51 protein-coding genes, 1 tRNA gene and 1 other annotated feature (2 of these 53 cut by a window edge) are annotated in these 57,293 nt (G+C 56.8%); of the genes, 14 read left to right on the top strand and 38 right to left on the bottom strand.

Annotated elements, in window-relative coordinates:
• The 4 genes from H9Q75_RS00525 to H9Q75_RS00510 form a co-directional block, all read right to left on the bottom strand.
• On the bottom strand, positions 1–1,562 hold the 5' portion of the coding sequence (locus H9Q75_RS00525; RefSeq protein ID WP_186564220.1) for a recombinase family protein. 16 nt of this gene lie to the left of the window's left edge; 1,562 of the gene's 1,578 nt are visible here — the first part of the coding sequence; it begins with the start codon at positions 1,560–1,562; its stop codon lies beyond the left edge, outside the window.
• Positions 1,563–1,589: 27 nt separating this feature from the next.
• Positions 1,590–1,733 carry a hypothetical protein gene (locus H9Q75_RS00520; protein WP_186564219.1) on the bottom strand — a complete coding sequence of 48 codons (144 nt, stop codon included), beginning with the start codon at positions 1,731–1,733 and terminating at the stop codon, positions 1,590–1,592.
• A 142-nt stretch (positions 1,734–1,875) separates the two neighbouring features.
• Positions 1,876–2,661, bottom strand: coding sequence for a hypothetical protein (locus H9Q75_RS00515; protein WP_186564218.1), 786 nt, complete (start codon positions 2,659–2,661; stop codon positions 1,876–1,878).
• A gap of 127 nt (positions 2,662–2,788) precedes the next feature.
• Positions 2,789–3,961, bottom strand: a complete 1,173-nt coding sequence (locus H9Q75_RS00510) for a tyrosine-type recombinase/integrase (protein ID WP_186564217.1) — start codon at positions 3,959–3,961, stop codon at positions 2,789–2,791.
• A gap of 171 nt (positions 3,962–4,132) precedes the next feature.
• Here H9Q75_RS00510 and H9Q75_RS00505 point away from each other — a divergent pair, with 171 nt between their 5' ends.
• From H9Q75_RS00505 to H9Q75_RS00495, 3 genes are all read left to right on the top strand, one after another.
• On the top strand, positions 4,133–4,339 hold the full coding sequence (locus H9Q75_RS00505; RefSeq protein ID WP_186564216.1) for a hypothetical protein: 207 nt from the start codon (positions 4,133–4,135) through the stop codon (positions 4,337–4,339).
• A gap of 143 nt (positions 4,340–4,482) precedes the next feature.
• Positions 4,483–6,390, top strand: coding sequence for an ATP-dependent nuclease (locus H9Q75_RS00500; RefSeq protein WP_186564215.1), 1,908 nt, complete (start codon positions 4,483–4,485; stop codon positions 6,388–6,390).
• A 3-nt stretch (positions 6,391–6,393) separates the two neighbouring features.
• On the top strand, positions 6,394–8,325 hold the full coding sequence (locus H9Q75_RS00495; RefSeq protein ID WP_186564214.1) for a UvrD-helicase domain-containing protein: 1,932 nt from the start codon (positions 6,394–6,396) through the stop codon (positions 8,323–8,325).
• 87 nt (positions 8,326–8,412) lie between these two features.
• On the opposite strand, the gene H9Q75_RS00490 is transcribed toward H9Q75_RS00495, so the two are convergent.
• Complete coding sequence (locus H9Q75_RS00490; protein ID WP_186564213.1) at positions 8,413–9,048, bottom strand: sigma-70 family RNA polymerase sigma factor; 636 nt, start codon at positions 9,046–9,048, stop codon at positions 8,413–8,415.
• 247 nt (positions 9,049–9,295) lie between these two features.
• Between H9Q75_RS00490 and H9Q75_RS00485 the strand changes: the two genes are divergently transcribed.
• Positions 9,296–11,080 carry a Na/Pi cotransporter family protein gene (locus tag H9Q75_RS00485; protein ID WP_341480871.1) on the top strand — a complete coding sequence of 595 codons (1,785 nt, stop codon included), beginning with the start codon at positions 9,296–9,298 and terminating at the stop codon, positions 11,078–11,080.
• A 52-nt stretch (positions 11,081–11,132) separates the two neighbouring features.
• On the opposite strand, the gene H9Q75_RS00480 is transcribed toward H9Q75_RS00485, so the two are convergent.
• Complete coding sequence (locus tag H9Q75_RS00480) at positions 11,133–11,915, bottom strand: hypothetical protein (protein WP_186564212.1); 783 nt, start codon at positions 11,913–11,915, stop codon at positions 11,133–11,135.
• A gap of 276 nt (positions 11,916–12,191) precedes the next feature.
• On the opposite strand from H9Q75_RS00480, the gene H9Q75_RS00475 reads away from it, so the two are divergent.
• The 6 genes from H9Q75_RS00475 to H9Q75_RS00450 all read left to right on the top strand — a co-directional run bounded on the left by H9Q75_RS00475 (position 12,192) and on the right by H9Q75_RS00450 (position 17,806).
• A complete protein-coding gene (locus H9Q75_RS00475; protein WP_186564211.1) occupies positions 12,192–13,235 on the top strand; it encodes an FAD:protein FMN transferase in 1,044 nt (347 codons plus the stop codon).
• Entirely contained in the window at positions 13,216–13,617 is a 402-nt protein-coding gene (locus tag H9Q75_RS00470; protein ID WP_186564210.1) for a NusG domain II-containing protein, read from the top strand. Before H9Q75_RS00475 ends, H9Q75_RS00470 begins: the two co-directional genes overlap by 20 nt.
• A gap of 43 nt (positions 13,618–13,660) precedes the next feature.
• On the top strand, positions 13,661–14,170 hold the full coding sequence (locus H9Q75_RS00465) for a Gx transporter family protein (RefSeq protein ID WP_186564209.1): 510 nt from the start codon (positions 13,661–13,663) through the stop codon (positions 14,168–14,170).
• Positions 14,171–14,263: 93 nt separating this feature from the next.
• Complete coding sequence (locus H9Q75_RS00460) at positions 14,264–15,553, top strand: polysaccharide deacetylase family protein (RefSeq protein WP_186564208.1); 1,290 nt, start codon at positions 14,264–14,266, stop codon at positions 15,551–15,553.
• Between the two features lie 129 nt (positions 15,554–15,682).
• A complete protein-coding gene (locus H9Q75_RS00455) occupies positions 15,683–16,891 on the top strand; it encodes an MFS transporter (RefSeq protein WP_186564207.1) in 1,209 nt (402 codons plus the stop codon).
• A gap of 57 nt (positions 16,892–16,948) precedes the next feature.
• Positions 16,949–17,806, top strand: coding sequence for a YetF domain-containing protein (locus H9Q75_RS00450; protein ID WP_243200629.1), 858 nt, complete (start codon positions 16,949–16,951; stop codon positions 17,804–17,806).
• A 105-nt stretch (positions 17,807–17,911) separates the two neighbouring features.
• On the opposite strand, the gene H9Q75_RS00445 is transcribed toward H9Q75_RS00450, so the two are convergent.
• The 17 genes from H9Q75_RS00445 to H9Q75_RS00365 all read right to left on the bottom strand — a co-directional run bounded on the left by H9Q75_RS00445 (position 17,912) and on the right by H9Q75_RS00365 (position 33,270).
• Positions 17,912–18,697, bottom strand: a complete 786-nt coding sequence (locus H9Q75_RS00445; protein WP_207720719.1) for an ATP-binding protein — start codon at positions 18,695–18,697, stop codon at positions 17,912–17,914.
• Positions 18,690–20,003 carry an IS21 family transposase gene (gene istA / locus H9Q75_RS00440; RefSeq protein ID WP_243200628.1) on the bottom strand — a complete coding sequence of 438 codons (1,314 nt, stop codon included), beginning with the start codon at positions 20,001–20,003 and terminating at the stop codon, positions 18,690–18,692. Before istA ends, H9Q75_RS00445 begins: the two co-directional genes overlap by 8 nt.
• A gap of 709 nt (positions 20,004–20,712) precedes the next feature.
• Complete coding sequence (locus H9Q75_RS00435; protein ID WP_186564205.1) at positions 20,713–22,641, bottom strand: thioredoxin domain-containing protein; 1,929 nt, start codon at positions 22,639–22,641, stop codon at positions 20,713–20,715.
• 395 nt (positions 22,642–23,036) lie between these two features.
• A tRNA-Ser gene (locus H9Q75_RS00430) sits at positions 23,037–23,125 on the bottom strand.
• Positions 23,126–23,254: 129 nt separating this feature from the next.
• Positions 23,255–23,719: a hypothetical protein gene (locus H9Q75_RS00425; RefSeq protein ID WP_186564204.1), complete on the bottom strand. Its 465-nt coding sequence runs from the start codon at positions 23,717–23,719 to the stop codon at positions 23,255–23,257.
• Positions 23,716–24,348 carry a hypothetical protein gene (locus tag H9Q75_RS00420; protein WP_186564203.1) on the bottom strand — a complete coding sequence of 211 codons (633 nt, stop codon included), beginning with the start codon at positions 24,346–24,348 and terminating at the stop codon, positions 23,716–23,718. The genes H9Q75_RS00425 and H9Q75_RS00420 overlap by 4 nt, the downstream gene beginning before the upstream one ends.
• A complete protein-coding gene (locus H9Q75_RS00415) occupies positions 24,345–24,560 on the bottom strand; it encodes a helix-turn-helix domain-containing protein (RefSeq protein WP_186564202.1) in 216 nt (71 codons plus the stop codon). The genes H9Q75_RS00420 and H9Q75_RS00415 overlap by 4 nt, the downstream gene beginning before the upstream one ends.
• Before the next feature lie 15 nt (positions 24,561–24,575).
• Positions 24,576–25,172, bottom strand: a complete 597-nt coding sequence (locus tag H9Q75_RS00410) for a DUF2975 domain-containing protein (protein ID WP_186564201.1) — start codon at positions 25,170–25,172, stop codon at positions 24,576–24,578.
• A 10-nt stretch (positions 25,173–25,182) separates the two neighbouring features.
• Positions 25,183–25,755, bottom strand: a complete 573-nt coding sequence (locus H9Q75_RS00405; protein ID WP_186564200.1) for a DUF2975 domain-containing protein — start codon at positions 25,753–25,755, stop codon at positions 25,183–25,185.
• Between the two features lie 117 nt (positions 25,756–25,872).
• Positions 25,873–26,598: an NAD-dependent protein deacylase gene (locus H9Q75_RS00400; protein WP_186564199.1), complete on the bottom strand. Its 726-nt coding sequence runs from the start codon at positions 26,596–26,598 to the stop codon at positions 25,873–25,875.
• 26 nt (positions 26,599–26,624) lie between these two features.
• Positions 26,625–26,786, bottom strand: a complete 162-nt coding sequence (locus H9Q75_RS00395) for a FeoB-associated Cys-rich membrane protein (RefSeq protein ID WP_186564198.1) — start codon at positions 26,784–26,786, stop codon at positions 26,625–26,627.
• Positions 26,787–29,231, bottom strand: a complete 2,445-nt coding sequence (feoB, locus tag H9Q75_RS00390) for a ferrous iron transport protein B (RefSeq protein WP_186564197.1) — start codon at positions 29,229–29,231, stop codon at positions 26,787–26,789. It abuts the gene before it with no gap.
• A 152-nt stretch (positions 29,232–29,383) separates the two neighbouring features.
• On the bottom strand, positions 29,384–29,800 hold the full coding sequence (locus H9Q75_RS00385) for a CD1247 N-terminal domain-containing protein (RefSeq protein WP_186564196.1): 417 nt from the start codon (positions 29,798–29,800) through the stop codon (positions 29,384–29,386).
• Positions 29,801–29,886: 86 nt separating this feature from the next.
• On the bottom strand, positions 29,887–30,456 hold the full coding sequence (efp, locus tag H9Q75_RS00380) for an elongation factor P (RefSeq protein ID WP_186564195.1): 570 nt from the start codon (positions 30,454–30,456) through the stop codon (positions 29,887–29,889).
• 83 nt (positions 30,457–30,539) lie between these two features.
• Positions 30,540–31,601, bottom strand: a complete 1,062-nt coding sequence (locus H9Q75_RS00375) for a M24 family metallopeptidase (protein WP_186564194.1) — start codon at positions 31,599–31,601, stop codon at positions 30,540–30,542.
• 314 nt (positions 31,602–31,915) lie between these two features.
• Positions 31,916–32,764: a TIM barrel protein gene (locus H9Q75_RS00370; RefSeq protein ID WP_186564193.1), complete on the bottom strand. Its 849-nt coding sequence runs from the start codon at positions 32,762–32,764 to the stop codon at positions 31,916–31,918.
• A complete protein-coding gene (locus H9Q75_RS00365) occupies positions 32,761–33,270 on the bottom strand; it encodes a YqeG family HAD IIIA-type phosphatase (RefSeq protein ID WP_186564192.1) in 510 nt (169 codons plus the stop codon). Before H9Q75_RS00365 ends, H9Q75_RS00370 begins: the two co-directional genes overlap by 4 nt.
• A gap of 103 nt (positions 33,271–33,373) precedes the next feature.
• Here H9Q75_RS00365 and H9Q75_RS00360 point away from each other — a divergent pair, with 103 nt between their 5' ends.
• The 3 genes from H9Q75_RS00360 (at position 33,374) to H9Q75_RS00350 (ending at position 37,552) form a co-directional block, all read left to right on the top strand.
• The gene (locus H9Q75_RS00360) at positions 33,374–34,150 is read left to right on the top strand and encodes a glycoside hydrolase family 18 protein (RefSeq protein WP_186564191.1); all 777 of its coding nucleotides are present in this window, start codon (positions 33,374–33,376) and stop codon (positions 34,148–34,150) included.
• Positions 34,151–34,260: 110 nt separating this feature from the next.
• Complete coding sequence (locus H9Q75_RS00355; RefSeq protein ID WP_186564190.1) at positions 34,261–34,890, top strand: recombinase family protein; 630 nt, start codon at positions 34,261–34,263, stop codon at positions 34,888–34,890.
• A 226-nt stretch (positions 34,891–35,116) separates the two neighbouring features.
• Entirely contained in the window at positions 35,117–37,552 is a 2,436-nt protein-coding gene (locus tag H9Q75_RS00350; RefSeq protein ID WP_186564189.1) for an S-layer homology domain-containing protein, read from the top strand.
• An 85-nt stretch (positions 37,553–37,637) separates the two neighbouring features.
• Here the strand turns inward: H9Q75_RS00350 and rpsU are convergent, their stop codons facing one another.
• The 7 genes from rpsU to H9Q75_RS00315 form a co-directional block, all read right to left on the bottom strand.
• The gene (gene rpsU / locus H9Q75_RS00345) at positions 37,638–37,820 is read right to left on the bottom strand and encodes a 30S ribosomal protein S21 (protein ID WP_186564188.1); all 183 of its coding nucleotides are present in this window, start codon (positions 37,818–37,820) and stop codon (positions 37,638–37,640) included.
• 121 nt (positions 37,821–37,941) lie between these two features.
• Positions 37,942–40,374, bottom strand: a complete 2,433-nt coding sequence (gene leuS, locus H9Q75_RS00340; RefSeq protein WP_186564187.1) for a leucine--tRNA ligase — start codon at positions 40,372–40,374, stop codon at positions 37,942–37,944.
• A gap of 158 nt (positions 40,375–40,532) precedes the next feature.
• On the bottom strand, positions 40,533–41,840 hold the full coding sequence (locus H9Q75_RS00335) for a DUF4179 domain-containing protein (protein ID WP_186564186.1): 1,308 nt from the start codon (positions 41,838–41,840) through the stop codon (positions 40,533–40,535).
• Positions 41,840–42,343 carry an RNA polymerase sigma factor gene (locus H9Q75_RS00330; RefSeq protein ID WP_186564185.1) on the bottom strand — a complete coding sequence of 168 codons (504 nt, stop codon included), beginning with the start codon at positions 42,341–42,343 and terminating at the stop codon, positions 41,840–41,842. The genes H9Q75_RS00335 and H9Q75_RS00330 overlap by 1 nt, the downstream gene beginning before the upstream one ends.
• A gap of 115 nt (positions 42,344–42,458) precedes the next feature.
• Positions 42,459–44,498 (bottom strand): hypothetical protein, encoded by a 2,040-nt coding sequence (locus H9Q75_RS00325; protein WP_243200627.1) that lies wholly within the window; start codon positions 44,496–44,498, stop codon positions 42,459–42,461.
• A gap of 4 nt (positions 44,499–44,502) precedes the next feature.
• A complete protein-coding gene (locus tag H9Q75_RS00320) occupies positions 44,503–44,847 on the bottom strand; it encodes a histidine triad nucleotide-binding protein (RefSeq protein WP_186564184.1) in 345 nt (114 codons plus the stop codon).
• A 61-nt stretch (positions 44,848–44,908) separates the two neighbouring features.
• A complete protein-coding gene (locus tag H9Q75_RS00315; protein WP_186564183.1) occupies positions 44,909–45,250 on the bottom strand; it encodes a helix-turn-helix domain-containing protein in 342 nt (113 codons plus the stop codon).
• A gap of 135 nt (positions 45,251–45,385) precedes the next feature.
• Here H9Q75_RS00315 and H9Q75_RS00310 point away from each other — a divergent pair, with 135 nt between their 5' ends.
• Positions 45,386–46,891 (top strand): B12-binding domain-containing radical SAM protein, encoded by a 1,506-nt coding sequence (locus H9Q75_RS00310; protein WP_186564182.1) that lies wholly within the window; start codon positions 45,386–45,388, stop codon positions 46,889–46,891.
• Between the two features lie 82 nt (positions 46,892–46,973).
• Here the strand turns inward: H9Q75_RS00310 and alaS are convergent, their stop codons facing one another.
• The 8 genes from alaS to pyrB all read right to left on the bottom strand — a co-directional run.
• A complete protein-coding gene (gene alaS, locus H9Q75_RS00305; protein WP_186564181.1) occupies positions 46,974–49,631 on the bottom strand; it encodes an alanine--tRNA ligase in 2,658 nt (885 codons plus the stop codon).
• 426 nt (positions 49,632–50,057) lie between these two features.
• Positions 50,058–50,321: an HPr family phosphocarrier protein gene (locus tag H9Q75_RS00300; protein WP_186564180.1), complete on the bottom strand. Its 264-nt coding sequence runs from the start codon at positions 50,319–50,321 to the stop codon at positions 50,058–50,060.
• 168 nt (positions 50,322–50,489) lie between these two features.
• Positions 50,490–52,853, bottom strand: a complete 2,364-nt coding sequence (locus H9Q75_RS00295) for an endonuclease MutS2 (RefSeq protein WP_186564179.1) — start codon at positions 52,851–52,853, stop codon at positions 50,490–50,492.
• Between the two features lie 64 nt (positions 52,854–52,917).
• Positions 52,918–53,298 carry a hypothetical protein gene (locus H9Q75_RS00290; RefSeq protein ID WP_186564178.1) on the bottom strand — a complete coding sequence of 127 codons (381 nt, stop codon included), beginning with the start codon at positions 53,296–53,298 and terminating at the stop codon, positions 52,918–52,920.
• Between the two features lie 100 nt (positions 53,299–53,398).
• The gene (locus tag H9Q75_RS00285; protein ID WP_186564177.1) at positions 53,399–54,187 is read right to left on the bottom strand and encodes an ABC transporter ATP-binding protein; all 789 of its coding nucleotides are present in this window, start codon (positions 54,185–54,187) and stop codon (positions 53,399–53,401) included.
• Positions 54,188–54,190: 3 nt separating this feature from the next.
• Positions 54,191–55,132 (bottom strand): ABC transporter permease, encoded by a 942-nt coding sequence (locus tag H9Q75_RS00280; RefSeq protein ID WP_186564176.1) that lies wholly within the window; start codon positions 55,130–55,132, stop codon positions 54,191–54,193.
• A 74-nt stretch (positions 55,133–55,206) separates the two neighbouring features.
• Positions 55,207–56,322, bottom strand: coding sequence for an ABC transporter substrate-binding protein (locus H9Q75_RS00275; protein ID WP_243200626.1), 1,116 nt, complete (start codon positions 56,320–56,322; stop codon positions 55,207–55,209).
• A gap of 95 nt (positions 56,323–56,417) precedes the next feature.
• Positions 56,418–56,665 (bottom strand) — a binding site (T-box leader).
• A gap of 79 nt (positions 56,666–56,744) precedes the next feature.
• Positions 56,745–57,293, bottom strand: the 3' portion of a protein-coding gene (pyrB, locus tag H9Q75_RS00270; RefSeq protein WP_186564175.1) for an aspartate carbamoyltransferase. 510 nt of this gene lie beyond the right edge of the window; the window shows 549 of its 1,059 coding nt (coding positions 511–1,059); the start codon falls outside the window, past its right edge — the gene reads right to left on this strand; it ends in the stop codon at positions 56,745–56,747.

Below are 57,293 nucleotides of genomic sequence, written 5' to 3'. Positions count from 1 at the left end.
AACTCTCGGAAGCGGAATTTGATGATGATTTGTTTGTCCTCGGTCAGTTCCACTCGCTCGATGAGGCTGACCAAGAGTTCCCGGCTGGTGTAGGCGGAGTCCAGAAACTGTTGAACCAGTTTTCTGGCTCGGTCTTCGGTGCTGACCGGGCTTTCCTTTTGTGCTTCTAACTCTTTCAGCTTTTCTTCCAGAGAACTGCGTTCCATTTTGACCCGCTGATAGATGCGCTCGAAGTCAGCTTCAGCCAGCAGGCTGCTCAGCCGATCCATATACATCTTATCCAGGTTGGCAGTTAGACTATCGATCTTACTTTGAATGGTTTGGATCTCTGCTTCATGGTTTTCTGCTTTTCTGGCTTTCTCCACTGCATCGGCAGCGATAGGTTGCAGCTTCTTTGGATCAAGATAAGCTGCGCAGACCTCTTTCACTTTTGATAGAACTACTTCGGTAACCACCTGCTCTTTAATTGAGTGGCAGGTACAGATGCCAGCTTTCGTGAAGCGCTGATAGGTTCGGCACACGAAGAACAGTCGATCTTCACCAGATACCGGCGGACGATTCAGCACCGCCATCGGATAGCCGCACTCGTGGCAGAAAATCAAGCCTTTTAATAGGAAGTCGTGGGTTCTGCTGCGGGTGTGTTTTCGGCTGTTGACCAGCATCCTCACCTTCTGAAAAGTCTCTTTGTCAATCAACGGCTCGTGGGTATTCTCAACCACAACCCAGTTTTCACGATCCTGCTTCAGACATTTCTTGGACTTGTAACTGATTTTCACCGTTCGTCCCTGAACCATATTGCCCAGGTAGGTTTCATTCTGCAACATCTCAGAGATACGTTCACTTGACCAGAGTCCAGCATAGGGACCTTTGCGCCCCATATTCCAGCCACAGTAGGTAGCCGGTGTAGGAACGCCTTCTTCATTAAGAGTTGCTGCAATCTTTCGGCAGCTCATGCCATCCAGTGCCATAGCAAAGATCCTTCGCACGATAGGCGCCACTTCCTCATCGATGACGATTTTGTTCTTCTCTGTCGGGTGCATCTTATAGCCATACATAGGCTTGCCGCCAATGAACTGACCTTTTCGCTGCTTATCCCGTTTGACAGATTTGATCTTCTTGGAAATATCCTTGGCGTACATGTCATTCATGATAGCACGGAACGGGGTAATGTCGTTGGCAGTTGACTCTACGCCGGTGTCGATGCCGTCCAGTAAGGAAATGTAACGCACTCTCTTTTCAGGGAAGTACCGCTCCATATAGTGGCCGGTCATGATATAATCACGACCCAGACGGGACAGGTCTTTGGTAATGACCATGTTGACCTTCTTGGCTTCGATGTCTCCAATCATGCGTTGAAAGTCCGGACGGTCAAAACTGGTACCGCTCCAGCCATCATCGATGTAGGTATCATAGACGGATAAACGGTGCTGCTGAACGAACTCGTTGAGCAGAGATTTCTGATTTGTTACGCTTTGGGATGGCCCTTCAGTTTCATCCTCCTTCGATAATCGGATGTACAATGCGACATGGTAATCCATTGGGTTGCTTATTTCTAAGTACATAGGTTCCTCCTTGAAATAAGCAGCCACTCATCGCAAACATTGTACAACAGGCTTCTCAGGTGTCGCAAGGATGCGGATAAGATAAAGCTGAAAAGACTCCTCCAGCAGCTCTGCGAGGCTCTTTTCAGCTTCGGTATATGTGCAATGCACTACAGGCAAAGTTTGTTTCATACGTTCTACCTCCTTTGTTCATCGTATGTAAAGGAGCAGATTTTTTTGCCTGTCCATGTTGAGAAATGAAAGCCATTCCTAAAATGTGTGCAGATGCACAGTTTTAGGGAATGAAAAAGTGACCTGCTGCATAACAGATCACTTAAAGGTTTTGAATTTTCAGTTGACAATACTCTCGGAACAGCTGCTTGTGATTTTGCGGAACCATCTTAAACGGGTCTACACTTAGCAATTCAGGTTCAATCAGCAAACTCATTGCAAAGCAGTGAGCAAAAAACTCAGGAATGTCGCACTCGACTTTATCAACTTCAATAAGCTTCATTATCAGAGCGAAATCCTCAGGAGGCACTTCCGGATCACCGGTCAGAGCGATGTTCACGCAATGGCCCAGTTCATGGAGAAGCATACTCTGTGGAGTCGCTTCATGGTCTTTGTGTGGAATCAGCATGTAGATATCCGCCGCCACACTACCGTCAGTCATATTCATGCAACGGCAGAAGGAATCTTCTGTGCGGTGTTTTGCATGGAATAGGAAAATGAACAAATGCTGTTTACATAGAACTCGTTTAGAAAAATCATAAACACGCTCTGCAACCTTCATGGTTTCCGCAGCCGCTTCTACTGTCAGAAACTTATCATCACAATCGTCGTAATTCTCAGTAATATCATTAGCCAGAGCACTCAGCTGTGCAACATTCTCTTCCACTCTTCTGCTGAACGACCAGTTGCGATAGAGGTACATCATGCAGGCCGCATTACCTTCCACAATGCTCCATCCAGGATGACGATCCATGAACGCCTCCATGATCAGCTGATCACATCTGGCACACAGTTCCTGATGCAGCTGTTCATAATCACGCTGAGAATAGGTTTCGACTGCCCGTTTCATGTATGCAGCCAGTTCACTTAATTTCATAATTGTGTTCATTAATTCATCCTCCTTTCAGGATATATTTTGCTAATCAGACCGGAATCGAACGACACTCCATCTTCTTAGGAGGGGGATGCTCCATCCTACTGCAAAAAGCCGCCTGATTTGCGTCAGACGGCTCATTTTAGATACCCTTATAGAATTCTTTCTCAAAGTCTTGGGCGCACTGCCTACGGCAGGTATCGATAATGTGACCATACCGCTCTGTAATCATCTCAGCCTGCGCATGACCTGAATCACCCTGTACTGCTTTGATGTTACCACCAGTCAGCACCAACTTGTAACTGATGCTGCTATGCCGCAAACTATGAAAGGACACTACCGGAAGTCCAAGTTGCAGCAATTGCTTTTCCAGCAAACGGGGCAAGGTTTCCTCCGAGAGGGGCCTGCCATTGGAATATCGCAGAATCAGATCCGGCTGGTTTCTCTTGACTGGTTTCAGTGTACCCTTCCACTCCTGCAATGCATCCAGCACATAATCAGGAAGATATACGGTTCGGATACTAGATTTGGTTTTAGGGCGCTTCAACACCGTGACCGTCCGCCCTTCATCAAAAACTGAGGGAAATTGGTAGAGAATATCCTTTCCGTTCAGCACATCCACCGCATCCCTGCGGACACGTTTTAATGTCTTGCTGATAGAAACAGTCCCTTTCTGGAAGTCCACATCATCCCAGGTCAGCGCCAAGATCTCACCTTTTCGTAGGGAACCGGCAAAAGCCAGATGTATTGCAATAGAAAGCATATGGTTGTCGCAGTTCTGGATCAATATCTTAATTTCATCAGTAGTCAGCATCGGGATTTCAGTCGGGAAAGCTTTCGGAACATTTGCTTTCCGGAATGGGTTCCTTGGAACATACTCCCACAATACTGCCTGTTCAAATGCACTGTGCAGCAACTTATGAATGTTCGTCAACACAGAGGGCGTGATTTTAGGATCAGACTGCAATTTCCCATACAACGCTGCAATTACCTTGGGGCTGAACTCTGACAGCCGCATACTTCCCATAAACGGAACAACATAGTTCCGAATGAGCCCTTCGTTGCTGGTGTATGTGGAACAGGCCCAGTGGATGCGGCCGTACAGTTCCACATATTCCTCCAGAAACTGCGCCAGAGTTCCTTCCCGGTACTGCGCCCGCTCTTTCTCATGTTGCTGAATTAAGTCCAATTGTTCCTTTCGCCTGAGGGCAGCTTCATAGGAATGATAGGTCTCCCATTTTTGTTTCTTCTTATCTCCATCGTATATGGTGTACACCACGCTGAAGCTTTTGTTCCGTTGAACGATTGATGCCATGCTTGTTACCTCCTTCTCGTCTTGGCGGCTTAAGCATAGCATCCCCAGTTTTGATATTATTTTTGACGGCAGGTGTCCAAAATGCGGCATTTGAATCGTTATTATAGTTAAACCGGAGCAGAGATCCGGATGTACGAAAACTAAATCATGTGTACATAAAGGAGGCTTGTTATGATTCCCAACGATGTTTTTACCGAAGAATTACTACAGCAGGCAGCATTTGAACTGGCTACGGCACTCAACGACAGCTTGCCACCTCCCGACGAATGTCAGCATAAGTTTTCTGATGCTTTTGAAGAAAAGATGCAGTCTCTAATCAGAGGTATAGGCACTATATGCTACACAGTAACAATTCAGGATCCTGTGATCCATCAATAAGTTAAACGGCGGTTTGGGTTTATTCCAAATCGCCGTTCCATCATTCCAAACAATAGGTTTGTTGATTGCTATTGTTCCCCAAAAGTTGTATACTTTAGTTGGGAAAATTGTTTGCAACAACAGCACCTATGAGGAGGAAATGTATGTATCTATCTTCCATTCAAATTAAAAATTTCCGATGTTTCGATGACCAAACTCATATTGTCGATTTCAATCCTGGTCTTACTGTTTTAGTAGGTGAAAATGATTCAGGTAAGTCTGCGATACTTGATGCTATCAGAATTGTATTGGGCACTACCGATTTAGGGTGGTACCGTATAGAAAGTACAGATTTTCATAATGAGGATACAACAAAAGAAATTTCCATCGTTTGTAAATTCTCGAATCTTACTCCTGATGAGCAAGCGGCTTTTCTTGAATGCTTATCATATGAAACCCAAGCTGAACAGATGGTTCCGTCCCTGTATCTTTACTGGAATTGCAAATACATTACCACGTTCAAACCTCCACGTTCAATATCGAATTTAACGTCTGGTAAACAAGGAACTGGACCTGCACCGTCTGCCGAAGCACGAGAACTTATTCGTGTTACATATTTACGTGCCTTACGTGATGCCTATAGTGATATGCAGTCTGGACGACATTCCAGATTATCGCAAATCATTCAACATATTCCTACTTTGACCGACGGAAAAGATGAATATCAGCCAGACATGGATTTGAAGGAACTCTCCTTGCTTGGTATTACAAATCTCTCTAATAATCTGTTAGTCAATCATCCAGTATTAAAAACAGTTAATAGCAGCATGGAAGAAATACTGAGTACACAATTGCTGTTAAAACAAGACGAAATAAAAACACGATTCGAAGTTGCAGACTCTCGAAGTAAAGAATTACAAAAAATAAATGCATTGCTTGAAAAGTTGGACTTATCAGTTGATAAAAATGCAAGTTCAATGCAGGGTAAAGTTGGTTTGGGAACCAGCAACATATTAAGTATGGCCTGCGAACTTCTTCTCCATAAAGAAGCAGAAAAAGCAAATCGCTCCTCTTTTCTATTAATCGAAGAACCCGAAGCACATATTCACGCACAGAGACAACTCAAAATGGTTCAATCATTAGAGGAAGCAACTGCAAATCAACAGATTATTATTACAACGCATTCTCCATTACTGGCTTCTGTTGTAAAACTGGCGAATATAATTATCATTAAGGATGGTAAGACTTTTTCTTTAGCAGAAGGAAACACAAAATTAGAAGCGGATGACTACTGGTTCCTTGAAAAGTATTTAGATGCTACAAAAGCAAATCTATTCTTTGCACGAAGTGTTATTGTTGTTGAAGGCCCCGGTGAAGCATTGCTGCTCCCCGCACTTGCAAGTCTACTTGGACACAGTTTTACGGACTATGGAGTTTCTCTTGTAGACGTTAGAGGTGTTGGTTTGCGCCGCTATGCAAAGATATTCCAAAGAACCGATGAATCTAATCTCCTTAATGTTCGAGTTGCATGTGTCACAGATAGAGATGTCATGCCTGATTGTGCTCCGGCTATTTGTATTAATAAGAACTATACAACCGACAGCTCCTCTTGGCCTGATAAGTCGGACCGTCAATGGCGAGCAGAAAGCGACTTTACCCCTGAAGAAGCTGAGAATCACATTGCGGAAATAAAGAAACGTGCCGATGGCCAATTGGTAAAAACCTTTGTATCTAATCATTGGACTCTCGAGTATGATCTTGCACATGTTGGCTTAGAACATCCCGATATGAAGGATATTCTAATTGATGCATTGATTAGTGTTTCTTATAAAAAGGAAAACTGGGTAACAAAAAAAGCGGATCTGATCCAATCATTAGATGCGGCATCAACAAAAGAGGAAAAAGCTGCATATTTCTATAGTTATTTTACATCTAAGAAGGCATCAAAAGCTGATTTTGCACAAATGCTTGCCTCGAAAATTAGCCAAAAATTTAAGGACAAGCCGGAGGCTTTAAAAGAAGCAATTCCCTCATATTTAAACGAAGCAATTAAGTATGTCATTGGGGGATAAAGTATGAGTATAGACAGACTTAAAGATATACATATTACTGATGATGACGTAGCATTGGTCGCATCTTTAATGGGCAATAACATTGAGTTTGATGATTCTCGAAAAACTGTAATCAAGAACTTAGAGTCGATTGATGTACAAGCATTTCCCGGCAGTGGTAAAACAACGACATTAGTAGCTAAACTGGCTATTCTCGCAAAAAAGTGGCCATTTCCAAATGCAGGAATTTGTGTTTTATCCCACACTAATGTTGCCAGAGAAGAAATTGAGGATAAATTAGGAAATACAGTCGAAGGTAAAAAATTACTTTCCTATCCTCATTTTGTGGGCACTTTACACTCTTTCTTCGATACTTTTATTGGACTTCCGTGGCTGCGGTCAGAGGGAATATCAATAAAAATGATTGATACGGATTATGTTAAATCATTGCGTTGGAAAATGTTATCTCCCAAAACCCAAAAATATTTCGAAAGGAATTATAAAGATAAAAAGCTATGCGGATACCATAAAACTTGGGGAGATATTGATTGGAGCAAACAAGGTAAAACCCGAGAAGAACTCTTAAATGTAATATCCGTTTCTCAAAAGAAGGGCTTTTTTACATTTGACGAAATGTTGTTTCTCGCCCAAAAGGTATTAAACGAACACCCAACGATCGCCGAAGGTATACAAGAACGCTTTCCTCTTCTTTTCATCGATGAAGCCCAAGATACAAATTCTCTTTTATGGGATCTGCTTCACAAGGCATTTCCTGGTGATGGTGTAAAAACAGTTCGTCAAGGTTTCGGAGATAGCAACCAAGCAATATACAACTATGTCAACGAAGATGTTCAGCATTCAGAGTTCCCGAGAAGCAATCCTCTGGTGTTAAGTGAAAGCCGAAGATTTGACAATAGAATTGCTGCTCTTGCAAACGGCGTTGCTATCTCGCAAGAACAAATGCATGGAACAAATAATAGTTTTTCTGATAGAAACATTCAACACACTATATTTTTGTTTCCAAAAGACAAAGCCTCTTGCGTAATTGATGAATTTGGCAAGCTAATTCTAAACACCTTTTCTGATGAAGAGCTAATAGCTAACGCTAAACTTGGGTGTCATGTAGTTGGCATGGTTCATAAAAAGTCCGACGATACTCCAGAAAAACATTTTCCCAAAGGGATATATGATTATTGGTCAAACTACAACCCGACAAAAACATCAAAAAATCAATTTCAGAGATACTTTGTTGATTATTTCAGAATTGGACTATCTGAATTTTCCTATTCTGGAGATATGTCATGCTTAGTTAACTGGATCGCTAAAGGCATGTGCCGAGTAATAAATCGAGCAGCAGGAAGCAATCTTGTCATGCCTACGAATAACACATTTATTGCTCTCGAAAAAACACTCCCTGATGAGAAGCGATCAGTTTATAGACAATTAATGTTAGATCTTGCACTTACGAGATTTCAAACAAAAGAAGAATGGAATTCGGTCATTAATAAGGTCGACGATTTACTTAAGCTATTTGATTTATCCTTAACTTCTCGAGACAGGTCACTTTTGAATTGGGTAGATGAAGTATCGCTCGAATGTGATGACAGCAAACCACATCCAAAGGTTAACAACTATATTTACCAAGATTCTGATACTGGGCGTAGTATATATCTGGAATTCGGAAGTATACATTCTGTTAAAGGTCGTACACATTTAGCAACCTTGGTTTTAGAAACATTTTCAAGTGCCCATAATATCAAGTCTATACTGAACTATCTTTGCGGAAAGCCTCCGAAGAAAACAACAAAAACAAACTTGGGACGGCTTAAGTGTCAATATGTGGCTATGTCGAGGGCAACAGCCTTACTATGTTTGGCCATTCCAAACGAATTCGTGGATGCTGATACTCAAAAATTATTGGCTGATAATGGTTGGACAATAAACGTACTTAACTGATGAGTGGCCGCTTAACTAAATAATCTAAACACTGATGCCCGGGGAGCCTATCTGGCCCTCCGGGCATCGTTTACATTAGTGGCGGCGCTATACATAGGAGCGGGAGATTCCACAGCGCGCGGCAATCTCCCGCTGAGTCAAGGGCGGGCGGTCATTGAGGCCGTATCGGAGCGTGATGATCATATTCTCCCGCTCATCCAGACAGGATGCCACACATCTTCTCACTCTAGCGCAGGCATCCCGGGCATCCAGCTCCTCCAGCATATTGTCATCTACGCGGATCACATCCATCAGGGAGAGAGAGTTGTTCTCCCCCTCTCCGTCGATCGAATCAGACAGCGAAACCTCGCCCTGCAGCTTTTTCTGCGCACGGAAGTACATCAATATCTCATTTTCAATACATCGCGACGCATAAGTTGCCAGGCGGACATTTTTATCCGCTTTAAAGGTGGAAATTCCTTTAATAAGCCCTATGGTTCCAATGGAGATTAAATCATCCTGGTCTCCATTGGCAGTATAATATTTCTTTATGATATGCGCCACCAAACGCAAATTGTGTTCAATCAGCTTATTGCGTGCCTCCATGTCCCCTTGAGCAAAGCGTTCCAGGCACTCCCGCTCCTCCTCCGCCTTCAGCGGCCGCGGGAAGGTACCTGTGCCTCCAGAGAGGCGCAGGGTAAAAAACAAGCCATTTACCATGAGCAGGATCCATGCGCTGAGCATAGGCTACACCTCCTTCCAAAAGCCTATTCCCGCGCTGCCTGTCTCTATGCAGAACAGGTCTGCCGCAAACCTTGACGAATTTACCCGAAATCCCCTGAGGAAATTTAGAGGAAACATAAAACTTAAAAAATTCGGCTGTGAAGCATTTACGAATCTGCCCGAAATCGCTATAATTTATCATGGTTAGATATGCAACAAGTCAACCGCACGGCGTATTTGACAATGACGTCAGATTTGGAGGCAGCCTGTGAGTATAACAGATGTAGTCACCATGCTTGGGGCAATCGCAACCTTTCTATTTGGCATGTCCACCATGACCGATGGTCTGGAGAAACTCTCCAGCGGCCGGCTGGAAAACATTCTGGAGCGTTTAACCAGCAATGTTTTTAAGGGCGTACTATTGGGCGCCGTAGTCACTGGTCTGATTCAAAGTTCCGCCGCTACTACGGTCATGTGTGTGGGCTTTGTCAACGCTGGTATCATGAAGCTCAGCCAGACCGTTGGCATCATCATGGGCGCCAACATCGGTACCACCGTTACCGCTCAGCTGCTGGCCCTGGGTGACATTTCCTCCAACAATCCGGTGATGATGTTTTTAAAGCCCGCCTATCTGGGGCCCATTCTGGCCGCAATCGGCATTCTTTTCTACATGTTTATCAAGGGCGGCCATAAGCGTACGGTTGGGCAGATCATATTGGGTCTAGGGCTTCTGTTTATCGGCATGAAGACGATGGAGACCGCTGTGTCTCCGCTCCAGGACCTGCCGGAGTTTCAGGCTCTGTTCGCCACTTTCTCCAATCCCTTTTTGGGCGTGCTGGTAGGCGCCCTGGTCACCGCGCTGATTCAGAGCTCCTCTGCTTCCGTCGGTATCCTTCAGGCGGTCAGTTCCACCGGCATTGTCTCCTTTAAGATTGCAATCCCTCTGATTATGGGACAGAATATCGGCACCTGCGTGACCGCGCTGCTCTCCTCCATCGGCGCCAGTAAAAACGCCAAACGGACCGCCGCGCTCCACCTCTCCTTTAATATCATCGGCACCGCTGTTTTTCTGACTTTGCTCTACGGCGGAAACGCTCTGTTCCATTTCCCCTTCTGGGAGTCTGTGATGGACCGCAGTTCCATTGCAAATCTGCATCTGGCTTTCAATCTGGCCTGTACGGCCCTGCTGCTTCCCTTCCATAAGCAGCTGGTGAAGTTGGTGGAGCACTTGGTCCCCGGCGACACGGAGGATCTGGATCTCTCCGTGCTGGACGAGCGCTTTCTCTCCTCTCCCTCTCTGGCTTTGGAGAAGGCCCATGACGCAGTGGTGCAGATGGGCGAATTTGCCCGGGACAACTTCCTCCTTTCCGTAGAGCTGGTCGACCGTTTTGACGTCAAAAAGCTGGAGCGTCTCAACGAAACCGAGACCGCGTTGGACAAGCTTGAGGGCATGCTGGACAGCTATCTGGTCAAGCTTACCGACCGTGCCCTTTCCCCAGCCGAGAGCGGCAAGGTATCGGAATTGCTGCACACTCTATCCGACTTCGAGCGGATTGGAGATTACGCAGTAAACCTCTCAGAGAGTGCGGTCATCCTGAAAGACCGGGGGCTTACCTTTTCCAGCCAGGCCCGGGAAGAGCTGGCCGCGCTTACCAGGGCGGTGGCGGAGACCATTGACAAAACACTCTCCTGCTATGAGTCCCGCACCCGCTCCGTCGCCGTACAGGTAGAGCCTCTGGAAGAGGTAGTCGACCTTTTGTGTGAGAGCCTGCGCGACCGCCACATTGAGCGTCTGAAAAACGGAGAGTGCACCATTGAACTGGGCACACAGTTTTTGGAGTTGCTGTTTAATCTGGAGCGCATCTCCGACCACTGCTCCAATGTGGCGCTGCGCATTGTCCGCCAGACTGCTTCGAAGGACGACATCGTTCGGATTGATGCCCACGCCTACACCCGTGAGCTGCACCACGGCGCCAACCCGGAATTTGACCAGCTGTTCCAGCAGTACTGCAGCAAATACTACACCCCGATTGAAGGCAAAAAAGAGGCTTAAGCGTCAAAAATCCCCTCCGGCCATGGCCGGAGGGGATTTTTTCATATCCTGCTTACATCATCCGCACTGTGTAATATACAGCCATAATCAGCAGCCAGGCGACCAGAACACCGTACAGCAGCGCCAGTCCGCCCAGCAACAATGCCGCCACAGTCACCGCAGCCACCACGCCGCATGTAATGTAAAGCATCGCATAATTGGTATTTGGCGGGAATACCTCCAAACGCCTGCCGCGGACGGTCAGCACGCCCTTGCCCATTTGAATCTTCCGGGCAAGCACCAAAATTACCGCCAGAATCACAGCCAGCACTGCCAGGTAGGCGCATACCAGAACCGGAGAACCTGCGCGGCGTGCCGCCATCCATACGCCCAGAATGCCCAGCGCGCTCAGGCTGGATATCAGGAAAAATTCTTTTTGGTACAGATAGTAGACCAACGCCAGCACAGCCACCACGGGCACGGCTACATACAAAAATCGGATCCCCAGCTCATGGAACTGACGGGAAATAGCACAGCAAACGGCCAGCATCAAGGTAAACACAGCCAACGCGCCCGGCAGGCCAAATTCCTTTCCGCCCCTGCGCCGGCGGAGCGAGAGCACCGCACACAGCACAAACAGTCCCAGGAAAACAACGGCCAGAATGGGCAGCACGGTATTCAGCCGGTAGGCCATCATAATCTCATTGCCGTTGGTGGTATAATCCACATAATAGCGCTTGAGCAGCAAGAGCAGCCCTTCCAACACCACCGCGCCTACAATCCAGTAGAGGACCTTATTGAGCACCGCGTCCTCCTGACGCTGACGCTGCTGCCGCAATTGCTCTTTCTTATTCATGCATCCATCTCCTGTAAACGGGCACTTTCTCTTTATCAGCACGATTTCCACACCGGGGCAGGAGGCCCGTAGAATCATCAATCTAGTATATTCTAGCAGAAAGCGAGCCTCTTTGCAAGCCGCAATCCTTTTCTCTTTACCATCCGGCTCTCCTGTGATACAATGGTTTTACTCTGCGGATGGAACGAAATCCGGTAAAATCTCCATCTGGGGCAGGATTGTTTCCATATTCGCGGCAGCTGCGCCTATGATCTGAACCGTAAAAGGAGCTGTTCCATGAAACGCTTTTTCTCTCTTTTTCTCTTACTGCTTCTGCTTCTGTGCAGCGGCTGCTCAGCTCCCACCGTGGGGGACACCGGGACCTTCAATGAGTTCTTCGCCATGGACACCATCATGCGCGTCACCGTACACGGCGACGCCGGCGAACCGGCAGCAAGCGCCGCACGCGAAGAAATTGAGCGTCTGGAAAAGCTGCTCTCCCGCACGCTTCCGGACAGCCAGGTCTCCCAGCTCAACGCCCACGCCGGAGAGGAGGATGCGGTTGCCCTGGAGGGGGATCTCATCAGCCTGCTCACCTTTGCCCGCTCACTCTCCGCTGATCTGGACGACGCCCTGGACATCACCATCGCCCCGGTGATGGACGCCTGGGGCTTCACCACGGACCACCATCAGATCCCCACCCAGGCTCAGCTGGACGCGCTGCTTCCCCTGGTGGACTGCCAGGCCCTGGAGATCGACCCCCAAGCGGGTACGGCCCGGCTTCCGAACGTGGGCATGGCGGTGGATCTGGGGGCGGTGGCCAAGGGCTTTGCCGCCGGGCGGGCCGAGTCCGTGATCCGCGCCGCCGGCGCCGACTCCGCCCTTCTGGATCTCGGCCGGAATATTACGGCCATCGGCGTCAAGCCCACCGGCGAGCCCTGGCGCGTGGCGGTGCAGGACCCTCAGGACTCCAATCTCTATCTGGGCGTGCTGGCCCTCACAGATCAGACCTGTTCCACCTCCGGCGGCTATGAGCGCTATTTTGAGGAGGACGGAGTGGTCTATCACCATATCATCGACCCGTCCACCGGCTACCCGGCCCACAGCGGACTGCTGTCGGTGACAGTGGTCTCCCCCGACGCCCTGCTGGCCGATGCCCTGTCCACGGCCCTGTTTGTGGCCGGACCGGAACGGGCGCTGGACTACTGGCGCAGGGAGGGGGGCTTTGAGCTCATTCTCTGCGGTGAGGACGGAGTTGTCACAGCCACCGAGGGACTGGAGGATGCGTTCGCGTTTCAGGGCGAGGACGGAGGATACACCTATGAGATTGCCCGCCGCTGAGCGCCGGCGCCCCACCCTTTGGGACGCTGCGGTGGTTCTGGCCGTGGCCGCGGCGGCGCTTCTTTTATTCTTCCAGATTTCGCCCTCTGAGGGAAACTTTTTGACCGCCACAGTCGTCTTAGATGGTGAAGTGATCGCTGAATACGATTTAAGCGCACTGACTGATCCGGTCTCCCTCCGCCTGGACGATATCCCCTATCCCCTGACCATTCAGGCCGAACCTGGCCGGATCCGGATTGTGGAGAGCAGCTGCCCCAGCCAGGACTGCGTCCACATCGGCTGGGTGGACCGGGTCGGCGCCCAGATCATCTGCCTGCCCAACCGGCTGGTCATCTCCCTGTCCGGCGCGGCAGAGCCTGATTTTGATGCGGTAAGCGGCTGATGGCCCCCAGAGCAGAAAACAGATCTTAGACGAGGTGAATGTAATGCCCCATTCCGCCCGGCATCTGACCCGCTGCGCTGTGCTCACCGCTCTGGCGCTGGCCCTTTCCGTGGCCGAGGGGTTGGTTCCCCTTGCGCTGATTTTCCCCCTTCCCGGCCTGAAGCTGGGCCTAGCCAATCTGGTGACCGTCTATGCCCTGTGCCGCCTGTCCGGGCGGGAGGCCCTGCTGATTCTGGTCTGCCGCTGTGTGCTGGGGGCGTTGGTGGGCGGCCGTCTCAGTGCCCTGGCCTTTTCTCTCTCCGGCGGGCTGCTGGCGCTGGGGGTAATGGCTGTACTGCTCCGGCTGCCCGCGCTTTCCCTCTTCGGGGTATCCATCGCCGGCGCCGCAGCCCACAATACTGGGCAGATCCTGGCCGCGATGGCGGTGCTGGGCACGCGGGCTCCCCTGGTCTATCTCCCCCCCTTGCTGCTTTGCTCCCTGATCACCGGGGCGGTCACCGCAACAGCCTGCATTCTGCTGGTACAGCGGGTCCCCGTCCCGGGGCCATCTTAAGAATTCTTAAGGTTTTGTCATCTTTTTGAGATGTCTTTTGTCCGATCCTGTCATAAGATAAAAAGGTAAAATTTTGCGGAAGGAATTGATTCCATGAAAGTTTCAGGTAAGCGTCTTGCCGCGGCAGCGCTGAGCATGGCACTGGTCCTTTCCCTGTCCTCCTGCGGCAAGGGGACGGAGACCAAAAAGCCGGAGAACTCTCCCTCTCCCGCGCCGGTCGTCACCCCTACGCCGGAGCCCACCCCCACCCCCGCTGCGGATCCGGAAGAGGCGGTGCGCACTTATTGGAGCGAAGATCAGCTCACCCAGGCATGGGGCCCTAATCAGGTGGTGGAGCATCTGTTCTTTCACCCGGTGATCGCCTATCCCCAGTGGGCCTTCCATGACTGCAACGCCTCCCAGTCCGAGAAGGAGGGGCTGGACGACTGGATGGTAACTGTGGATGAATTCAACAAAATTCTCAACAGCCTCTATGAGCGCGGTTATATTCTGGTCAATATGTGCGACGTATGGAGCGAATATACCAATGAGAATGGCGAAGCCCGGATGCAGCGCAACACGCTGATGCTGCCCGAGGGCAAAAAGCCTCTGATTCTTTCCTTTGACGACGTCAATTACTACCCCTATATGCTGGAGCAGGGCTTTACCTCCAAGCTGGTGCTGGGGGACGACGGAGATATCTGGGCCGAGTGCACCGACCCCTATACTGGAGAAACCTTCCTCACCCAGGACCTGGATGCCACCACCATTTTGGACAAGTTTGTGCGGGAGCACCCCGACTTCTCTTTGAACGGAGCCAAGGGCTGCTTCTCCCTCACCGGCTATGAGGGCATTCTGGGCTACCGCACCCAGAACGACATTGACATCGCTGCGGACGATCCCGCCCGTCCCGCCTTTGACGCGCATCGCGCCGCTGAGATCGAAGCGGTCAAGCCCATCATCGCCCGACTGAAGGAGACCGGCTGGACCTTCGGCTCCCATACTTGGGGGCACATCCGCCTGTCTGCGGAGGGGGAAGCCGCCGACGCCCGCCTGAAGCGCGACACCCTGCGCTGGCAGGAGGAGGTGGGCAGCCTGGTGGGTCCCACCAACATCCTGTTCTATCCCCACGGCGGCCGTCCGGACGGGGACCACGATCAGGGCGAAACCTATGGCGAGCAGTTCAAGTGGCTTCAAAGCCAAGGCTTCCGTATTTTTGCCAGCGTGGGCATCAGCTCCTATTCTCAGATTAAGACGACCATCTCCGCCGTCATCTGTGACCGCCTGCACCCGGACGGCACGACCCTGCGCAGCGGGAAGGCGCTGGAGCGGTACAGCCAGTTCTATGACGCCCGGGAGATCATTGACCTGGATGTGCGCCCCGACCTGGGCGTCACCTGGTAAGCACGTCCCTCCCTCCCTTCAAAGGGCCCCGGTCTCTCAGGAGACCGGGGCTCTTCCCTTGACAGCCGTCAATCCCTTGTGTTATAATCACGTTCCTTTACCGCGGCTGGGAAAGGAAGGGAACGGAATATGATTCCCCATTGGAAGCGAAGCTTTGTTACACTTTGGGTGGGGCAAGCTGCCTCTATCCTCACCAGTATGATCTCCCAATACGTACTCATCTGGTATTTGACCTACCACACCGGCTCGGCGGCCGTGCTCTCGGTGGCCACGCTGGCCGCCATGCTGCCTCAGGGAATCCTCTCCCTGTTCACCGGGGCCTTTGCCGACCGCTTTGACCGGGCGTACGTCATGATGGTCTCTGACGGGGCCATTGGTCTGGTCTCCCTGGGTCTCGCCTTGTCGGCCGCCCGGGGCGGGCTGAGCACCGGGCTCATTCTCACCGCCCTGGCTCTGCGCAGCGTGGGCGCCGCCTTTCACACCCCCTGTATTCAGGCGGTCACCCCCCTGATTGCCCCGCCCGATGCGTTGGGCAGGTGCGCCGGATGGAGCCAGGGCATCCAGACCGTGTCCATGCTCCTCTCCCCCGCTCTGGCGGCTGTGCTCTATGAGCATGTTCCCCTCCACTGGGTGATTGCCCTGGATACTCTGGGGGCCGCCTTTGCCATTCTGGGTGTGCTGGCCGCCCGCCTCCCGGCCCTGCGCACCGGTCAAACCGGGCAGCGTCTGCGCCTGTGGGCGGATACGGTAGAGGGTTTCCGTGTTCTGCGCTCCAAGCGCTGGCTGTGGGAGCTGTGTCTGATCTGTGCGCTGTTTTCCGTGGTCTTTATGCCCATATCCGCCCTCTATCCCCTGATGAGCATCGACTATTTCTCCGTAGGGACCGGGGGCGCCGCCCTGGTGGAAACCGTGTGGTCGGCAGGAATGCTGGCCGGCTCCATCATTCTGGGTATCTGGGGCGGGACCAAAAACAAGATCATCACCATGATCGGCTCTGTGCTCTTTTTAGGTGCCACACTGGTGCTGACCGCCCTGCTGCCCCCCGCCGCTTTCACGGCTTTTGTGGTGCTTACCGTGCTGATGGGCCTTTCCGCGCCCTTCTTCAACTCCATGTTCATGGCGCTGATTCAGGAAAAGGTAGAGGCGGAATATTTGGGCCGGGTGCTGGGGCTGTCCGGGGCTATTATGACTCTGGCCTCCCCCCTGGGTCTGGCTGCCAGCGCGTTGTTCGCCGGGAAAACCGGTCTCCCCATCTGGTTCCTGATCGCCGGAATCGGAACATTGGCCTGTGGTGTTCTGGCCCTGGCGCTCCCCTCTGTCCGCCGGGCCGATCGATAAAATCGGGGCTGAATCCTACTAGAACAAGGGCGGCTCATCCGACGCAATTCTGGTTGGATGAGCCGCCTCAATGCAATTTTCAGCAGCTATCTGGCGGAAACCGAGGCCTATATCGGCGCCTCCTCCCCCCCTCCAATAGGGGAACGCACATTCTTCGGCTCAATGAGGTATGCTGAATCCAGTTTTGGTCAGACTAGAGAGAGGGAGGAATGCCGCATGAGTTTTCTTTCGCTTTGTCTCACCACACTGGGCTCTTTTGGCGTATTGTTTCTGGTGGCAAAATTCATTGGGCACAAGCAAATCGCTCAGTTGGATTTTTTTGATTACATCACCGGGATTACCATCGGTTCCATCGCGGCCGAGATGGCCACCGAGCTGGAGGAGCCCTGGAAACCGCTGACCGCGATGGTCATTTACGGCGGAGTTACTCTGCTGCTGAGCGTCATTTCCAAGCGTTTTCCGCGCACGCGCAAATATCTGAACGGCACGCCCACAATCCTCATGGATCACGGGAAGTTGTACCGTGAAAATCTAAAAAAGTCCAAGCTGGAGTTAAGTGAGTTCATGGTCATGTGCAGGCAGCAGGGATATTTTGACCTGACGAATATTCAGACTGCCATATATGAATGCAACGGAAAACTCACAATCCTTCCGGTGAGCAGCCAGCGTCCTGCCACCCCCAGCGACATGGGTCTGTCCCCTGCCCAGGAACTGCTTTTTACCGAGCTTATTATGGATGGCCGCATTCTGGAGGATAATCTAAAACGGATGGGGCTTGATTTGACCTGGCTGAACGAGCAGCTCAGGCAGCACAGAGTCCACTCCGCAAAGGATTTGTTTCTCGCAGTTTGCGACCGAAATCTAACATTCGTTATTTATGAAAAAAGCCGCGATGAACAGGGGCACACGCGCTGATGTTAGAGCCCGGAGGAATTAACCACTCAGAGTCCAGCAGAAACAACCAATCCGAGCTCATTAGAAATAGCCAATGCACCTGCTTGGCTGATAGATTACCGACAGTTATTCAGCGGGATCGCTGATTTCTATCGAATAAGTTTTTAAGTTTCGTCCTCGATAGCTTTCACCCTTCATGAGATAAACAGTAGCAGCATCGAATGTTCTATCCAACGCACAAAGTAATGCGTCTTCTTCTCGGAAGAAGTCCCGCCACTTATCGGGAGTCAGATTACTGGTGAAGATTATGCAATTAGGACCTTCTTTACTGCATCTTCGGTCGATCATATCAAAGAACAAGCGTGTGTTTTCCATGTCGAAGATGCTTCGACCTATTTCATCAATAATCAGGCAGGAAGGTCTGACCAGGCCTGAAATAGCACTGCTCTCAGTACCTGTTCTTCGTGCCTTGGTGAACTTTTCGTTCAATTCAGTAGCCTTTATAAAATATGCTCTCAATCCTTTGCGACAGCAGGAATTACCATATGCCATGGATAAATGTGTCTTACCAACTCCCGGTGGTCCTATAAAGGCTATGTTCTGCCTTGAATAAAGTGCCGTCAGATTTGGAAGATTTCTTATCTGAACAGCATTTTCACCAGTTATCCTGCTGAAATCAAAGTTTTCAAATGTACTTGGCTCTTTCTGCGGGATGCGGCTATGTTGTAACAGTGCATTGATTGCTTTATCTCGTTGGTTTTGTCTTAGATATGCTATGAATTCTTTCATGGCCTCCAGATGTTCTGGTGGAACTTTCTTTTCCGACAGATATAATGCGATTTCCTGAGCAGTTATCTTTATATCCAGCGCAGAGACATCTGTCTGAATCTGTTCGATCAGTGTTTCATTCATTCCAGTCACCTCCAAAAGCAAACTTTGCAAAAGCAGATTTCGGTGGGTTTTCTTTTTTCTGGGAGATACAGATTTTTACTGGGACGGAAGGCTTTTCTTCGGGTTGATCATCTGCAAACTGACCTTTGCAAAAGCTGTCTTTCCGGCTCCATGTCACATCGTGGGTGATTAAGACTTTTCGCAACTCCAAATCATAAATATATAGCGTGAAGTTTTCTCTTTGAACACGGCAGGTATGCTGGACATAACTGTATGGAACGCCAAAACGTCTTCCTTCATATGTAACAAAACCATCAAACGAAATGCATCGGATAGGACACAGATATTTTCGGACATCAAAGGTATCTTTTAGCATTGCTGCATTTTTCATACAACTGATAGAATGTCTTTCATGAGGAATGCAATCAACTGCTTTATGATATCGATTATTCTGATTATCGCACCATTTCCATGCTTCATAATTAAGATCCGTAATGGTACCGAAGATTCGTCCAGCAAGAAAGTTTTCTTTTACAAAACGTACGAGGCGCTCCACCGCTCCTTTCGTGAATGGATGCCTGGGTCTGCATAGTTTTGTTTCAAAGCCGATGGTATTCATAAACGCTTCATAATCGTGATTCCAAACCGGATGTCCTTCGGAATCACGATGAATCACAACGCTTTTCATGTTGTCTGTGAGTACATGCTCCGGAACCCCCATACGTTTGAAAGCATGAATCATGCCAATAAACAGGTTTTCTTGTTTCGCATTCGGAAAGAACTCTATATAGCGTTCACCACAATGATGGCAGATCATTGCAAAACAGGCTACTTTGTAAGAATCGCCATCACCTGTGTCCACGTTGACAAATCCCCAATCCATCTGATAACTCTCACCAGCATCACTGGAGTATCGGCGTCCGCGATTACCTTGTGGTGCAACTGCCTGCCTTCTGGGTGGGATAAGATCTTTATGGGTGCTGATATATCTTTTTACAGTAGTTAGGCTGCCTGCATAGCCTTGTTCCTGGATTCGTTCCAGAATAACTTCTGAATTAGATACTCCTTTTCTAAGCAGATCATCTATTACACCTGTGTAACCAGAGATAATTGTAGTATCTGCATTACGACCAGTAAGAGCATGTGGTGTTATCTGGAATCCATTCTTTTGTAATCGCCGCAACTGTGCCCTAGTCATTCCGGTACGACGTTCCAGTTCAGCAAGGTTAATTTTATTGAGATCAAATTTATGCCCTTGCTCAGACTTCATTTCTTCAATGACTTGTGTTATGATAGTCTGCAAGTCATTACTATTATTTTCATTCATGTTTCTCCTTTCATGGTGCATTAGCTAACACCATTATAGAGCATGGAGTAATATAGTAATGGCTTTTTCAGTTGGACTGTGATTGGTTGTTTCTACTGGTCTCAGATTGGTTATTTCTGTTGGTCTCAGGCTGGCTGTTTCCTCCGGGCTCTAACACTGATTCAAAAACAAGCCGGGGCACGCAACACAAAGCATGCTCCGGCTTGTAACAGCCCAAGGCTAGATATCATTTTTTAATCGTCCCTACGGGTTAGATTATCCGCGTAATTCTGGAGACTTTTCAGGGAATTTATACCGCCCGGCCGGGTGTCGATCTGCTCCCGGACATAATCAGTCAGAGAGGTGTAAAACTTTCTTGCCTCACCATTCTTCTGGAACAATGTGTTTAAATCCGGATATTTCATAATGACCGTCCTTTCCTGGGTTTTGTCTCATCGTTAAAAATACAGCGAGCAGCAGGAAAGGTCTATTTTTTATTTTGCCTTTCAATGAGGTTAAAGTGATGGTATAATGCAAGTCAAGAAAATAAACAGTCAGACAGATTTGAATTTGTGGAGAAAACATTCATGTCAGTGGTATTGTGTATAATACGGCTTATTATCACCCAAAAAAGTACCCACCCCATTCAAAACAGGGTGGGTACTTTTTCATGTTCGGTAAAAGGCTTAACTTAATGACATTGCCCAGCATAGTCTGTGCACAGACCGTTTTAAAAATTCCTCGTGTTAGAGGGCGGCAGGCAGATGTTCCCCTGACAGACATACCAAGTAGCCCGGCCGTTCAGTAACGGATATGACTGATCAGGAGGCATCGCAGTCACGTTAGCCAGAAACGGAAGCGTTTTCAAAAAGTTCTCCAGATCCGCCGACTCCTTCCAGATGAAGGTGATTTGCCTCGGCGGCAGTCGGTACAGCTGTTCTGCCAGCAAAAACATGCTGTGCCCCGCCGGAACATCCGCCGCCGCAGATAGAAACGCCAGCTGCTGTTCTGCCCGTTCCCGGTAACAATCCCTCTGCGTCAGCTGATATAGCCGCACAAAGTTATAGGCCATAACAGCATTTCCACTGGGAAGGGCCCCGTCGTAGGTGTCCTTTGGGTTGAGAAACAGCTCGGTTTTCTCGCTCAGGAAAAAGCCCCCATGCTCCTGGTCCACAAATCGCTGAATCACCGCTTCACACAGGTGTTCCGCCTGCTCCAGCCAACCGCGCTCCAGCGTGGAATTGTACAGTTCGATCAGCGCGGCGATCTCATAGGCATAGTCATCCAAAAAACCGTGTTGGGAGTGCCTCCCCTCCCGAAAACTGGCATAGAGCCGTCCATCCGCCCAAAGGCAGTCCTCCAGAAACCGCTGGGCCTTTACGGCACCCCGGAGATACCTCTCGTCTGTAGATACCCGGTAAAGCATGGACAGAGCCGCGATCATCATAGCATTCCAGGCAGTGAGGATCTTATCGTCCAGATGGAGCTCTCCACGATGTCTGCGATAGGCCAGAAGCCGTTCCTTCTCTGCGCTGAAATCTGCGGAAAGCGCATTGCTTTTCAGTAAATTCGGGATGTTGACTCCCCCGAAATTGCCCTGGGCGGTGATGTCGAACGCCCGGGCAAACCGCACGCCCCGTTCTTCGCCCAGCACCTGCAGTATCTCCTGCAAAGTAAAGGTGTAAAATTTCCCCTCCACGCCACCACTATCGGCATCCTGAGCACTATAGAACCCGCCCTCGCCGGAGGTCATCTCCCGAAGAACATACCTGGCGGTCTCACAGGCAGTATCCAGGTACAGCGGCTTGCCGGTGAGAGAATAGGCCGCGGCATAGGCCATGATCAGCAGCGCATTATCGTACAGCATCTTCTCAAAGTGGGGCGCCAGGAAATATCGGTCGGTGGAGTATCGGGAAAATCCGCCGCCGATCTGATCGAAAATTCCGCCCTTTCGCATCTGTACCAGCGTCTTTTCCACCATCTCCTGGACATCGCCGTCCCGTTCCCGCTCCGCGTACAGCATCAGGAAGAGCAGACTGTGGGGTGTGGGAAATTTAGGCGCAACGCCGAAGCCACCGCCGACTGCATCAAAGGCGCTGCGGAACCACCGGACCGCCTCCTCAGCCGGCGCCTGCACCTGTTCTATGGGCGGGCGGCCTGACGGACCGCTCAGATGTGACACAATCCGCTGCGCCGACTCCATCAGCTGCGCCCGGTTGCTCCTCCACTGGACATCAATGGCGGCCAGAAGGTCGGCAAATCCCGGTGCGCCATAGCGGGGCTGCGGAGGAAAGTAAGTGCCCGCAAAAAAGGGCTTTTTGTCCCAGGTAAGAAATACGCTCATGGGCCAGCCGCCGCTGCCGGTCATCGCCTGGCACACTGCCATATACACACTGTCGATATCCGGCCGCTCCTCCCGGTCCACCTTTACCGCCACAAACGACCGATTCATGATTTTTGCAATATCCGGGTCCTCAAAACTTTCACGGGCCATAACATGGCACCAGTGACAGGTGCTGTAGCCGACGCTCAAAAAAACTGGTTTGTCCTCCGCTCTGGCCTTTTCAAATGCCGCACTGCACCACGGATACCAATCTACCGGATTTTCCGCATGCTGGAGCAGATAAGGGCTGGTCTCACCTATCAGATGATTCCCCATGGAGTCCTCCTTCACAATATGCAGAGCCGCCACAAGAGTCTGTGTATTCAAAGAGCTGTATCTTATCATACCACGGCCTGTCTATCCGCACTTATAACTGCCTTAGAGTCTGCCACAGTTTGAGGCATTCTATTACAGTCCGCCGCAGGCAATGTCCCGCTTGTGACGCGCTGCACCAACACGATGGAATAGCCCCCGCCTCATCCAATGGTCGGGGGCATTTCAGTCACCCGAATATAGTAAAACAGGCCCTTTTGAAAGAGGCATTTCCCTCCAAATCGAAGCCCAACGAAGTGGGCTTGCTTTGGAAGGGAGATACAGCAGAATGAGCACACAATGTGTCTTTCTATAAAATAGAAAAGCTCGTCACAAGCGGTATACCGCTTGTGACGAGCTGGCGCAGCGGGTGGGATTCGAACCCACGTGCGATTGCTCGCAAACTGATTTCGAGTCAGCCCCGTTATGACCACTTCGATACCGCTGCATCTGTTAAATGATGCGAAGAGCAGGCCATCTCTGTTCCCTGCTGAATCGCTTTAGTTAGAATACCCCATTTTGACAGCCTTGTCAATATTTCAGAGAGAAAAGGCGTCCGGCAGACACAGACGTGGTCTCATGTGTCAAACTCCAGGTAATAGAGTCTATCCCGATCCGCATCAAACACAGCGAAGGTAAAGTTATACGAAAAACGGTTGAACAACTCTGCATCATCGGCAGGGTCTTTGCTCTCACTGTGGCGGTCATAAAAGTACCAAAGGCCGTTGGCGATCTCCGGAAAGCTCCACTCATCGCTCAGCTCACCCGCCATGACCCGCTGTAGATTTTCGGTCGCCGGCAGCGGCTGCCAGCCTCCCGCTTTCATCCGTTCGGCTGCCTGATCCCCTGTCTCGCTGGTATAGCTGAGTTCAATCCATGTGGCGCCGTCCCCATGGAAGCCGCCGTGGCTCTCTCTGGTGATCACTTGCTCTGCCGCTGGCAGATCCAGCCCCAGCTCCCTGCGGACCTGCCCTTCCGGTGAAGAGGCTGCACAGGCGTTCAGGAACACCAAAAGCATCAGAACCAGAAACATTGATTTCATGTCTGTTTTTCCTCCTGCAGCTCAAAATAGCGGTCAATCAGGAATCCATATTTCCCCGTGCCTGAGGGGGCGGAATCACGCCCTGTGACCACACCCACCCGAAACAGCGGCCAGGCGTCCGCCAGGGCAGTCTGCTCCACCGCATAATAGCGGATGCGCCCCATGGCTCCCGGGTCTACCACTTCCACCTCCGCATACTCCAGGGGACTGCCCGACGGGCCGCACACCACATAGCGGGCCGTTCCCCGCAGTGGGAGTATCAACAGGGCAAACGCAGAGCAAAGGCAGGCCAGCGCCACCAGCGCGGCCGCCGATAGTTTCGCGGCCATCGGCAGCCGGCCTCGTACCAACAGAGCCGCCGCCAGGGCGCCCAATGCGGCGCCCAGCCAGGGGTTCTGACAAAAGCATCCCCCTACGACCGCCGCGGGGATCAGCAGGACACACCACCAGCCACCCCGGTCCTCCCGCCGCCACAGGCACATGGCAAAGCCGAGCGCCAGGGCCAGATAGGCGCCCTCCCAGGCCCAGCGGGCCCCGCTTTGGAACCCCAGCAGCGTCTGGAACAGTACGGGCAGGAGCAGGAACAGAGCAAACAGCGCGGGCCGCAGCGCGGCAATTCCTTTTTTCATTCGTCCGCCTCCGGCACAAATTCCAGAATATCCCCCGGCTGGCAGTCCAGGGCTTTGCAAATAGCCTCCAGGGTGGTAAAGCGCACCGCCTTGGCGTGGTTGTTTTTCAGGATCGAGAGGTTGGCCAGGGTCAGATCCACCTTGGCGGCCAGCTCGTTGAGGCTCATTTTCCGGCGCGCCATCACGACGTCCAAGTTCACAACAATCGGCATGGCTTCCCCCTCCTCCTATATGGTCAGGTCGTTTTCTGCCTTCAGCTGCGCCGCCTGGCGGAAGAGGGCGGACATCAGCCGCAGCAGTAGGCCGCCCATCAGGAAGGCCGGTACAAACAGGGCTGTGTAAGAGCGCAGAGGCTGGGCACAGGCGCAGGAAAACAGGCCCCACACCACCCGGGAGAGCGACGCGGCGGAGATCCCAAAGCAGAACCCGGCGGCCCGGCGCAGGCTGCGGGCATTGCCCGGGTGAAAGGGCTCCCCCGCCAAAACATGGCCAAGCACCCGCCGCCCCTGCCAAAGCATTCCGGCTGCGCACAGGCCGGCGGCCGCCAAGAAGAGGGTGAGCACCAGAGTATAGGAAAATCGCTCCGTCCACCCGCCTGCCACCGCAAAAAAGAGGAGCATGGACGGCGAAAAATATGGCCAGTCCTCCCCCGGTGGAGGCGGCGCGGCGGTCAGGCTGTCCATCAGCTCCGGCAGCGGGATTCCCGCCCCGTGTATTCCGGCCAGCACCGGGGAAAAACCCACGGCCAGCAATCCGAGCACAAAGGCCAGCGTGACCAGGACCCGCAGGGTCCGCGCCGCTGCCTGAACCGGCTTCTTTTCCATAAGCGTCTCCTTATATAATCAGGTCATTTTCCGATTTCAATTCCGCCGCCTGGCGGAAGAGGGCGGACAGGACTAGGCATAAAAGCCCTGCCAACAAAAACACGGGACAGAAGAGGGTGTTGTAGGTAACCAGAGGCCGGATAGAGCCAAGCGTCCAAAGTCCCCAGCAGGTGCGCCCCAGCGCTGCGGCGGCAATCAGAAAGCAGCAGAGCGCCGCCCGCCGCATACGTACTCCGTTCTCCGGATGAAAGGGTATGCCGGAGCAAATCGTATCCAGCACCCGTTTGCCCTGCCACAGGAGCACCGCGGTGCAGACGCCGCAGAAGAGCAGAAACAGGGCCGCCCCCACGAGATGGGCATGTTCGGCCCACATCACCAGCCAAATGGTCCAGCTCCAGCAGAGCGCCAACATCCTCAGCTGCACGGCAAGGCCCTGCAGCACGGAATATCCCGTAACCGTCAGATCCCCCTCTGAAAACACCAGCCCAGGCACCAGGAACAGGGCGATCAGATTACAAAGGAATACGGCAATCACCAGGCCCCGTAGAACCCGCGCGAGACGCTGCGCCCCTGTACGCATCATTTCCCTCACCTCTTTTGGAATAAGATAGCACCCATATTATTGTTTGTCAATTATTATTTATTGAAATTCAATAAATTTTAAGGAATGAAACGCGGCGGGACAATCCCCGCCGCGTGATCACACCCTGATTTGCCCCAGCACTTCCCCAATGGGAGCCCCAATCACCAGGTCGGCGCTGCCGTCGTAGGGGGTGGGGCTCTTGTTGATGAGCACCAGCTTATTTCCCCGGTAATACTGGATGAGTCCCGCCGCCGGGTAGACCGCCAGGGAGGTCCCGCCGATGATGAGCACCTCCGCCCGGGAGATGGCCAGCAGGGCGGCCTCCATGGTCTCCTGGTCCAGACCCTCCTCATAGAGCACCACATCCGGCTTAACCGTGCCCCCGCACACCGGGCATTTCGGCACGCCCGAGCCGCGGACCATAAAATCCAGGTCATAAAACCGGCGGCACTTCATGCAGTAATTGCGGTGCACCGAGCCGTGGAGCTCATATACCGTCTTACTGCCCGCCGCCTGATGGAGGCCGTCGATGTTCTGGGTGACCACCGCCCGCAGCTTACCCGCCGCCTCCAGCTCCGCCAGCTTATAATGGGCGGCGTTGGGCTTGGCATGGGGAAAGAGCATCTTCTCCCGGTAAAACTGATAGAACTCCTCCGGGTTCCGCTGAAAAAAGCTGTGGCTGATGATGGTCTCCGGAGGATATTTGTACTGCTGACTGTACAGGCCGTCCACGCTACGGAAATCGGGGATGCCCGACTCGGTGGACACACCGGCGCCGCCGAAAAAGACGATATTGCTGCTGCCGGAGACCCACGCCTGAAGCTGCCTTTGCTTTTCGTCCATGGTGCTTCCTCCTGTCAGAAATCCGATTACGGCGCTTTCCGGTGGCGACAGCCCGTGTGGGGACAGCTGGGGCAGCCGCCGCAGTCACAGCCCCGCTTTCCCTTGAGTCTCTGATGGAAGCGGACGATCAGATAGACCACCGCCCAGAGGATGAGCGCCGCTACGCCCAGATAGATCAGATATTTCATTTAAAAGAGCCTCACAATCAACGTGCCGATCTGATAGACCAGGAAGGACCCCAGATAGGCCGCTCCCAGCTGCCAGGCGATAGACGCCAGGGTCCATTTGACCGAATTCATCTCCTTACGGATCGTGGACACCGCCGCCACGCAGGGGACATAAAGCAGCACGAACACCAGGAAAGCGTAGGCCGCCACCGGTGTCTGAAAGGTTCCGCCCAAGGCGGCAGCGATGGCCGCGCCGCTGGCGGTGACGGAAAAGCCGTAGAACATGCTCATGGAGGAGACCACCATCTCCTTGGCCACCAGACCGGTGAGCAGGGCCACCGCGGCCTGCCAGGTGCCGAAGCCAAGGGGCCGGAGCACCGGGGCGATCCAGGAGCCGACATAGCCCAGAATGGAATGCGCCTCGTCGGTCACCAGGCCGAAGCCATCTTCAAAGCCAAAGGCCTGCAGGAACCAGAGCAGGATGCTCATGGCCAGAATCAGCGTGCCCGCCTTGACGAGAAAGCCTTTGACCTTCTCCCAGACGTGGAGGCTGATGTTTTTCAGGGTTGGCAGGCGGTAGGGCGGCAGCTCCAGAAGAAAGGCCGCCGGATCTCCTTTGAACACGAACTTCTTCAGCAGGATTCCCGAAGCGATGGCAAATACCAGGCCCAGCAGATAGAGGGAAAAGACCACCAGGCCGCCGTACCGCGGGAAGAAGGCCGCGGTCAGCAGGCCATACACCGGCAGGCGGGCGGAGCAGGACATAAAGGGCACCAGCATGATGGTCATGCGGCGGTCCTTTTCATTCTCCATGGTGCGGGCCCCCATCACCGCCGGGACGGTGCAGCCAAAGCCCATAAGCATGGGGATGAACGCCTTGCCGCTCAGGCCGAAACGCCGCAGCAGCCGGTCCATGATAAAGGCGGCCCGGGCCATATAGCCGGAGTCCTCCAGGAAGGAGAGGAAGAGGAACAAAATCGCAATCTGGGGCAGAAAGGTGAGCACACCGCCCACGCCGGCGATGATGCCGTCCACCAGCAGGGCCTCCACCCACGCAGCCGTACCGGCGGCGGTCAGAACCGCGCGCACAAAGCCGGCAAAATATTCCCCGATGAGCAAGTCAATTCCGTCCGCCAGGGCCTGGCCCGGACCAAAGGTAAGGGCGAACATGGCCAGCATCATCAGCAAAAAGACTGGAATTGCCAGATATTTGTGGGTGACGATGGAGTCGATCCGATCGGAAAGGGTAAGCTCCCCTGACGGGCGGCCCTTCGTGACTGCGTGGGACACCACGGTTTGAATGAACTGATAGCGGGAGTCCGCAATCAGGGTCTCCCGGTCCCCCAGTGCATAGGCCCCTTCATAGTCCCGGCAGATCTGTTCCAGCTGTTCCTTGTCCTCTTGGCTCAGCCCCAGAGCCTGCTCCACCAGGGTATCTCCCTCAATGAGCTTGATGGAGGCCCAGTGGGCGGGGATATGCGCGGCATAGGCCCGGTCGTGAATCAGCTCGCCCACCCGGTGATGGATCTGATGGGTATAGGCGTCATACAGATCATCGGGCTCCACCGTGACGCCGATGTGCATCTGCTCGTGGGCCACCCGCAGCAGCTCCTGCACATTCTTACCGGAGCGGGCAGTGATGGGGATCACGGGCACCCCCAGCTCTTGGGAGAGCCTATCCACGTCGATCCGATCGCCGTGCTTCTCCACCTCATCCATAAAGTTCAGGGCAATCACCATGGGCCGCTCCAGCTCCAGCAGCTGGGCGGTCAGGTAGAGATTACGCTCAATATTGGTGGCGTCGATGATATCGATAATGGCGTCCGGGTGCTCCCCCACGATAAAATCCCGGGCCACAATCTCCTCCATGGAGTAGGGAGACAGGGAGTAGATGCCGGGCAGGTCCACCACCGTGACCGCCTTGCCGTCCACGCTGGCGCGCCCCTCTTTCTTCTCCACCGTAACACCAGGCCAGTTGCCCACATATTGATTGGAGCCGGTCAGGGCATTGAACAGCGTCGTCTTGCCGCAGTTGGGATTTCCCACCAAAGCCAGCTTCATTTCCCGGGTATCGTGGCTGGCATAATCGGGCACTCCGCCGTGCTCCGCAGCCTCGTGGGCGTGGTCCGCATCCATACGGCGCAGAATCTCTTCATCCGGAATGTGCTGCACCATGCCGATCCGCCGCCTGCGTCCGGCCGCCAGGTGCTGCGCCTCCTGCCCTGTGGCCATACGGATCTGATGGGCGTCTTCCTTGCGCAAAGAGAGCTCATAGCCCCGCAGATTGACCTCAATGGGGTCGCCAAAGGGCGCTACCTTGCGCACGGCAATCTGTGTACCGGGGGTCAGCCCCATATCGACCAGCCTTCGCTTGACCGGCCCCTTTTCATTTCCCGCCCGGAGAATAATGCCCTGCTCGCCCGGCGCCAAATCCTCCAGCGTCATGCTCTTCTGTTCCGTTACCATACCTGATTCCTCGCAAATGTTCCATTCGTTCCGCCTGTTCTGATCCTGCAATCGCTGCTATTATACCGCGCCGCGGCCCGCTCCGTCAATGAATGGGCAGAAAAAGCGCCCCGGGAAATCCAGGGCGCTTTTTGTACAATATCAGATCGGTATTACTCCTCGCAGTCGTCACAGCCACCGCAATCGCAGTCGTCGCTCAGATCAATGGCAAATTTCTCCTTGCAGCTGGGGCACTGTACGGAGCCCTCGTCCAGCACGCTCTCATCAATGACCAGAGTTTCCCCACAGTTCGGGCATTCGGTCTCAAAGAAGTCGTCCTCGTCGTAGTCGTCCTCATCCTCGTCCTCGTCATAGACGATCTCTTCCACGTCGGACAGGTCGTCGGAAATGGCGTCAATCTCCTCGCCCAGGGCGGCGGTGTTCTCCTCCAGATCCTCGATGGACAGCCCGACCTCCTCCAGGATACCGATGATCACGGAGATGAGCTTGCCCTCCTTGGACTTCTCGGTGTCAATCGCCAGGCCCTCGGCCAGCCCCTTCAGGTACGCGACCTTCTCAGAAATAGTCATTTGTTTTCTCCTTTTTACACGGCCTCGAAGGGCCTGTTCAAAATGGTACGCTCCCACATGGCAGGCGGCGCGCCCGCCCCAGGCACTCAGCCCTTGCAGCGCTCCAGATACTCGCCGGTGCGGGTGTCGATCTTGATCTTGTCGCCGGGGTTGATAAACAGGGGCACCTTGATCTCCGTGCCGGTCTCCAAGGTGGCGGGCTTGGTCACATTGGTGGCGGTGTCGCCCTTAAAGCCGGGATCGGTCTCTGTGACCTCCAGCTCCACAAAGGTGGGGGGCTCCACAGCAAAAATCTTGCCCTTGTAGGAGTTGATCTTACAGGGCATATTCTCCTTCACAAAGCGGAAATTGTCGCCCAGGGTCTCCTTGCCGATGGGAATCAGATCATAGGTCTCGGAATCCATGAAGTAGTATAGATCGCCGTCGTTGTAGCTGTACTCCATATCCTTACGATCCACGTAGGCCTGCTCAAACTTGGCGGTGGGGTTGAACGAGGTCTCAGTGACCCCTCCGGTGATTACGTTCTTCATCTTGGTGCGTACGAAGGCCGCGCCCTTGCCGGGCTTTACATGCTGGAACTCCACCACCTGCATGACCTGACCGTCCATCTCAAAGGTGACGCCGTTCCGAAAATCGCTGGCAGTAATCGTAGCCATATTCATTCATCCTCCAAAACAAGGTTTTTCATGATTTAAGCTGTATAATTGTACCTTATTCTTCCTCTGTTTGCAAGGGTTTTTCACAGAATAATCAGTTCTTTGGGCGATTTCGTGATATCTTCACAGCCGTTCTCGCCCAAAACCACCACATCTTCGATGCGCACACCAAATCGCCCTGGGAGATAGATACCGGGCTCGGCGGAGAGGACCGCGCCCGCGCCGATCGCCTTCCGGCAGGAGGGGGCAAAGCGCGGATCCTCGTGGATCTCAATGCCCAGACTGTGGCCGAAGCCGTGGCCGAAGTAAGCCCCATAGCCGGCATCGGCAATGACCCTGCGGCCCGCCTCGTGGACGTCCGCCCCGATCACCCCCGCCCTGGCCAGCGCGATGCCGGCCAGCTGCGCCTCCAGCACCACGGCATAGACCCGCTTCATTTCCTCGTCCGGCTGACCCAGGGCCACGGTGCGGGTCATGTCCGAGCAGTAGCCGCCGAACTTACAGCCGAAATCCATGGTGATGAACTCGCCCTTTTTCACCTGCTTCTCCCCCGGGATGGCGTGGGGCATGCTGCCGTTGGGTCCGGAGGCGACAATGGGGTCAAAGCTCATCTTTTCCGCGCCGAAGCGGAGCATATCATACTCCAGCCGGGCGGCAATCTCCCTTTCCGTCATGCCCGGCCGAATAAAGCCCAGGATCTCGTCAAAGGCCCGCTCCGCAATCCGCTGGGCATGAACCATGCGCGCGATCTCCTCCCCGTCCTTATAGGTCCGCAGGCCGTCCACCAGGGCGTTGGCAGGCACGAACTCGGCCTTCACGGCCTGCGTCCAGGCGTTATACTCCTTCACGGACAAATAGCCGTCCTCAAAGCCCAGCTTCTTCACGCCGTGGCGCTCTACCAACTCCTGAACCTCCGCCTTGTAGCTGCGGCTTGTGGGCATGGAGATGGCGCAGTCGGTCACCTGCTTTTCACAGGCCTCAATGTAGCGGGAATCGGTAAAATAATAGTTACCCTCCCGGGTCACAAGGGCCACGCCCTCTCCGTGAAAGCCAATGGCGTAAAACTCCCCCGGCTCGCTGGTAATCAGCATGGCGTCCAGGCCATAGGCACCCAGCTGGGATGCGATCTGTTTGAGATGATTCATTCCCGTTCAGCTCCTTTGTTCCATATAAATGATAACCGGCGGCTCATGTGACTCATCTGCTCCGCAGAACCCCGGCGAACGCGCACGGCTCTCAGGTCAGACAGCTCTGGTACATTTTCTTCATGGTCAACGCGTCCTCTGCCTGGGTACCCGCGTTTGCCCCGGCGAGCCGCTACTCGCTGGGGACCCCGTTTTTTGATCTGCTCGGGCGAAGTGAATTCGCCCGGCATCAAGGCTTTCCGGAGGAAAACCTTATACGGCACAAAGCGCCGCCCCATCTGCGATGGGGCCCCTGCGAAAGCACCCGGGCGGGCTCATGTCAGACAGCTCTGGTACATTCTTTTCATGGTCAACGCGTCCTCCGCCTGGGTACCTGCGCTTTCGCAGATAAAGGTGGGGCTCCAGCCCCGGCGCGCCACCGCGGCCATGAGCGGGGCAGGGTCGGGGCCAAAGTCGGTCTGGTCAAAGGTCAGGTGCATCTTTTCTCCGCCGTTGGGCGTGAAAGCAATTTTGGAAAAATGGCTGTGGAAGCAAGCAGCCCGGTGCGCACCCAAGACCTCCTCCACCCGGTCCAGCATCCGCTCACAGGCCTCCTCTCCCTCCAGCGCCCCCAGGGATCGCGCATAGAGGTGTCCGAAATCAATGGCGGGCACCAGGCGCTCATCCAGCGTGCACAGCTCCAGGACCTCGTCCAGATCACCCAGCTGATTGATTTTTCCCATGGTCTCCGGGCACAGGGCGATATGCCCAAAGCCCTCCTCGTCACAGGCGGACAGGACCTGCCTGAGCGCGGGCAGCGCGGTATCCAGAGCCTCCCGCCTGGTGCGCTTCATCAGCGCGCCGGAGTGGATGACCACCCGGGCGGCCCCCATCCAATCCGCTGCCCTGCAGGCGGCCAGGATATAGCCGGTGGCCTTTTGCAGGCTGTCCGGATCGGGATTGGCCAGATTGATGAAATAGGGGGCGTGAAGGGAGAGGGAAATCCCCGCCTCCCGCGCCGCCGCGCCCACGCTCCGGGCGGTCGCCTCGCCCACATTGACCCCTTTGCCGCACTGATACTCATAGCAGTCCAGGCCTAGCGCCCCCAGCCAGCGGGGGGCGTCCACAGAGGATTTATAGGGAAAGGAATCGGCGTTGCCCGCCGGTCCGAACTGTGCGCTCATAACGCCCTCCTCCTTCGTTTGGCCAGGACGCGGAAGGGCCATTCCACCGCGTAGCGCAGGTAGCGGCCCGGATTGCCCGCCAATCGGATGGGCTCCACCAGCAGGGTGGTCACGCCCGCGTTGTTCCCGCCTAAAATATCGGTAAAGATCTGGTCGCCTACTATAGCGGTCTGCGCCTGAGTACAGCCCATCTGCTCCATCGCCCGCACAAAAGAGGGGCGCTTGGGCTTCCCCGCGTGGCCGATAAAAGGGACCCCCAAAGCCTTGGAAAACCGGCCGGACCGCTGGGGGTGGCGGTTGTTGGACAGGATGAACAGCGTCACGCCGTGCCGCTTCAGCTTTGCCTCCCAGTCCCGTACCCGCTCGTCCGGTTCCGGCACTCCGTAAGGCGCCAGGGTGTTGTCCAAATCGGCCAGGAGCAGCCGAATACCGCAGCCGGACAGGGCCGCGGGATCAATCTCAAAAATGCTGCCGCCCACCCAATCGGCCAGCAGAGAAAATGACATGGTCTCACCTCTTCATATTATCCGCCCGCAGCGCATAGATATCCTTATCGAGTTTTGATTATACACGCTTCTCAAAAACTGGACAAGGGGGTAGTTTTTTTATATGTCACCGAAAATTGATCTGATCCTCACCGCGCCGCCGGCAGATTCCCGCGCGGCTCTGCGCTTTGGTCTGCCCGTAGCCCATATGGCCTATCGCGCGGGGGGCGGCCCGCATCTGTTCCGGGCCAATATACCGGTCTCCATCCGGGGCGGCCTGATGGCGATGGACAGCGTCGGTTTCGACGGGCGGGGCGAGGCCGACGGGTTTTGCAGCGAAGTCATGCGTGAGTGTTCCGCGCGTGGATTTGACGGCATCGTATGTGACTTTGAGGGGCGCAGCATCCCGCTGCTGGGAAACATCGTCCGCACACTGGGAGAGCTGACCGCACGGCGGGGCTGGCCGCTCTACGTGCCGGAGGCCTATGCGCCGTTTTCGGACAAGACCCGGATTCTGATCTCCTCTGCCCTGTCCGGGGGATCCCTGCGCCAGCGGCTGGAAGACGCGGCCGGGCAATATGGCGCTGACCGGATTGCCCTAGCCGTGGAGCGGGTGGCAGAGGATTTCTTTCTCCCCTCCCCCACCGGCCAGGGGATGCCCCTCACCCGGGAGGAGCTGAAGCAGCGCATGGAGGAGCGCTCCCCCTCGGTCTTTTTCTCCAATGAGCTGTGCGCCCATTACTTTACTTATATGTCCAAACAAAACGGAGCACACTTCGTCCTCTTCGACGACGCCGGCTCTATCCGAAAAAAGCTGCAGATCGCCCGAAGCGTGGGCGTCAGCCATGCGCTGCTGGCCTATCCTCAGGTTGACGACCTGCTGACCGATATTTTAGCCTGAAGAGGCTCCCCTCTGTTTGCGCCCGGACGCCGCATGCGTCCGGGCTCTTTCTTATGCAATAATTGAGTCCGGAGCGCAGAAACTAAACCGATCAAACGGAGGTGTTTATCTTGCATCAAGTTTACGGCTATATCCGGGTATCCAGCACCGATCAAAATGAGGACCGGCAGCGAATCGCCCTCGTGGAAAGGCAGGTGCCGCAATCACACATCTATTTGGATAAGCAATCAGGTAAAGACTTCAACCGCCCTCAATACAAACAGCTGCTTCAAATCCTTCGGCCCGGCGATCTGCTCTACGTGCTGAGCATCGACCGACTCGGCCGTAATTATGAGGAGATTCAAAATCAATGGCGCGTGCTCACCAAGGCAATCGGCGCAGACGTATGCGTGCTCGATATGCCGCTGCTGGACACCCGCCAGGGCAGGGATCTCATGGGAACCTTTATTGCAGACTTGGTGCTGCAGATCCTTTCCTTTGTCGCGCAGAATGAACGGGAGAGCATCAAAAAACGGCAGGAACAGGGGATTGCCGCGGCAAAGGCGCGCGGTGTCTGCTTCGGCCGCCCCTGTGTGCCTCCGCCAGCAGACTTTCCTCAGATTGTGGCGGAATGGGAACGTAAACAGATCCCGCTTTCAGAAGCGCTGCGCCGCAGCGGCCTGCATGAGACCACCTTTTACCGCCGCCTGCGGGAGTACCGAATCCTGCAGAGCGGCAAAAAAGAAACACCGCTGTCATAAGGTGTACTTTATGACAGCCGCGCTTTACTACATAAAAATACCACAAAGTGTGCCGTTGCGCAACGGTCTCCTATGATTTTTGCCTGTTTCCCTCTGTATTTTTCGTTCTCCGGCTTCAGCTCAATATTTGTCATAAAGTACACCTTTTTACAAAAACATTGGAGGTGAAGCAATTATTTAGGTGCTAATACAGCCGCCCTAATCATATACAGGAGGACGAAAACAGATGAAAAAGCGGCTATTCTCATGGTTTTTGCTGATAATTTTGGTTTTAGCGATGCTGCCTGTATCAGCACTGGCAGCCAGCTGGAATCCCACGGACGAAATCACCATCACGGTGGACGTCTTTGACATCAGCGCAAACCAGCTCCATCGCGGCGTAGGCACAGACACCGTGACCAAGGGCGACGAAAAGATTCAATCCGACAACTATCAGATTCCTGCGCTTTCCAAGTTTACAAGCCAGCCCTACGGCCGGGTCCAGCAGGTCACCGGCAATTGGTACGGTGTGTACAGCAGCTGCAATGTGGGGACCAACGTGGTCTTTTCCTGCAACAGCAGCGTGGCCCGCATCACCTATTGGGTAAGCTATTTTGGTTCCGGCGGCAGCGGTGGTGGTAACTCTGGCAGCGGGAGCGGGGACATCGGCTCCGGCGGGAGCTACCGCTGGACACAAAAGCTGGTTTACCACTCCAATTATCCCGATGGCACGGACTACACGCAGACCTTTACATATCAGATCCAATCCTATTCCAAGCTCTACGCCTATTTCTCACTGAAAAGCCTGGCGGACTTGGGCTTCACCACGCCCAGCGGGTATACCTACGCCGGCTGGTATACTGCCGCTGTGGGCGGCGGAAAGACCAGCCAGGTACAGTTTAACCATGACAACCACTCCGATCTCCATGTCTATGCCCACTGGGACGGGGCGCCTGTGGACCCGGCCTCGTACTATGTAATCACCTATATGGACGGCTCGGACAAGGTCGGCGAGAACACCGTGGTGGCCGGCGAATCCACCACGACCATGAGCGCCCTGGTCAAGGACGGCTTGAATTTCCTGGGCTGGTCCAAAACCAATGGCGGCACCGCAGACTATCAGGCAGATCAGAGCTTTACCCCCACCGACAATCTGACTGTGTACGCCGTTTGGGAGGACGTTTCCGCCGGGAAGCCGGACGCCCCCTCCGGCGCTCTGGCCGGTAGCTTTGTCACGGTGGACTGCGTCAACACATCCGCCGGTCACGCAGACAAGACCTATGGACTGCTGGAGGGCAGCTACACCCCCGGCGCAGTGGCGGGCAGCAGTACAGACGGCTATGCCTGTCAGATCACGGTACAACCGGACGTCTATGTCGCCCAGTACAGCAGGGACCTCAGCAGGGCCCACACCCTGAATCCCGATACACAATCCGCCCAGACACTGGCACTGCGCTACGAAGGCGGCACCTGGACGGTGGACTCCCCCATCACCTTCACTGTGATCTGCGACGCCCAGGTGCCATCCTCTGCGGAGGTCATATTCCAAGTGGTAAACGGCACATGGTCCGATGACACCAATACCCCTAAGACCGTCGCCGTCCCTCTCACCGGAGGCAAGGGGACCCTGGACAACGCCGATGTTCCGACCGGTATGAAGGCCGGCAGCGGCTATACCGGCGGTGCCTGGGACATCACGCCCAACACCGCGGCAGGCGGCATTACCGCCGACGTCACCTATACCTATTCCTTTACTGCAGACTCCGGGAGCGGCGGCAGCACCACCACTTATTATACGCTGACCTACGAATCCAACGGTGGCGCAAAATACGTCAGTGAGCGCTACCGTTCAGGCACCACGGTGACTCTGGAGAAAACTCCTGTGCGGGAGGGCTATGCCTTTACAGGCTGGTATTCCGATCAGGGGCTGACGCAGCGCATCACCCAGGTGAAGATGACGGGAAATAAAACCGTTTACGCAGGCTGGAGAGCCTCCCCCATTCCCAGCATGCTCAACGGCGACGACCATTTTGCCTATATCATCGGCTTCCCGGACGGCACCGTCCGTCCCCTGGACAAGATCAGCCGTTCCGAAGTAGCGGCTATTTTCTTCCGCCTTCTAAACAGCGATGTACGGGAGCAGAACTTCACCGCTGCCAGCTCCTTTACCGACGTGCAGCCCGGCGACTGGTACAACGCTCCGGTTGCCACCATGGCCGCACTGGGCGTAATCAGAGGCCGCTCCGCAGAGGACTTTGACCCCAACGCCTCCATCACGCGGGCGGAATTTGCCGCCATCTGCGCCCGGTTTGACGTTAATCTGATGGCCAGCGAGAGCAGCTTCACCGATATCAGCGGCCACTGGGCGGAGGCGGAAATACGCAAGGCGGCCGCCCAAGGCTGGGTTATGGGCTATCCGGACGGCACATTCCGCCCGGACCATCTGATCACCCGGGCCGAGGCCATGACTATGATCAATCGTGTCCTTTGCCGCATTCCGGAGGAAACCGGCGACTTGCTCAGTGGCATGAACAAGTGGCCGGACAACGCGGATCCGGACGCCTGGTATTATCTGGCTGTGCAGGAGGCCACCAACAGCCACGATTTTAACTCCAAGGGTGAAATCTATGAGCACTGGACCAAGCTGACCGACGTCCCCGACTGGGCCAGTTACGAGCACTGAGCCGCCTGTGGGTCGGGGCTGTGGTCCGACCCACAGGCAGGAAAAACAAAAACCCCGCGCCGAAACGGCGCGGGGTTTGCGTTACTTAATAAAACTTTTTGCGGTTTTTACGAGCGGCCTCAGACTTCTTGCGGCGCTTCACACTCGGGCTCTCATAGTGCTCACGCTTACGAACCTCGGCCAGGACGCCCGACTTTGCGCAGCTTCTCTTAAAACGCTTGAGCGCGTTCTCCAAGGACTCGCCGTCCTTCACATGGACTTCCGACATTGACTTCCCCTCCCTCCGAAGCGGCGGATCACCACCGCCAAAGGGCCACATAGATATGGCTTTAACAGTATTATTATATGCACAATTTAAAGCCTTGTCAAGAGAACATTTTGATTCCAGATTATTTCTTGGGCTTTACGATCAAATTGACCAATTTATTTTTAACCAGAATCACCTTGAAAATCTCCATGCCCTCCGTAAACTTCTGAACCTTAGGGTCCTTCATGGCCTCGGCCACCACTTCCGTCTGCTCGCTGTCCAGGGGCACGGTGATGGTGGCGCGCAGCTTGCCGCCGATCTGGACCGCCATTTGCACCTCGGCGTCGATGGTCTTGCTCTCGTCATAGGCGGGCCAGGCCTGCTGACAGGCCATGCCGCCCTTTGAACCCGCAAAGCCCAGGCGCTCCCACAGCTCCTCCACCATGTGGGGGGCGAAGGGGGAGAGCATCAGCAGCAGCGCCTCATAGTCGCCCCGGGAGCAGCCGTTGGTGTAGAAGTCGTTGACCAGAGCCATCAGCGCCGCGATGGCGGTATTGAACTTCATGGCCTCAATGTCAGAGGACACCTTTTTGATGGCCTTGTGGACCGCGCTCTCATTGGCTGGGGAGCACGCCTCTCCCTCCGTGAGCTGCCCGGAGAGGTTCCACACCCGGTCCAGGAACCGCTTGCAGCCCTTGACCGCGTTATCGCTCCAGGCAGCGGCCTTCTCAAAGTCGCCGATAAACATGATATATAGGCGCATGGTATCCGCCCCGTACTGGGCCACCACGTCGTTGGGGTTGATGACATTGCCCCTGGATTTGCTCATCTTTTCCCCGCCCTCGCCCAGGATCATGCCGTGGGAAGTACGCTTCTGATAGGGCTCCTTGGTGGGGACCACACCGATGTCGTAGAGGAACTTGTGCCAGAAGCGGCTGTAGAGCAGGTGCAGGGTGGTGTGCTCCATACCGCCGTTGTACCAGTCCACCGGGGACCAGTAGTCCAACGCTTCCCTGGAGGCCAGTGCCTTGTCGTTGTGGGGGTCCATATAGCGCAGGAAATACCAGGACGAGCCCGCCCACTGGGGCATGGTGTCGGTCTCCCGCCGGGCCGGGCCGCCGCAGCAGGGGCAGGTGGTATTCACCCAATCGGTCATCTTAGAGATGGGGGACTCTCCGTCGTCCGTGGGCTCATAGGAGTCCACCTCGGGCAGCAACAGGGGCAGCTGATCCTCGCTCAAAGGCTGCCAGCCGCACTTGTCACACCAGATCATGGGGATGGGCTCGCCCCAATAGCGCTGGCGGGAGAACACCCAGTCCCGCAGCTTATAGTTGATCTTCTCATGGCCCAGGCCCTGCTCGGCGAGCCATTTCTTCATGGCGGGAATGGCCTGCTTCACCGTCAGGCCGTTCAGGAAACCAGAGTTGACCATAATGCCCGTATCGTCCTTGAGGGTAAAAGCCTCTTCCTCCACGTTTCCGCCCTGGACCACTTCCACAATGGGCAGGCCGAACTTCTTGGCAAAGGCCCAGTCGCGGGTATCGTGGGCGGGCACGGCCATGATGGCGCCCGTGCCGTAGGAGGAGAGCACATAGTCCGAGATAAAGATGGGGATTTCCTTCCCATTGACCGGATTGACCGCCCGCACGCCCTGGAGCATGACGCCGGTCTTTTCCTTGTCTGCGGCCAGCTCGGTGCGCTCAAAATCGCTCTTGCGGGCCGCAGCGGCCACATAGTCCTCCACCTCGGCCAGATTGGCCAGACGGTCCGCCCACTGCTTGACATAAGCGTGCTCCGGCGAGATGACCATATAAGTGGCGCCGAACAGGGTGTCCGGCCGGGTGGTGAATACCACAATGTCGTCCCCGGTGGTGGCCTTGAAGGTGACCTCCGCGCCGGTGGAGCGGCCGATCCAGTTCTTCTGCTGGGTCTTGACCCGTTCGATGAAGTCCAGGCCGTCCAGATCGTCGATGAGCCGCTGGGCATACTCGGTGATCTTGAGCATCCACTGGCTCTTCTCCTTGCGGATGACCGGAGAGCCGCAGCGCTCGCACACGCCCTCCACCACTTCCTCATTGGCCAGCACGCACTTGCAGGAGGTGCACCAGTTCACGGGCATGGTGGTCTTATAGGCCAGGCCGTGCTTGTAGAGCTGGAGGAAGATCCACTGGGTCCACTTGTAGTAGCCGGGGTCGGTGGTGTTGATCACCCGATCCCAGTCGAAGGAGTAACCCAGCATCTGCAGCTGCTTGGTGAAGTTGGCGATGTTGTCGTGGGTCACCTTGGCCGGATGGATGTGGTTTTTAATGGCGTAATTCTCCGTGGGCAGACCGAAGGCGTCGTAGCCCATGGGGAAGAGCACATTGTAGCCGTCCATGCGGCGCTTGCGGGCCACCACATCCATGGCGGTGTAGGGCCGGGCATGGCCCACGTGGAGCCCCTGTCCGGAGGGATAGGGGAACTCCACCAGAGCATAGAATTTTGGCTTGTCACTGTGGTTTTCGCAGTGGAAGGTCTTCTCCTCCATCCACTTTTTCTGCCACTTGGGCTCAATGGCTGCGAAATCGTACTTCATTAACTGCACTTCCTCGTAAGTTCATACACGGCCGGAGCTCCCGCCGTCAATCTTGCAAATTCCGTAATATTATATATGAAATCTCCTGAAATTGCAACGGCTGGAGGGAAAGTTGTGTAAAAAGGCTCCGTTCAAACGAACGGAGCCTTTTCTCTTCCTTATTCGGTCAGGGGGATGGTCACCGCCTGGTCCTCCAGAAGCATGCAGTTGGGCTGCCAAAAGGACACACCGGCGATCTGAGCCACTTGATCTGCCCCCGCCTCGGGGTAGGAGAGAGTTACGGTCCACAGGCCGGTGTCCACCTCCCGGGTCCGCTCCAGATACGTTCTCCCCAGATCGGCCAGCTCCCCCTCCCTGTCCAGGAGGTTAAATTCAGGGTTGTAAACATCACTCTCCCCCAAGATCCCGGAGGACTGGAAGGTGGCCGTCGACTGGGTGGGCCCCACCTCCAGTGAGAGGAGGGTGTAGCCGTTGTCCGCCCCCTCATCGGTGAGAGGCAGGTCATCCAAACCCCCGCTTACCCGGTGGCTCTCCCCGTCCGCTATCCAAGGGATGAGGGTAATGGACTCCATGTCGGTCCGCCCGCCGTAGAACTCAATAAAGTTGGAGATGGGCAGAATGGGGCGGGATACCGTGCCATACCGCTTTGTGGGCAGAACGTTGCCTTGGTCATCCCGCAGAACAAAATGCTCCAGAGGCGGGCAGTCCCCCGCCTCGGTGAGGACGATCCCCCCGCCGGAGGGGGCCACCACCACCTTATCCACGATGACCTTCCGGCCCTCCGCCGAGATGACGGTCTTGGGCTCGGCTACCAGGCTCTTGGCCGCTGGCTCGCTCTTGTCCACCGTCAGGGCCAGGCTCCAGTCGCCGGTCACCCGCCAGAACAACTCCTGGGAATAGATCTCCAGCTCCACCTGGTCGGGGAGGGCGGCCAGCACCGGGCACCGCTGGACCACCCGTAGGGTGTGCTCATCCTCCAGCTGAGTCACCAAATCGTAGTCCCAGAATTCCAGCTCTTCCCCCTCAGCCCTAAGGTCCAGGGCGAGGAGCTGGGGATCCCCGTCCTGCACAGGGATGGGCGCCTCGCCGGTAACGGTGTAGTACAGGGTGAGAAAGGCGTCGTCCACCCCAATGCCCTCTACCTTCAGGGTATAGCCCTTGTCGGTGACCGAAGCGCCCACTTCCGCCGAAAAGGGCTGGGGCTCCACCTGCCGGGCGAGGTTGTGGAAGCCCTCCACCCCCTGCTCTGCCAGCCGCACAAGTTTGGGGCCCGCAGCCACCCCGGCCACACAGAGGGCCGCCGCCGCAGCGGCGGCAATCAGGCCCCGGTACAGACGGCGGGGTCGGACCCGCTTCTGCTCAGGCAGGGCCGCCAGCCGGGCCTGAAGCCGGCGGTCAAAGCCCTCCGGAACCGGACAGTCCTCCCTGCGGGCCCGCTCCCTGATTTTTTCATCCAATGGATTCATCACGTTTCCTCCTCACGCAGTAAGCGTCGCAGATGCTCCCTGGCCCGGGAGAGCCGGGACTTTACGGTGCCCCTTGGCACCGCCAGGAGAGAGGCGATCTGTTCCTCGGTCATGTCCTCGTAATAGAAGAGCACCACCACCGCCCTCTGGTCCCGGGGCAGCCGAGTCAACGCCGTCCAGAGGTCACAGCGGGCGTCCAGATTGGGGAAAGGCGCCGGCGCCTCCAGCTGATCCGTGCAGTCCACCCGGCCGGTCTTTCGCCGCTGCTCATAGGCGCAGTTGACCGCAATCTTCAGCAGCCAGGCGCGGACCGCTCCCCGGGCCCGCAGGCGGTCCCAGGACTGCCAGGCCCGCAGGACAGCCTCGCCCACCGCGTCCTCCGCGTCGGCGTCGCTGTCCAAAACGGCCCGAGCGGCCCGAAACATGGCGCGGCTGTTCTCCTCCACCGCCTGAATGAACCTCTCCCGCGGTCCGCTGGCCTCCAGGCCAACGCTGATCTCCATACATCTCACCTCTTTTTTCTTGTCCGGACACCTAAAAGATGCGTTGAGCGGGCAAAAGGTTCCCCTTCTGGGCAAAAAAATAGGGGCCGCGGCAGATGCCGCGGCCCCTCAAACGTCACTCCCGGCCCTCCGCCGTCCAGGCCGGGGCCTGATAGAGGGCGGAATAGTCGGGATAGCGGGCGGTCAGCTGAGCGGAGATGTCCCGGTATTCCTCCGCCGTAATGGCACGGGTACGCTCATAGATCCGCACACGCACGCCCCCGTCCAGGTGAAATTCCGTGTCCAGGGGGCGATAGGCGGTGCCCAGTCCCGTGCCGTCCAGCACCGCGTGGGCCACCAAGGCCACGATCTGCTGGTTCTCCTCCCCCAAGTGGGTCTGAACCGGGTCGCCCACCACCAGATAGTCGGCGGTCAGGATGTTCCAGGAGAAGCCGTCCCGCTTGTCCACCGAGGCCATATAGATGATCTGGGTCTCCGGCCCCTTCGGCTCCGGGATATTCATAGAGCGCAGGGTGTTGTCATAGATGCTGGAATTAAAAGTAAAGGACGAGGAGACAATGGCCGCGGTCTTCGGTGCCTGCGCCGACAGTCCGTCCACATAGGTGCGCAGGGACACCAGCTGGGCGATGTCCCCCCGGCGGGGCGGCATATAGGTGAAGGAGGGCAGCGGCGAGGGGGTCTGGATCTCCTGCGGGCTGGAGGGCTGCACCCGGGGCAACAGGGAGCTGGCCGTAGTCACCACCGCCAGGCCCCAGGCACACACCGCCGCCGGCCGGGCCGGGGGCAGTTCAGCCAGCACCCGGGCAAACACCCAGCACAGGGCGGGCAGATAGAGCAGCAGATGCTGCTGCCCATGGGACTGCACCCGGGTGAAGAGCAGCAGGCTGAGCACCGGCTGGCACAGGGCCAGCAGCGCCCCGCATCGGGCCTCCCGCCGGCGCAGGAGCAGGAAGATCACGCCCACCAGGGCGGCGGCCATCAGGACCACTCCGAAGTAGCGGGCCAGCATCATCACGTCCACCCGCCGCCCCTGGTCATAGGCGGAATACACGTCCCCGTAATTGGCCCCCAGCACTTTTTCCACCAGAAAGCTCTGGGCGAAAAACACCCCGCACCCCGCAGCCGAGGCGAACAGTGCCAGAAATGCCCTCCCATCCCGCCGCCGCGGGACCAGGGCCAGCAGGGCCGCCCCGCCGAAGGAGACGGCGAAAAAGAAGAAATAGCGCCGCAGCAGGAAGGTCAGGGCCAGCAGCGCACCGGCCAGGATACCCCGGGCCGCAGCCGGCCGCTCCTCATCGGTATAGAGGGCAAAGGCCCAGATGCCCGCCCCGGCGGCGGCCACGTCGGAAAAGCCCACCAGGCCGGTGTACAGCAGCATGGGGGTGAGCAGGAAGAGCAGCACACCCCCACCCTTCCGCCGCCGGGCCAGCACGCACATACCCCAGAGGGCGGGCAGCACGTACAGGTTGACGATGGAGAACAGGTACACATACCGCCCCGTCCCCAGCAGCCGCATCACCAGGGAGATGGGAAAGGCCAGCAGGTAGTTGTACTCCTGAGTAATGACGCTCTCCAGGACCAGGCGCAGCAGCGCCTGGTCCAGCGGCTGCTGTGCCAGCATGGCGCTGGAGTTCCAGTAGATAGTGGCGTCCCAGTAGTGGATGGTGGCGCTGCCAGTGAAGTACAGGGCGGCCGTCACATTGACCACGAGGGCCAGGACCAGCATGGTCCGGCCGCAGCCGCGGCCCACGCCCCGGAAGGCCTCCGCCGCCCGGAGAAGGCTCAGCACAAGAAAGGCCAGTACCAGGCCGCTGCCTGCATGGCAGGCCAGCCGGAAGGGCCAGGCGTCAATGAGCAAACCGGTGGAGGAGAACATGGCGTAGCTGGTGTCCAGCCAGGCGCCCAGGGCAAAGGCGGCCGCCCCCGTGAGAGCTGTCTTCCACGAAAAAGCCGGGAGCAGGCGCGTCAGGCGCAGGCGCACAAAGAGGAACACCGCCAGGGCGGCCAGCAGAGCCGCCGCCGCCAGCATCGCCTTACCTCTTACATGCCCGCCCAGCACGGCCCAAAGCCGCACCAGCGCCAGGCCGCACAGCCCCAAAAAGGCGGCAAGCCCCGCCAGAAGGCGGGGCAGGCGCATTACAGTCAGGCGTTCCATCGGCTCAGCCGGGCGGCCAGGTCATATCCCGGCCCGCCAGCACATGGAAGTGCAGGTGGGGCACCGTCTGCTGGCCCTGCTCCCCGATGTTAGAGACCACCCGGTAGCCCCGGCCGGCAAAGCCCAGCTCCCCGGCCAGCCGGGCGATCACGGTGAAGATATGGCCCACCACGGCCTCGTTCTCCGCCGTAATGGCGGCGGCGGACTGAATATGAGCCTTGGGCACCACCAGGAAATGGGTGGGCGCCTGGGGGTCGATGTCATAAAAGGCATAACACTGCTCGTCCTCATACACCTTTTTGGACGGAATCTCCCCGGCGATAATCCTGCAGAAGAGACAATCAGGCATTTGGAACCTTCCTCCTTATCCCATGGGATTTTTTATAGTATAACACAGAAAAAAGCCTTTGTCATTCCCCTTTTTCCCCATACCGGCCCACGGCCGACAGAATCTGATAGAGCTCTTTCTGCCTCGGCTCGGCCAGGGCGCAGAACAGCTCATAGGCCCGCAGGGCATAGCTGTCCGCCCCCTCCTGGCCATCAATTTTTTCCAGCAGCTGAGACATGGGCACCCCAAGCGCCTGAGTGATCTTGGACAGGCTCTCCACAGTAAGGTTCTTTTCTCCCCGCTCAATCTGTCCGATATAGGTGGGGTGCAGTCCCGCCAGCTCGGCCAGCCGCTCCTGGCTATAGCCCCGCCGGCTGCGCTGCTGCCGCAGGCGGATACCAATCGTCTGTGTGATTTGGCTCATAAACTCACCTCATAACACAGTCTAAAAATAGTAAAGTTTATTTGAAACAGACTATTGATATTATTCCTCCCAGAGTATATACTATAATTATTATTTTCAACAATAGAGTATACTATAAATTCTGGAGGTACACGGATGGCACAGGGAGAAAAGGGCACCGTGGTGCTGGTCGCCTTTTACAATGTCAAGGCATTGGGGGTGCGGTATTTGGAATCGGCGCTCACCCGGGCGGGGTACCGGGTGGCGACCGTCTTTTTTAAACGCTTCAACAGCCGCGCCCCCTCCCCCGCCACGGCGGAGGAGCTGGAACTGCTCTGCCGGCGCGTCCGTCGGGAGAAACCCATGCTCATCGGCCTGTCGGTGATGAGCTCCATGTACCTGGACAGCGTGTGCGCGGTGCTGGACGCTCTGGGGGAGAAGGACCTGGGTCCGGTGGCCTGCGGCGGGGCCTACGCCTCCCTGGAGCCGGAGTATTTCCTCCGCCGGGGCGTACCCTACGTCATCCGGCTGGACGGCGAGGGGCCTGTCGTGCAGCTGGCGGACGCCCTGCGGGAGGGCCGCCAGTTGGAGAGCATCCCCTCCCTGTGCTATCTGGAGGGGGACGCCGTCCGCATCAACCCGGTGGGCTGCCTAGACAACGACCTGGACCGCTACGGCCTGCCCACGGTCAACAGTCCTAACGCCTGCCTCATTGACGAGGGCAGGCTGACCGAGGGCGACCCCCAGCTGGGCGCTCTCAGCTACGAGGTGATCGCCTCCCGGGGCTGCCCCTTCACCTGCTCCTATTGCAGCTGTGTCAACCTGCGGCGGCTGTATCCCGCCGGGGTGCACCCGGTGCGCACCCGCTCAGTGGAGAGCGTCATCCAGGAGCTGGAGGAGGCCCGGCGGGCGTGCCGCTCCATCGCCTTCATCCACTTCTACGACGAGATTTTCCCCAACCTCCCCGGCTGGGTGGACGAGTTTGTGGACAAGTACCGGGCTCGGATCGGCCTGCCCTTCAGCATCTGGTCCCATCCCAAAATGGTGGACGCCCAGGTGCTCCGCAAGCTGGTCCGGGTGGGATTGGTGGAGGTCATCATGGGGATCCAGTCCGGCTCCTCCTCGATCCGCCGGGAGGTCTTTCACCGCTATGAGACCAATGAGGATATCGTACAGTCAACCCGGACCATCCGCCAGTCCGACGTATTCTGGGCCAACTATGACTTCATGCTCCAGCACCCCTTTGAGACGGCGGACACCATGCGCGAGACCTATGAGCTGGTCAAGCGGCTGGAGGGCCGTTATGAGCTTCAGCTTCACGGGCTGAATTTTCTCCCCGGCACGGACATTGTGCCCATGGCGGTGGAACAGGGGCGCCTGACCCGGGAGGAAATGGACTCCATCCTCTACGCACCCATGGCGGAGCAGTTCAACGCCTATTGGAAGCAGGAGGACGACCCCGTCAGCCGCTTGTGGTATCAGCTGATCTTCCTCTGGCAGTTTCCCTGTTTTCGCCGCCGCTGCCTGCGCTATGAGCAGGACCCGCTGGCCTTCCGGGCGCACATCGGGCGGGACCATGCCCGGGGCCTCCGTCTGGCCCGGCTGCGCTATCTCTATAAAAAGGCCCGGGTCGTGCTCAAACGGCTCAAGGGCCGGCGTTAGGCAGAAAAGAACCGCCGCCCGGAGCAGTGCTCCGGGCGGCGGTTCTTCAGTTTTCTCTCTTATAAACGCCTGACAGCCGGGCTCAGCCCTTCAGCTTCATGGACACAAAGTTGTCCACCATGGCCAGGGCGTTATCCACCATCAGGGGGTCCTTCCCGCCGCCCATGGCGGAGTCGGGCTTGCCGCCGCCGGAGCCGCCGGCGATGGCGGAGACCTGCTTAATGATATCGCCCGCCTTAATGCCCTTGCCCACGGCCTCCTTGCCGCAGACGGCCAGGAAGGTGATCTTCCCGCCATTGACGGCAGCCAGGACCGCCACCACCTTGGGGTCCTTGTCCCGCAGCATATCGCCCATTGTACGCAGTCGGGCCGCATCCGCATCCGGGACCGTGGCGGTGAGCACCTTCAGCCCGCCCACCTCATGGGCGCCGAACATAATGCGCTCGGCTTCACCCAGGGCGTCCTTGGCCTTGAACTTCTCCACCATCTGGTGCAGCTGCTTGACCTCGCCCATGACGGCCTCGGCCCGCTCCCGCAGCTCGCTGGGCTTGGCCTTCAGCGCGGCGGCGGCCTGGAACAGCATCTCCTGGTTCCGGCTCATAAGCTCCAGTGACGCTCTGCCCGTGGTGGCCTCGATGCGGCGGACGCCGGAGGCCACGGAGAACTCGCTGGAGATGTGGAACACGCCCACCTTGGCGGTGTTGTCCAGATGGGTGCCGCCGCAGAACTCCACGGAATAGCCCTCGCCCATGTCCACCACCCGGACCGTGTCGCCGTACTTCTCGCCAAAGAGGGCGATGGCGCCCTTCTTCTTGGCCTCTTCAATGGGCAGCACGTCGGTGTGGATGTCATAGCCCTCCAGAATGGCCCGGTTGACCTCGCTGGACACCTTGCCCAGCTCCTCGGGCGTCATGGCGGAGAAGTGGGTGAAGTCGAAGCGCAGGCGGTCCGGCTCCACCAGGCTGCCCGCCTGGTGGACGTGGTCACCCAGCACGGCGCGCAGGGCCTTGTCCAGCAGGTGGGTGGCGGAGTGGGCACGCATGACGGCCTTGCGGCGGGTGGTGTCAATTGCGGCGGAAACGGTATCCCCCAGTTTGAGCACGCCCTGGGTCAGCTTGCCGTAGTGCATATACTTGCCGCCCTTGTTCTTCTGCACATCGGTGACGGTAAAGCTCACCCCGTCGGCCGTGATCACGCCGTGGTCGGCGGTCTGGCCGCCCATCTCGGCGTAGAAGGGGGTCTTGTCCAGCACCACGATGCCCTCCACGCCGGGCATCAGCTCCTCCGCCTGCTCGTTCTCCACCACCAGGGCCACCACCTTGGCGCCCTCGAATGTCGTGTGGTCATAGCCTACAAACTCGCTGGCCGGGACCTCCTTGCCGAACTCCACACCGGCCCAGCCCAAGTCGCCCAGAGCCTCCCGCGCCTTGCGGGCCCGCTGGCGCTGTTCCTCCATCTGCTTGTGGAACTCCTTCTCGTCCAGCTTCATGCCCTGCTCAGCCACCATCTCCAATGTCAGGTCGATGGGAAAGCCGTAGGTGTCGTATAGCTTGAAGGCGTCGGCGCCGGAGAATGTCTTTTCCCCTTTGGCCTTGTGGTCCTCGAGCATTTCGTTAAAGATCTTCAGTCCGCCGTCGATGGTTTTGGCGAAGTTCTCCTCCTCCACCCGGATGACCTTGGTGATATAGTCCTGCCGCTCCCGCAGCTCGGGATAGTGGCCCTCGTTCTCATGGATCACAGTGTCGCACACCTGATAGAGGAAGGGCTCATTGACTCCAAGGAGCTTGCCGTGGCGGGCGGCCCGGCGCAGCAGTCGGCGCAGCACGTAGCCCCGGCCCTCGTTGGAGGGGAGCACGCCGTCGCAGATCATAAAGGTGGACGAGCGGATATGGTCGGTGATCACCCGCAGGGAGACGTCCTTCTCCCGGCTCTGCCCGTAGCTGGCGCCGGTGATCTCGGTGACCTTATTGGTGATGTTCATCACCGTGTCCACATCAAAGAGGGAGTCCACACCCTGACACACGCAGGCCAGCCGCTCCAGCCCCATACCGGTGTCGATGTTCTTCTGCTTGAGCTCGGTGTAGTGCCCCTCCCCGTCGTTGTCGAATTGGGAAAAGACGTTGTTCCAGACCTCCATATAGCGGTCGCAGTCGCAGCCCACCGTACATCCGGGCTTGCCGCAGCCGTACTCGGGGCCACGGTCATAGTAGATCTCGGAGCAGGGGCCGCAGGGACCGGAGCCGTGCTCCCAGAAGTTGTCCTCCTTGCCGAAGCGGAAGATACGCTCGGCAGGGATGCCGATCTGCTTGTTCCAGATCTCGAAGGCCTCGTCGTCGTCCTGATAGACCGAGGGATACAGCCGGTCCGGGTCCAGCCCCACCCACTCCGGGCTGGTCAGGAACTCCCAGGACCAGGCAATGGCCTCCTTCTTGAAATAATCCCCGAAGGAGAAGTTGCCCAGCATCTCAAAATAGGTGCCGTGGCGGGCGGTGTGGCCGATGTTTTCAATGTCGCCGGTGCGGATACACTTCTGGCAGGTACACACCCGGCGGCGGGGGGGCTCCTGCTCCCCGGTGAACCAGGGCTTCATGGGCGCCATGCCGGAGTTGATCAGCAGCAGGGACGCGTCGTTCTGGGGGATCAGGGAAAAGCTGGGCAGGCGCAGATGGCCCTTAGTCTCAAAAAAGGACAGGAACATCTCGCGCAGCTCATTTAAGCCGTAAGGCTTGGGGTTCTTCATGGGAATCGACCTCCATCTCATTTAAAAATCGTTTTTCGCTGTCTGCGGGGGTCTTTCGCGCCCGTGTGCAGAAAAAACGCCCCGCCCCCAGCCAGGGGCGAAGCGTATACTCCGCGGTACCACCCTGATTGCGCCCGGTCAAAGGGCGCTTCTCATTGCGTCCGGTAACGGGGACGGCTCGGCCTGCTCGTCACAGGCGGCTCAGAGGCGGCTGCCGGAACCGCGTCTGCCGGGGGCTTACACCCGCTCCCCCTCGCTGTTGGCCGCGTGCTTCCGGCTTTTCTCGTCAAAGCCAGTATCCTTTGTTCGATCACCGACCTATTTTACCATAAAAACGCCGCTTGTCAAGGGCATGCCGCCATTTTTCAGCGCGCAAAAAAAGCGCCGCATATGCAGCGCTTTTTTCTCTCGCAGGAATGAAAATCATTACTCGGAGAAGTTCGTGGAAATCAGTTCGATGAGCGCCTCCACGGCCTCCTTCTCATCGGGGCCGTCTGCAATCAGGTTAATAGAGGTACCCTTCACGATGCCTAGGGAAAGCACACCCAAAAGGCTCTTGGCATTCACTCTCCGCTCATCCTTCTCCACCCAGATCGAGCTTTTAAACTCATTGGCCTTCTGGATAAAGAAGGTAGCCGGTCTTGCGTGCAGGCCGACCTGGTTGTTCACGACTGCCTCTTTCATATACATAGCGTTTCCCCCCAAGATGCGTTCGCATACTTCGTGTATAGAATATCAAATTTGTGGCAAACCGTCAATGACAAAATAAACAAATTACGCCGTTGAAACTGTTTGGATTGACGGTGACATGCAATTCCCCGGAAGCCAAAGTCCACAATGCGCGGACATTTGGCGGCGCTATTTCAGCTCCGCGATGGTTACGCCGTCCTCTCCCTCGCCGTAGCGGCCGGGGCGGAAAGATTTGATATAACGGCTGCGCTTGAGGTGCTCCCGCACCGCCCTGCGCACCGCACCGGTCCCCTTGCCGTGGATGATACGCACCTCGTTGAGCTTGCCCATCACCGCGTTGTCCAGGAACAGGTCCAGCACGCCGATGGCCTCGTCGGTCATCATGCCCCGCAGATCCACCTCCGGAGAGGCGCCCAGGCTGCGCAGCTTGTGCTCCGCCCGGCGGACCGCCTGCCTGGCTGACTTCTGGGTCTCCCCTTCCACCACGCGCACCTCGTCCTGCTTGGCGCTGATATTCAGAATGCCCGCCTGCAGCTGCAAAGAACCGTCCTTGTTCACCGCGATCACCGTGGCCTGGGTGCCCATGCGCACCAGCTCCACCGTGTCCCCCGCCTGCGCCGGGCGGGTGGGGGGCGGCGCGGGCTCCTCCGGCCGGGCGCCCAGCTTGTCCTCCGCCCGGTTGAGGGTCCCCCGCAGGGCGGCCCGTGCGTCGTTGACCGCCTGCCAGTCCTCCTCCCTGCGCTGGCGGCGGCGCATGTCGTTGAGCTCCTGAAACACCTGGTCCGCGGTGCTGCGGGCCTCATTGAGGATGGCCCGGGCCTCCGCCTGGGCCTTCTCCACCGCTTTGGCCCGCTCGGCCTCAATTCTGGCCTTGTACTCCCGGGAGAGCTTGGCCGACTCCTCCATCTCCCGGCGCAGGCGCGCGGCCGCCTCCTTCTCCCGCTCCATCTCCTGGCGCTGCTCGTTCAGCTGGGTGAGCACATCCTCAAAGCGGATGTTCTCCGCGTCAATCCGGGCGGCGGCCTTCTGGATAATATACTTGGGCAGGCCCAGCCGCTCCGAGATGGCAAAGGCGTTGGACTTGCCGGGAATGCCGATGAGCAGGCGGTAGGTGGGCGCCAGGGTGTCCACATTGAACTCGCAGGAGGCGTTCTCCACCCCCGGAGTGGTCATGGCGTATACCTTCAGCTCGGCATAGTGGGTGGTGGCGGCCACCAGGGCCCCCAGCTCCCGCGCAGACTCAATGATGGCCGCGGCCAGGGCGGCCCCCTCCACCGGGTCGGTGCCCGCCCCCAGCTCGTCAAAGAGGATGAGGGTATGCTCGTCCGCCTCGCCCAGAATCCCCACAATGTTCACCATGTGGGAGGAGAAGGTGGACAGGCTCTGAGCAATGGACTGCTCGTCCCCGATGTCGGCCAGCACCCGGCGGAACACGGTGATCCGGCTGTCCCCGTCCACGGGGATGTGCAGGCCGCACTGGGCCATGAGGGTGAGCAGGCCGATGGTCTTGAGGGTGACCGTCTTGCCGCCGGTGTTGGGACCGGTGATCACCAGCGTGTCAAAGCCCTCCCCCAGCATCAGGTCGTTGGCCACCGCCCTGTCCGGGTCCAGCAGGGGGTGGCGGGCCTTCTGGAGCACAATCCCCCGGGAGACGATCTTGGGCTCGCAGGCCCGCATCCGGTAGGAGAGCTTGGCCCGGGCAAAGATGACGTCCAAAAAAATAAGCAGGTCGTAGTTCTGTCGGATGTCCTCCTTGTGGGCGGCACACTCGGCGGAGAGGGCGGCCAGGATGCGCTCGATCTCCTTTTCCTCCTTGGACTGGAGCTCCTTGAGCTCGTTATTGGCCTTCACCACTCCCATGGGCTCAATAAAGAAGGTTGAGCCGGAGGAGGACACGTCGTGAACCAGGCCTGGCACGTCGTTCTTGTGCTCCGACTTCACGGGCACCACAAAGCGGTCGTTGCGCTGGGTAATGATGGCCTCCTGAAGGTACTTGGACTGGTTGGAGGAGAGCAGCCGCTGCAATACCTCCCGCACCTTGGCCGCGGTGGCCCGGATATGCCGCCGGATGGAGGCAAGCTCCGGGCTGGCCGCGTCCGCAATCTCCTCCTCCCCTACGATGGAGCCGGTGATCTTCTCCTCCAAAGCGCGCTTTCCAGTCAGGGAGCGGAACAGGTGGTCGATACAGGTCTGCTTATCCCCTTCGCCGTATTCCTTGGCCGAGCGGGCCGCGCGCAGCACGGCGGCAATATCCAGCAGCTCCCGAGTGTTGAGCGCGCCCCCCATATCCGCCCGCTGTAGGGCGGCCGCCACCGGCCGGACGCCGGAAAAAGAGGGGCTGCCCCGCAGGGTCATCATCTCCGCCGCCGCGGTGGTCTCCGCCTGGGCCCGGCGCACGTCGTCCGGGTCGGTCAGGGGCCGCAGGGCCATGCAGCGCTCCTTGCCCTCCTGGGTCGCCGCCTGCTCGGCCAGGCGCTCCAGCACCCGGGGCAGCTCCAGAATTCGAATGGATTTTTCAAATAAATCTGTCATAAGGCGTAAAACTCCTGATTCAGATTACTCAGCCCGCAGATGCGGCCCCTGTGCGCGGCGGCTTTTACAGGGCGCTTCCGGCGACGCCGGGCGCCCAGCGCTCCAGCAGCTTCTCCAGTCCCCTGTCGTCCGGCGGGTAGTCGCTGAACACGATTTCTCCGTTGATTGCCAGGGCAGGCGCGTACACCGCATCCGGCTCGCGCCCCGGCCGGGGGGCGTGTTTCTGTCTGCAGCCCGGGCAGTAGCCCTTCAGGCAGTCCAGGTCAATTCCCCGCTCCTCCAGCGCCGCCTCGTCAGTCACCTGTTCCAGGCAGTACTCCAGACCCAGCCGCCGTGCCGTCTCGTCAATCCGCCGCAGATAAAATTCATTCCGGCCGCATTGAGAGCTGTAAAGCTGTATGTGTATGGGTTCTATTCCACCGCCGCCTTTTTTGCCCGCAGGCAAATCGCTTCTTTTCTATATTTGTTATTGTCTCACAAACCCGCTGGTTTTACAAGTGGGCAGAACTCCAAAAGGCGCCGGGCCAGCCGGCCCGGCGCCTTTTTTAATCCGAGAGCAGAATACGGTCGTTGTCCAGGACCTTGCCAGCGCCAGCCCGAAAGCGCTCCAGCAGGTCGTCCACCGTCATGCCGGCCCGCTCTTCTCCGCTCACATCCAGCACGATCTTGCCGGAATCCATCATCAGGGTGCGGTTACCCAGGTCCAGGGCCTGCTTCATATTGTGGGTGACCATCATGGTGGTAATGCGGTTCTCCTCCACAATCTGCCGGGTGATCTTCAGCACCTTCTCCGCCGTGCCCGGGTCCAGGGCGGCGGTGTGCTCATCCAGCAGCAGCAGCTGCGGGGGCACCATGGTGGCCATCAGCAGGGTCAGCGCCTGCCGCTGGCCGCCGGAGAGCAGCCCCACCGGCTGGCGCATCCGGTCCTCCAGCCCCATCTCCAGCAGGGCCAGCCGGTCCCGAAAGCGCTCCCGGTCCCGCTTGGTCATATGGGAAAACCAGCCGCCGCTCCCCGCGGCCAGGGCCAGGTTCTCCTCAATGGTCATTCCGGGGGCGCTGCCCCGCATGGGGTCCTGGAACAGGCGGCCGATGACCCGCGCCCGCTTGAACTCCGGCTGGAAAGTGATGTCCCGCCCGCCCAGCTCAATGGAGCCCGCGTCGGTGAAAAAGCTGCCCGCCACGGCGTTGAACAGGGTGGACTTGCCCGCCCCGTTGGAACCGATAATGGTGACGAAATCCCCCTGGCGCAGATGGAGGCTCAGGTCAGTGAGCGCTTTCTTCTCATTGACCGTGCCGGGGTTAAATGTCTTGGAAATATGGGAGAGCTTCAGCATGGCTCAGCGCCCCCCTTTCACAGCCCGGCCGGAGCCGTGGGCCAGGCGCCGGCGGATCATGGGCCACCGGCGCTTCAGATAGGGGCCGGAGATGGCCGCGATCACAATCACAGAGGACACGAGCTTGAGCATAAAAGCGGGCATATTGAACCGCAGGGCAATCGTGTACACCAGACGGAACACAAAGGAACCCAGCACCACACCCACGGCCCGGCGGAGGATGCTCCCCTTCCCCAGGATGGTACGCCCGATGAGCAGGGAAGCTAGGGCGATGGTGACCATGCCGGTGCCGATGTTGATCTCCGCCGATTTCTGGGACTGGGCCAGCAGGCAGCCGGACAGGCCGGTGAAGGCGTTGGCCACACACAGGCCCACGGTGGTGGTGAACACCGTGTTGATGGAGGAGGCCCGCACCATATCCGGGTTATCGCCGGTGGCCCGAATCGAAAGGCCCAGCCGGGTATTCAGAAAGAGGACCAAAATCGCCACCACGGCCGCCACGGCGATCAGGGCCACCACCAGCTTATACTGCCCGGCCAGGGGAGTGCCGGAGAGCAGGTCCTTCATCATGGTAAACACGGTGTCCGTCTTGTTCATGTTCAGCAGGGACGAACCGCCCATGACCGCAATGTTGATGGAGTAGAGGGCGGTGTTGACAATAATGCCGGCCAAAAGGCTGTCCACCCCCATCCGGGTCTGGAGCAGGGCGGTCACAAAGCCGGAGCAGATTCCCGCCGCCATGGCCGCCGGGATGGACAGAAGCGGATGCCCCGCCAGGGCCACCACCGCGCCCACCGTAGCACCCAGGGTAAAGCAGCCGTCGGTGGACAGATCGCAGACGTTGAGCATGGAATAGCTCAGGAAAAGCGCCAGCACTGTGAGCGCGCAGATCAGCCCCAGTTCCAGCGCGGTCTGTCCCAGGGACAGGACGGTAGACAGATCCATAAACAGCTTCCTCCTCGCAGGTAGGGGGACAGGGAGCGCCGCTCCCTGTCCCCAATCGTTTTTCCGGACAGCCCTCAGCTGTTCTCCAGATCGCTGAAGCTCTCGGCCGTGGTAATGGACTGCACCTTGGTGCACAGAGGGGCAAAGGTCTGCTCAATGACGCTGTAATCCAGCCCCAGGGCCTCGCAGGTCTCGCTGTTCACCGTGGCGGTGCCGTTGTCAAAGGTCATGACAGGGGTTGCGGCGGGGTCGGTACCGTCCACCAGCATGTCTGCCACCATGTTGGCGGTCTCCACACCCAGGTTGGCGTAGTCCACGCCATAACCCAGGAAGGCGCCGTTCAGGGCGAAGGAGTCCGCGCCGGTATAATGGGGGATGCCCGCCTCAATAAAGGTCTCGTAGATGGACAGCTCGGCCGTCATAATGGTGTTGTCGGTGGGGGTGAACACCGCGTCCACGCCGTCCGCCACCAGGGCCTGGGCGGCCAGCATGACCTCGTCGGTGGTGGTGCCGGTGCGCTCTACGTACGCGATGTTGTTGGCCTCCAGGTACTCCTTGGCGTGGGCGATGGGGGTGGTGGAGGAATCCTGACCCTGGTCATAGAGCAGGCCGATCTTGGACGCATCCGGATCCGCGGCAAAGATCAGGTTCATAATAGAGTTGGTGTCCAGGTAGTCGGAGGTTCCGGTGATGTTGGCGCCGGGCGCCTCCAGGGACGCCACCAGGCCGGAGCCCACCGGATCGGACACGGCGGAGAACACCACGGGGATCTGATTGTCCTCGGTGGCGGTCTGCATGGCCACGGCCACCGGGGTGGCCACGCCGATCATCAGATCCACCTCGTCGGCGATAAAGTTGGCGATGATCTGGTTCATCACAGTGGAGTCGGCATTGCAGTTATCGTAAGAAACCTCAAATCGCACACCCCTTTCCGCGCCGATCGCCTCCAACTGGCTCTGGATATTCTCGACAATCTGGTTCAAGGACGCGTCGTCCACATAGTTGCAGATCCCCACCTTGTACACCGTACCCTCAGGGCTGTCGGTGCCGGTCTGCACGGGAGAAGCGCTACCGGGGGCGGGGCTATTGGCGCTGCCGCCTTGGGTTCCTCCGGAACAGGCGGCCAGGGACAGGGTGAGGGCCGCGGCAGCGGCCAGGGAGATGACTTTCTTCATGCTGTGCAGTTTCATTTGGGATTCCTCCAATTCAAATAAATTCAGGCGGCAGATGGAGCCGGTCCCTTGCCGGGGGGCCGGGGCTGAAACAAAAAACGCTTTTGTCCCCTTCCTGGGACAAAAGCGTTTGCTTCTGCGATACCACCCAAATTGACGTCATAGACGTCCACTCGCTTCACGCACCATCATGCGTGCCCGGTGGATAACGGGTGGGAGCCCGTCGGCATCTACTGGGGGTCTCCCCCGTTCAAGCCGCCCTCCGAAGTCCATTCACCGGCCTCTTCAGACCCCGATTCCACCATCCGGGGCTCTCTTTGCATCCGATCAGCCGACTACTTCTCTCCGTCATGGGTTTGCGCTGTTTGGTTGTTGTAATGCATTATACGCACGTGCCCGGCGTTTGTCAAGCACTTTTTCAGATCAACCGGGGGACATGCTCAGCGCAGCTGTGCGTCGCAGAACGCGCAGCAGTCCACCCCGCCGTTTTTCTTGATCAGGGGCGGCAGATAGTGCTCGGTCTGCGTGATGCAGTTAGGGTTGGAGCACACAGGCCTGGTGCCGATCTCCACCGCCGCCGGCTTCTGCCGTGGCTGGTTGGCCAGGTCGGTCAGCAATGCCATGCGGGCAAACATGCCGTAGCGGGCCTGCTCGAAATAGACCGCCCGGGGATCGTCGTCCACGTCGATGGAGATCTCGTCCACCCGGGGCAGGGGGTGCATCACAAGCAGCTCCCGCTTGGCACGCTCCAGCTTCCGCCGTGTGAGAACATAGACCCCCTTGCAGCGTTCATACTCCAGCGGATCTACAAAGCGCTCCCGCTGTATGCGGGTCATATAGAGCACGTCCAGCTGGGGGATGACCGCCTCCAGTCCGGTGACCTCCACGAACCACAGGCCCCGTTCCTTCATAAAGGCGCGGATGTACTCGGGCACCGCCAGCTCCCGGGGGGCGATGAGGTAGAATTTCACATTTTCAAACTTGGCCAG

This window comes from Lawsonibacter celer, from assembly GCF_014281125.1.
Taxonomy (GTDB): Bacteria; Bacillota; Clostridia; order Oscillospirales; family Oscillospiraceae; genus Lawsonibacter_B; species Lawsonibacter_B celer.
Note: the sequence above shows the minus strand (reverse complement) of the source record. Positions and strands in the feature narration are given on the sequence as shown.

Excerpts from the sequence above, each read along its gene's own strand:
- H9Q75_RS00520 (WP_186564219.1), bottom strand. The coding sequence starts at position 1,733 with ATGAAACAAACTTTGCCTGTAGTGCATTGCACATATACCGAAGCTGAA.
- H9Q75_RS00515 (WP_186564218.1), bottom strand. The coding sequence starts at position 2,661 with ATGAACACAATTATGAAATTAAGTGAACTGGCTGCATACATGAAACGG.
- H9Q75_RS00510 (WP_186564217.1), bottom strand. The coding sequence starts at position 3,961 with ATGGCATCAATCGTTCAACGGAACAAAAGCTTCAGCGTGGTGTACACC.
- H9Q75_RS00505 (WP_186564216.1), top strand. The coding sequence starts at position 4,133 with ATGATTCCCAACGATGTTTTTACCGAAGAATTACTACAGCAGGCAGCA.
- H9Q75_RS00500 (WP_186564215.1), top strand. The coding sequence starts at position 4,483 with ATGTATCTATCTTCCATTCAAATTAAAAATTTCCGATGTTTCGATGAC.
- H9Q75_RS00495 (WP_186564214.1), top strand. The coding sequence starts at position 6,394 with ATGAGTATAGACAGACTTAAAGATATACATATTACTGATGATGACGTA.
- H9Q75_RS00490 (WP_186564213.1), bottom strand. The coding sequence starts at position 9,048 with ATGCTCAGCGCATGGATCCTGCTCATGGTAAATGGCTTGTTTTTTACC.
- H9Q75_RS00480 (WP_186564212.1), bottom strand. The coding sequence starts at position 11,915 with ATGAATAAGAAAGAGCAATTGCGGCAGCAGCGTCAGCGTCAGGAGGAC.
- H9Q75_RS00475 (WP_186564211.1), top strand. The coding sequence starts at position 12,192 with ATGAAACGCTTTTTCTCTCTTTTTCTCTTACTGCTTCTGCTTCTGTGC.
- H9Q75_RS00470 (WP_186564210.1), top strand. The coding sequence starts at position 13,216 with ATGAGATTGCCCGCCGCTGAGCGCCGGCGCCCCACCCTTTGGGACGCT.
- H9Q75_RS00465 (WP_186564209.1), top strand. The coding sequence starts at position 13,661 with ATGCCCCATTCCGCCCGGCATCTGACCCGCTGCGCTGTGCTCACCGCT.
- H9Q75_RS00460 (WP_186564208.1), top strand. The coding sequence starts at position 14,264 with ATGAAAGTTTCAGGTAAGCGTCTTGCCGCGGCAGCGCTGAGCATGGCA.
- H9Q75_RS00455 (WP_186564207.1), top strand. The coding sequence starts at position 15,683 with ATGATTCCCCATTGGAAGCGAAGCTTTGTTACACTTTGGGTGGGGCAA.
- H9Q75_RS00450 (WP_243200629.1), top strand. The coding sequence starts at position 16,949 with ATGAGCCGCCTCAATGCAATTTTCAGCAGCTATCTGGCGGAAACCGAG.
- H9Q75_RS00445 (WP_207720719.1), bottom strand. The coding sequence starts at position 18,697 with ATGAATGAAACACTGATCGAACAGATTCAGACAGATGTCTCTGCGCTG.
- istA (WP_243200628.1), bottom strand. The coding sequence starts at position 20,003 with ATGAATGAAAATAATAGTAATGACTTGCAGACTATCATAACACAAGTC.
- H9Q75_RS00435 (WP_186564205.1), bottom strand. The coding sequence starts at position 22,641 with ATGGGGAATCATCTGATAGGTGAGACCAGCCCTTATCTGCTCCAGCAT.
- H9Q75_RS00425 (WP_186564204.1), bottom strand. The coding sequence starts at position 23,719 with ATGAAATCAATGTTTCTGGTTCTGATGCTTTTGGTGTTCCTGAACGCC.
- H9Q75_RS00420 (WP_186564203.1), bottom strand. The coding sequence starts at position 24,348 with ATGAAAAAAGGAATTGCCGCGCTGCGGCCCGCGCTGTTTGCTCTGTTC.
- H9Q75_RS00415 (WP_186564202.1), bottom strand. The coding sequence starts at position 24,560 with ATGCCGATTGTTGTGAACTTGGACGTCGTGATGGCGCGCCGGAAAATG.
- H9Q75_RS00410 (WP_186564201.1), bottom strand. The coding sequence starts at position 25,172 with ATGGAAAAGAAGCCGGTTCAGGCAGCGGCGCGGACCCTGCGGGTCCTG.
- H9Q75_RS00405 (WP_186564200.1), bottom strand. The coding sequence starts at position 25,755 with ATGATGCGTACAGGGGCGCAGCGTCTCGCGCGGGTTCTACGGGGCCTG.
- H9Q75_RS00400 (WP_186564199.1), bottom strand. The coding sequence starts at position 26,598 with ATGGACGAAAAGCAAAGGCAGCTTCAGGCGTGGGTCTCCGGCAGCAGC.
- H9Q75_RS00395 (WP_186564198.1), bottom strand. The coding sequence starts at position 26,786 with ATGAAATATCTGATCTATCTGGGCGTAGCGGCGCTCATCCTCTGGGCG.
- feoB (WP_186564197.1), bottom strand. The coding sequence starts at position 29,231 with ATGGTAACGGAACAGAAGAGCATGACGCTGGAGGATTTGGCGCCGGGC.
- H9Q75_RS00385 (WP_186564196.1), bottom strand. The coding sequence starts at position 29,800 with ATGACTATTTCTGAGAAGGTCGCGTACCTGAAGGGGCTGGCCGAGGGC.
- efp (WP_186564195.1), bottom strand. The coding sequence starts at position 30,456 with ATGGCTACGATTACTGCCAGCGATTTTCGGAACGGCGTCACCTTTGAG.
- H9Q75_RS00375 (WP_186564194.1), bottom strand. The coding sequence starts at position 31,601 with ATGAATCATCTCAAACAGATCGCATCCCAGCTGGGTGCCTATGGCCTG.
- H9Q75_RS00370 (WP_186564193.1), bottom strand. The coding sequence starts at position 32,764 with ATGAGCGCACAGTTCGGACCGGCGGGCAACGCCGATTCCTTTCCCTAT.
- H9Q75_RS00365 (WP_186564192.1), bottom strand. The coding sequence starts at position 33,270 with ATGTCATTTTCTCTGCTGGCCGATTGGGTGGGCGGCAGCATTTTTGAG.
- H9Q75_RS00360 (WP_186564191.1), top strand. The coding sequence starts at position 33,374 with ATGTCACCGAAAATTGATCTGATCCTCACCGCGCCGCCGGCAGATTCC.
- H9Q75_RS00350 (WP_186564189.1), top strand. The coding sequence starts at position 35,117 with ATGAAAAAGCGGCTATTCTCATGGTTTTTGCTGATAATTTTGGTTTTA.
- rpsU (WP_186564188.1), bottom strand. The coding sequence starts at position 37,820 with ATGTCGGAAGTCCATGTGAAGGACGGCGAGTCCTTGGAGAACGCGCTC.
- leuS (WP_186564187.1), bottom strand. The coding sequence starts at position 40,374 with ATGAAGTACGATTTCGCAGCCATTGAGCCCAAGTGGCAGAAAAAGTGG.
- H9Q75_RS00335 (WP_186564186.1), bottom strand. The coding sequence starts at position 41,840 with ATGAATCCATTGGATGAAAAAATCAGGGAGCGGGCCCGCAGGGAGGAC.
- H9Q75_RS00330 (WP_186564185.1), bottom strand. The coding sequence starts at position 42,343 with ATGGAGATCAGCGTTGGCCTGGAGGCCAGCGGACCGCGGGAGAGGTTC.
- H9Q75_RS00325 (WP_243200627.1), bottom strand. The coding sequence starts at position 44,498 with ATGGAACGCCTGACTGTAATGCGCCTGCCCCGCCTTCTGGCGGGGCTT.
- H9Q75_RS00320 (WP_186564184.1), bottom strand. The coding sequence starts at position 44,847 with ATGCCTGATTGTCTCTTCTGCAGGATTATCGCCGGGGAGATTCCGTCC.
- H9Q75_RS00315 (WP_186564183.1), bottom strand. The coding sequence starts at position 45,250 with ATGAGCCAAATCACACAGACGATTGGTATCCGCCTGCGGCAGCAGCGC.
- H9Q75_RS00310 (WP_186564182.1), top strand. The coding sequence starts at position 45,386 with ATGGCACAGGGAGAAAAGGGCACCGTGGTGCTGGTCGCCTTTTACAAT.
- alaS (WP_186564181.1), bottom strand. The coding sequence starts at position 49,631 with ATGAAGAACCCCAAGCCTTACGGCTTAAATGAGCTGCGCGAGATGTTC.
- H9Q75_RS00300 (WP_186564180.1), bottom strand. The coding sequence starts at position 50,321 with ATGTATATGAAAGAGGCAGTCGTGAACAACCAGGTCGGCCTGCACGCA.
- H9Q75_RS00295 (WP_186564179.1), bottom strand. The coding sequence starts at position 52,853 with ATGACAGATTTATTTGAAAAATCCATTCGAATTCTGGAGCTGCCCCGG.
- H9Q75_RS00285 (WP_186564177.1), bottom strand. The coding sequence starts at position 54,187 with ATGCTGAAGCTCTCCCATATTTCCAAGACATTTAACCCCGGCACGGTC.
- H9Q75_RS00280 (WP_186564176.1), bottom strand. The coding sequence starts at position 55,132 with ATGGATCTGTCTACCGTCCTGTCCCTGGGACAGACCGCGCTGGAACTG.
- H9Q75_RS00275 (WP_243200626.1), bottom strand. The coding sequence starts at position 56,322 with ATGAAACTGCACAGCATGAAGAAAGTCATCTCCCTGGCCGCTGCCGCG.